The organism is Stenotrophomonas veracruzanensis, from assembly GCF_032911525.1.
Taxonomy (GTDB): domain Bacteria; phylum Pseudomonadota; class Gammaproteobacteria; order Xanthomonadales; family Xanthomonadaceae; genus Stenotrophomonas; species Stenotrophomonas africana.
Genome location: NZ_JAWJTI010000011.1, coordinates 56,935 through 110,837 on the forward strand (window position 1 = coordinate 56,935; position 53,903 = coordinate 110,837).

Annotated in this window: 42 protein-coding genes, 1 rRNA gene and 1 riboswitch (1 of these 44 running past the window's edge); of the genes, 14 read left to right on the forward strand and 29 right to left on the reverse strand. The window is 67.1% G+C overall.

All coding sequences use genetic code 11. From position 1 onward, the window contains the following. From rpmB to R1H25_RS09930, 3 genes are all read right to left on the reverse strand, one after another. On the reverse strand, positions 1-186 hold the 5' portion of the coding sequence (rpmB, locus tag R1H25_RS09920; protein ID WP_005411638.1) for a 50S ribosomal protein L28. It extends 51 nt beyond the left edge of the window; 186 of the gene's 237 nt are visible here — the first part of the coding sequence; the start codon lies at positions 184-186; its stop codon lies beyond the left edge, outside the window. A 320-nt stretch (positions 187-506) separates the two neighbouring features. Next, positions 507-1,016, reverse strand: a complete 510-nt coding sequence (locus tag R1H25_RS09925) for a DNA polymerase III subunit epsilon (protein ID WP_317223489.1) — start codon at positions 1,014-1,016, stop codon at positions 507-509. A 55-nt stretch (positions 1,017-1,071) separates the two neighbouring features. Then, positions 1,072-1,965, reverse strand: a complete 894-nt coding sequence (locus R1H25_RS09930) for a LysR substrate-binding domain-containing protein (RefSeq protein WP_317223490.1) — start codon at positions 1,963-1,965, stop codon at positions 1,072-1,074. A gap of 108 nt (positions 1,966-2,073) precedes the next feature. Here R1H25_RS09930 and R1H25_RS09935 point away from each other — a divergent pair, with 108 nt between their 5' ends. The 5 genes from R1H25_RS09935 to R1H25_RS09955 all read left to right on the forward strand — a co-directional run bounded on the left by R1H25_RS09935 (position 2,074) and on the right by R1H25_RS09955 (position 8,747). Further along, the gene (locus R1H25_RS09935; RefSeq protein ID WP_317223491.1) at positions 2,074-2,472 is read left to right on the forward strand and encodes a RidA family protein; all 399 of its coding nucleotides are present in this window, start codon (positions 2,074-2,076) and stop codon (positions 2,470-2,472) included. A 206-nt stretch (positions 2,473-2,678) separates the two neighbouring features. Beyond that, positions 2,679-3,014 (forward strand): hypothetical protein, encoded by a 336-nt coding sequence (locus tag R1H25_RS09940; protein WP_154349875.1) that lies wholly within the window; start codon positions 2,679-2,681, stop codon positions 3,012-3,014. 57 nt (positions 3,015-3,071) lie between these two features. Beyond that, positions 3,072-4,325, forward strand: a complete 1,254-nt coding sequence (locus tag R1H25_RS09945) for a TolC family protein (protein WP_317223492.1) — start codon at positions 3,072-3,074, stop codon at positions 4,323-4,325. Next, on the forward strand, positions 4,322-5,527 hold the full coding sequence (locus tag R1H25_RS09950) for an efflux RND transporter periplasmic adaptor subunit (RefSeq protein ID WP_317223493.1): 1,206 nt from the start codon (positions 4,322-4,324) through the stop codon (positions 5,525-5,527). Before R1H25_RS09945 ends, R1H25_RS09950 begins: the two co-directional genes overlap by 4 nt. A gap of 10 nt (positions 5,528-5,537) precedes the next feature. After that, positions 5,538-8,747: a CusA/CzcA family heavy metal efflux RND transporter gene (locus R1H25_RS09955; RefSeq protein WP_317223494.1), complete on the forward strand. Its 3,210-nt coding sequence runs from the start codon at positions 5,538-5,540 to the stop codon at positions 8,745-8,747. A gap of 57 nt (positions 8,748-8,804) precedes the next feature. On the opposite strand, the gene R1H25_RS09960 is transcribed toward R1H25_RS09955, so the two are convergent. The 9 genes from R1H25_RS09960 to R1H25_RS10000 form a co-directional block, all read right to left on the reverse strand. Beyond that, a complete protein-coding gene (locus R1H25_RS09960; protein WP_208043564.1) occupies positions 8,805-10,577 on the reverse strand; it encodes a DUF885 family protein in 1,773 nt (590 codons plus the stop codon). 260 nt (positions 10,578-10,837) lie between these two features. Continuing rightward, positions 10,838-11,185 (reverse strand): lipid-A-disaccharide synthase N-terminal domain-containing protein, encoded by a 348-nt coding sequence (locus tag R1H25_RS09965; protein WP_043399630.1) that lies wholly within the window; start codon positions 11,183-11,185, stop codon positions 10,838-10,840. After that, positions 11,185-11,907, reverse strand: coding sequence for a glycosyltransferase family 2 protein (locus R1H25_RS09970; RefSeq protein ID WP_317223495.1), 723 nt, complete (start codon positions 11,905-11,907; stop codon positions 11,185-11,187). Before R1H25_RS09970 ends, R1H25_RS09965 begins: the two co-directional genes overlap by 1 nt. An 89-nt stretch (positions 11,908-11,996) precedes the next feature. Then, positions 11,997-12,962: an NAD-dependent epimerase/dehydratase family protein gene (locus R1H25_RS09975; RefSeq protein ID WP_088028054.1), complete on the reverse strand. Its 966-nt coding sequence runs from the start codon at positions 12,960-12,962 to the stop codon at positions 11,997-11,999. A 51-nt stretch (positions 12,963-13,013) separates the two neighbouring features. Further along, a complete protein-coding gene (locus R1H25_RS09980; RefSeq protein WP_317223496.1) occupies positions 13,014-13,748 on the reverse strand; it encodes a suppressor of fused domain protein in 735 nt (244 codons plus the stop codon). A 127-nt stretch (positions 13,749-13,875) separates the two neighbouring features. After that, positions 13,876-14,799 carry a ParB/RepB/Spo0J family partition protein gene (locus R1H25_RS09985; protein WP_049443811.1) on the reverse strand — a complete coding sequence of 308 codons (924 nt, stop codon included), beginning with the start codon at positions 14,797-14,799 and terminating at the stop codon, positions 13,876-13,878. Next, positions 14,799-15,596 carry a ParA family protein gene (locus tag R1H25_RS09990; RefSeq protein WP_032128472.1) on the reverse strand — a complete coding sequence of 266 codons (798 nt, stop codon included), beginning with the start codon at positions 15,594-15,596 and terminating at the stop codon, positions 14,799-14,801. Before R1H25_RS09990 ends, R1H25_RS09985 begins: the two co-directional genes overlap by 1 nt. A gap of 112 nt (positions 15,597-15,708) precedes the next feature. Continuing rightward, positions 15,709-16,347, reverse strand: coding sequence for a 16S rRNA (guanine(527)-N(7))-methyltransferase RsmG (gene rsmG / locus R1H25_RS09995; protein WP_049436024.1), 639 nt, complete (start codon positions 16,345-16,347; stop codon positions 15,709-15,711). Between the two features lie 39 nt (positions 16,348-16,386). Then, entirely contained in the window at positions 16,387-16,986 is a 600-nt protein-coding gene (locus R1H25_RS10000) for a 4'-phosphopantetheinyl transferase superfamily protein (protein WP_154349880.1), read from the reverse strand. An 84-nt stretch (positions 16,987-17,070) separates the two neighbouring features. On the opposite strand from R1H25_RS10000, the gene R1H25_RS10005 reads away from it, so the two are divergent. Next, positions 17,071-17,322 carry a GlsB/YeaQ/YmgE family stress response membrane protein gene (locus R1H25_RS10005; RefSeq protein ID WP_014648887.1) on the forward strand — a complete coding sequence of 84 codons (252 nt, stop codon included), beginning with the start codon at positions 17,071-17,073 and terminating at the stop codon, positions 17,320-17,322. A 103-nt stretch (positions 17,323-17,425) separates the two neighbouring features. On the opposite strand, the gene xth is transcribed toward R1H25_RS10005, so the two are convergent. From xth to R1H25_RS10025, 4 genes are all read right to left on the reverse strand, one after another. Beyond that, positions 17,426-18,208: an exodeoxyribonuclease III gene (gene xth, locus R1H25_RS10010; protein WP_049443816.1), complete on the reverse strand. Its 783-nt coding sequence runs from the start codon at positions 18,206-18,208 to the stop codon at positions 17,426-17,428. A gap of 118 nt (positions 18,209-18,326) precedes the next feature. Continuing rightward, a complete protein-coding gene (locus R1H25_RS10015; RefSeq protein WP_317223497.1) occupies positions 18,327-19,727 on the reverse strand; it encodes a coniferyl aldehyde dehydrogenase in 1,401 nt (466 codons plus the stop codon). A 222-nt stretch (positions 19,728-19,949) separates the two neighbouring features. Then, positions 19,950-21,611 (reverse strand): MFS transporter, encoded by a 1,662-nt coding sequence (locus R1H25_RS10020; protein ID WP_317223498.1) that lies wholly within the window; start codon positions 21,609-21,611, stop codon positions 19,950-19,952. Positions 21,612-21,705: 94 nt separating this feature from the next. After that, the gene (locus R1H25_RS10025; protein ID WP_049443822.1) at positions 21,706-23,133 is read right to left on the reverse strand and encodes a DcaP family trimeric outer membrane transporter; all 1,428 of its coding nucleotides are present in this window, start codon (positions 23,131-23,133) and stop codon (positions 21,706-21,708) included. Positions 23,134-23,378: 245 nt separating this feature from the next. Here R1H25_RS10025 and acs point away from each other — a divergent pair, with 245 nt between their 5' ends. Then, positions 23,379-25,322, forward strand: a complete 1,944-nt coding sequence (gene acs / locus R1H25_RS10030) for an acetate--CoA ligase (RefSeq protein WP_317223499.1) — start codon at positions 23,379-23,381, stop codon at positions 25,320-25,322. Positions 25,323-25,443: 121 nt separating this feature from the next. Beyond that, a complete protein-coding gene (locus R1H25_RS10035; protein ID WP_006477308.1) occupies positions 25,444-26,109 on the forward strand; it encodes a response regulator transcription factor in 666 nt (221 codons plus the stop codon). A gap of 161 nt (positions 26,110-26,270) precedes the next feature. Here R1H25_RS10035 and R1H25_RS10040 read toward each other — a convergent pair whose 3' ends face one another. The 8 genes from R1H25_RS10040 to glyQ all read right to left on the reverse strand — a co-directional run bounded on the left by R1H25_RS10040 (position 26,271) and on the right by glyQ (position 42,714). Further along, entirely contained in the window at positions 26,271-26,726 is a 456-nt protein-coding gene (locus R1H25_RS10040; RefSeq protein WP_317223500.1) for a transposase, read from the reverse strand. Between the two features lie 146 nt (positions 26,727-26,872). Then, positions 26,873-27,448 carry a manganese efflux pump MntP family protein gene (locus tag R1H25_RS10045; protein WP_032957840.1) on the reverse strand — a complete coding sequence of 192 codons (576 nt, stop codon included), beginning with the start codon at positions 27,446-27,448 and terminating at the stop codon, positions 26,873-26,875. An 88-nt stretch (positions 27,449-27,536) separates the two neighbouring features. Next, positions 27,537-27,626, reverse strand: a riboswitch (yybP-ykoY riboswitch). 252 nt (positions 27,627-27,878) lie between these two features. After that, positions 27,879-31,337 (reverse strand): PAS domain-containing hybrid sensor histidine kinase/response regulator, encoded by a 3,459-nt coding sequence (locus tag R1H25_RS10050; protein WP_317223501.1) that lies wholly within the window; start codon positions 31,335-31,337, stop codon positions 27,879-27,881. A 135-nt stretch (positions 31,338-31,472) separates the two neighbouring features. Beyond that, entirely contained in the window at positions 31,473-33,620 is a 2,148-nt protein-coding gene (locus tag R1H25_RS10055) for a S46 family peptidase (RefSeq protein WP_317223502.1), read from the reverse strand. Between the two features lie 189 nt (positions 33,621-33,809). Beyond that, entirely contained in the window at positions 33,810-37,667 is a 3,858-nt protein-coding gene (locus R1H25_RS10060; protein WP_317223503.1) for a translocation/assembly module TamB domain-containing protein, read from the reverse strand. Continuing rightward, positions 37,664-39,460, reverse strand: coding sequence for an autotransporter assembly complex family protein (locus R1H25_RS10065; protein ID WP_317223512.1), 1,797 nt, complete (start codon positions 39,458-39,460; stop codon positions 37,664-37,666). Before R1H25_RS10065 ends, R1H25_RS10060 begins: the two co-directional genes overlap by 4 nt. Before the next feature lie 195 nt (positions 39,461-39,655). Continuing rightward, complete coding sequence (gene glyS, locus R1H25_RS10070) at positions 39,656-41,731, reverse strand: glycine--tRNA ligase subunit beta (protein ID WP_317223504.1); 2,076 nt, start codon at positions 41,729-41,731, stop codon at positions 39,656-39,658. 71 nt (positions 41,732-41,802) lie between these two features. Then, a complete protein-coding gene (gene glyQ, locus R1H25_RS10075; RefSeq protein ID WP_317223505.1) occupies positions 41,803-42,714 on the reverse strand; it encodes a glycine--tRNA ligase subunit alpha in 912 nt (303 codons plus the stop codon). Positions 42,715-42,797: 83 nt separating this feature from the next. Here glyQ and R1H25_RS10080 point away from each other — a divergent pair, with 83 nt between their 5' ends. The 3 genes from R1H25_RS10080 to R1H25_RS10090 are packed head-to-tail and all read left to right on the forward strand — an operon-like array spanning position 42,798 to position 46,313. Next, positions 42,798-44,633: an ATPase, T2SS/T4P/T4SS family gene (locus R1H25_RS10080; RefSeq protein WP_317223506.1), complete on the forward strand. Its 1,836-nt coding sequence runs from the start codon at positions 42,798-42,800 to the stop codon at positions 44,631-44,633. Next, positions 44,605-45,351: a glutamine amidotransferase gene (locus R1H25_RS10085; RefSeq protein WP_317223507.1), complete on the forward strand. Its 747-nt coding sequence runs from the start codon at positions 44,605-44,607 to the stop codon at positions 45,349-45,351. The genes R1H25_RS10080 and R1H25_RS10085 overlap by 29 nt, the downstream gene beginning before the upstream one ends. A gap of 50 nt (positions 45,352-45,401) precedes the next feature. Continuing rightward, positions 45,402-46,313, forward strand: a complete 912-nt coding sequence (locus R1H25_RS10090; RefSeq protein WP_057499371.1) for a BPSS1780 family membrane protein — start codon at positions 45,402-45,404, stop codon at positions 46,311-46,313. Between the two features lie 77 nt (positions 46,314-46,390). Here the strand turns inward: R1H25_RS10090 and tatC are convergent, their stop codons facing one another. From tatC to R1H25_RS10110, 4 genes are all read right to left on the reverse strand, one after another. Beyond that, complete coding sequence (gene tatC, locus R1H25_RS10095) at positions 46,391-47,140, reverse strand: twin-arginine translocase subunit TatC (protein WP_049403616.1); 750 nt, start codon at positions 47,138-47,140, stop codon at positions 46,391-46,393. Next, on the reverse strand, positions 47,137-47,598 hold the full coding sequence (tatB, locus tag R1H25_RS10100; RefSeq protein ID WP_049443852.1) for a Sec-independent protein translocase protein TatB: 462 nt from the start codon (positions 47,596-47,598) through the stop codon (positions 47,137-47,139). The genes tatC and tatB overlap by 4 nt, the downstream gene beginning before the upstream one ends. 15 nt (positions 47,599-47,613) lie before the next feature. Continuing rightward, entirely contained in the window at positions 47,614-47,841 is a 228-nt protein-coding gene (gene tatA / locus R1H25_RS10105; RefSeq protein WP_005420453.1) for a Sec-independent protein translocase subunit TatA, read from the reverse strand. 75 nt (positions 47,842-47,916) lie between these two features. Further along, positions 47,917-48,810, reverse strand: a complete 894-nt coding sequence (locus R1H25_RS10110) for a YSC84-related protein (protein WP_317223508.1) — start codon at positions 48,808-48,810, stop codon at positions 47,917-47,919. A 165-nt stretch (positions 48,811-48,975) separates the two neighbouring features. Between R1H25_RS10110 and hemH the strand changes: the two genes are divergently transcribed. The 3 genes from hemH (at position 48,976) to R1H25_RS10125 (ending at position 53,185) form a co-directional block, all read left to right on the forward strand. Continuing rightward, complete coding sequence (hemH, locus tag R1H25_RS10115; RefSeq protein ID WP_049443858.1) at positions 48,976-49,938, forward strand: ferrochelatase; 963 nt, start codon at positions 48,976-48,978, stop codon at positions 49,936-49,938. Then, positions 49,935-50,789 carry an alpha/beta fold hydrolase gene (locus tag R1H25_RS10120; RefSeq protein WP_088480920.1) on the forward strand — a complete coding sequence of 285 codons (855 nt, stop codon included), beginning with the start codon at positions 49,935-49,937 and terminating at the stop codon, positions 50,787-50,789. The genes hemH and R1H25_RS10120 overlap by 4 nt, the downstream gene beginning before the upstream one ends. Before the next feature lie 290 nt (positions 50,790-51,079). Continuing rightward, positions 51,080-53,185: a methyl-accepting chemotaxis protein gene (locus R1H25_RS10125; RefSeq protein ID WP_317223509.1), complete on the forward strand. Its 2,106-nt coding sequence runs from the start codon at positions 51,080-51,082 to the stop codon at positions 53,183-53,185. Positions 53,186-53,605: 420 nt separating this feature from the next. Here R1H25_RS10125 and rrf read toward each other — a convergent pair. After that, positions 53,606-53,720 (reverse strand): 5S ribosomal RNA (gene rrf, locus R1H25_RS10130). Positions 53,721-53,903 lie beyond the last annotated feature (183 nt).

Consider the following 53,903-nt stretch of genomic DNA (forward strand, 5'->3'; position numbering starts at 1 on the left):
GTTCTTGTCGATGGTGCGCAGTGCATGCGCGGAAACACGAAGCTTCACCCAGCGGTTTTCGCTGGCAACCCAGAAGCGGCGCTCGTGCAGATTCGGCAGGAAACGACGACGGGTCTTGTTGTTGGCGTGCGAGACGTTGTTACCCGTCTGCACTCGCTTGCCGGAAACCTGGCATACGCGGGACATTGCGCACCTCGATAGTAAGTTGTGTCAGCCCGTAGCCCGGGAGACGGCGGCCTCGATGGTTGCCCACCACACGTCAAGAGAATCAAAGGGTTACGCTGGCGTTGGGCGGCCGGGGACGTGCTCCCGGGGGGCGCCGCCCGATAGAAAACCGGACACAGCGAGCCGCGCATTATGCACGGGTTCAAGCACTTGCGCAAGTTACCCACAGGCTGGGGCTGAATGCGACGGCCGCCTTCCTGTAGAGCCGAGCCCATGCTCGGCTGCTTCGGCCCGTAAGACCGAGCCGAGCATGGGCTCGGCTCTACAGCTACCAGGCCAGCTCAGCGCAGGTAGGGAATCACCTGGGCCAGCAGGTGCGCATCCTTCAGCGCGCCGTGCAGGCCGCGCTGGCCTGGAATGCGCAGGCGCTGCAGCACATCGTCCAGCTTGTTGCCCTGGCCGGGCCAGCGCCCCCGCGCCAGCTTCAGGCTGCAGGTGATGCGGCAATGCTGGGCCAGCGTGCCGGGGATGCCGGACAGACGCAGCTCGTTGTCCAGGAAGCCCACATCGAAGGTGGCGTTGTGCGCGACCATCTCGCTGCCGCGCAGGAAGTCGAGCAGTTCGGCGGCCTTGCTGGAGAACAGCGGCTTGCCCACCAGCATTGCATCGCTGATGCCATGCACGCGCTGTGCGCCCCAATCGACCCTGCGCTGCGGCTGCAGGTAGGTGTGGAACTGGCCACCGGTGAGCTGGCCATCGATCAGCTCGACGGCACCGATTTCGATCACCCGGTGCCCCAGGCGGTGGGAGATGCCGGTGGTTTCGGTATCCAGTGCAACGATGCGGCTCATCAGGGTGTGCGTTCTCCAGTACGTGCACGCCGATTTTCGCACGCGACCGGTGCACTCACCCCAACGCTTCCACCACCCAATCGATGAACACTCGCAACCGCTGGCTCATGTACCGGTTCGGCGGGAACATCACGTGCATCGGCATCGACGGCAGTTGCCAGTCCTCCAGTACCGGCAGCAACTCGCCACGCGCCACGTGCGGTTCGGACATATAGCTGGGCAGCGCCACCACGCCCAGCCCCGCAAGCGCAGCCGCCAGATAGGCGTTACCGTCGTCGAAGCCGACCGTATAGCGGCCCTGCACCTCAACGCGCTCATCGCCGCGCTGGGCGCTGAACACCCGCGCCCGGCCACTACGAGGACTGAGGAAGCCGACCATGTGGTGATCGGGCCCTTCCAGCGCGCGTGGGTCTGTCGGCAGGCCGAAGCGCTGCGCATAGCCGGGGCTGGCGTGGAAACCGATCGGCAGCGCTGCCAGCGGCCGCGCCACCAGTGCCGGGTCGGCCGGGGTGCCACCACGGATCACGCAGTCGACGTTGTCGGCGATGACATCGACCTCGCGGTCGCTGACGCCGATGTCCAGCTGGATCTCCGGGTAACGCGCCTGGAAATCCGGCAGCGCCGGTACCAGCTGCAACCGCGCGTAGGGCCCGGGCACATCCACGCGCAGACGCCCGCGCGGCTGGGTAGCGGCGTCGCCCAGCCCGCCTTCCACCTCTTCCAGCTCGGCCAGCAGGCGGGCGATGCGCGGGTAGTAGGCCGCGCCATCGGCGGTGACGCTGACCCGGCGCGTAGTGCGGTTGAGCAGGCGCAGCCGCAGGTGCGCCTCCAGCTGCTGCACCAGCTGGGTGGCCGTGGTGCGACTGATCTGCAGGGTCTGCGCGGCGCGGGTGAAGCTGCCGGTTTCCACCACGCGGGCAAAGGCCCGCATCGCCTCGAAACGGTCCATGGCGGGCCATGATTGTTTGGAATTGACAATCAATCTAGGCCGATCATCGCGGTTTATCCAGACAGCGCTGGCGCGGAGGATGGCGTTCTCTCCCGCGGAATCTTCCCCATGTCACAGCGTGATGTCGTTTTCCCCGCCGGTCGCCAGGCCCTGTACGAGCGCAACCGCTACTCGCCGGCGATCCGATCCAACGGTTTCCTGTTCGTCTCCGGCCAGGTCGGCAGCCGCGAGGACGGTTCGCCCGAGCCGGACTTTGAAGCGCAGGTGCGCCGTGCCTTCGAGAATCTCAATGCGGTGCTGGCTGCTGCGGGCTGCACGTTCGATGACGTGATCGACGTGACCGTGTTCCTGGTCGATCCGGAAACGAACTTCGAGAAGGCCTGGGCGATCGTGCCCGAGTACTGGGGCGAGGCGCCGCACCCTACCCTGACCGGTATCGGCGTGACCTGGCTGTATGGGTTCCAGTTCGAGATCAAGGTGATCGCGAAGCTGCCTGCAGACCGGTAGTGCCGGCCGCTGGCCGGCAATGTGTCGGGGTCGAAAAGCGTGTCGACCAAGGTCGACACCTACCAAGGCAGGAGGTCCGCACCAGGCAGGAGGTCGACACCTACCAAAGCAGGCGGCGCCGCCCACCTGAACGGGAGATTCCGACGAATTCCCGAAGCGCCCATTGATATTGTATCCGGCGAAAACCGCTTGCTAGCCTCCCTTCCATGCGCCGGATCACCCGCCAACTGCGTACGTACCTGATGATGCTGCTGATGGCGGCATTCGTGGTCGTTCCGGTGGCCGACGCACTGGTGTGTGCGGTGGAACCGCATGCCAGCAGCGCCCATGTCGAGTCCCTTGCGGACGATGCAGGCGGTGACAGCGACAGCAAGCACACGGGTGCCTGCACGCATAACCACTGCCATCACTCCACGCTGAGCCTGCCAGCTAACGATTTCGCCGCCTTCGGTACGCCACTGCCGGCGCGCTGGATGAATGCCGGCGACGCGGCGACCTATGCGGTCGCCCAGGATGAATTGACGCGCCCCCCCCGGGCGTGAGTTGAGCGCGTCCCGCAATCGCGGGCTCCCGTTTCACTCACAACCGGAATCCCCCCTATGTCGATCCTGACACCTCGGTCGCCGCGCGCGGCCGGGCTGGTCGTCGCCGTGTTGCTGGGCCTGGCCCCGGCGGCATCGGTGATGGCGCAAGCCGCCCCCTCCTACGACACCCTGCTTGAACGCCTGGACCAGCTGCCCGGTACCCGCGTGGGTACGGCACTGGCCGAGGCCGCCGACGCGCGCGCCGACCAGGCGCGTGCGTTGCCCAACCCTTCCCTTTCCTACTCCGCCGAAAACGCCTGGGGCACCGGCTCCTATGGCGGCATGGGCAAGGCCGATACCGTGCTCACCCTGTCCCAGCCGCTGGAGGTCTGGGGCCAACGTGGCGCGCGTGTCCGTGCCGCCCGCGCCGAGGCACAGGCGGCCAACCTGCGTGGCGCGCAGAGTCGCAGCGATGTGGCCAGCCAGCTCGCGGTGGTCTACGCACAGGCGGAAAGTGCACTGCGCCGCTACATCCTGGCCGAAGAAGCGCTGAGCCTCACCCGCGATGATGCCAACGCCGTCAACGCGATGGTCAAGCAGGGCCGCGAACCGCAGCTGCGTGCGGTGCAGGCGCAGAGCGAAGTGGCCAACGCCAGCGCCTCGCTGGATGAGGCGCAGGCCTTCCGCGATGCCGCGCTGGCCCGCCTGGCCGGTACCGCGTTGCTGGATGCGCCGGTGCAGTCGATCGACGACAGCCTGCTCGACCGCGCGCCGCCGCTGCCGCGCGGCGCCACCGACGTGGCGCTGGCGGTGCGCATCGCCGAAGCCGAAGCCGATGCGGCGGGCAAGCTGGTCGACGTGGAGCGCAAGCGCGCCCTGCCCGACCTCAGCGTCACCGCCGCGCAGACCCGCTTCCGCGAAGGCGGCGAGCGTGCCTACAACCTCGGGGTCAGCCTCAGCATCCCGCTGTTCGACCGCAACCGCGGTGGCATCCGCGCCGCCAATGCCGACCAGCGCGCGGCCGAAGCACGCCTGGACCAGCAGCGTCGCGACAGCGAGGCCGCACGTCTCTCCGCCGTCGCCGGACTGAAAGCCGCCGGCAGCCGTACCCGCGCCGCCGACGAAAGCGTGGTCGCCGCCGAAGAGGCGTACCGCCTGGCCCGCGTCGGCTTTGACGCCGGACGCATCTCGCAGCTGGAACTGCGCAGCACGCGCAGCGCCCTCATCGCCGCCCGCGGCACTGCCGTGGATGCGCGCCTGTCGCGCGTCGCCGCGGAAATCGATCTTGCCCGCCTTGAAGGGCGCGCACCTTTTGTGGAGGCCCCATGACTCTCTCCCGTACTTTCCCGCTGATCGGCGGCGTGCTGCTGACCGTCCTGCTGGCCGGCTGCGCTGGTAACGCGCAGACACCTGCCAATGAAGACCCCGCCGCAGCCAAGGCGGGCACCGACGATGGCCATGGCCACGCGACCGACAGCAAGGAAGCCAAGGCGGAAGCCGCCAAGGCCCCTGCTGACGCGGACAAAGGCGTGGTTGCACTGACCACGGAACAGATCAAGGCATCCGGTATCGAAGTGGTCGCGATCGGTCGCGGTGGCGGTGGCTCGACCCGGCTGTCCGGCAGGGTCGAGCCCGCCGTGGGCGCCCGCGCTTCGGTGGCCTCCACGGTGACCGGCCGCGTCGAGCGCGTACTGGTCGCGCCGGGCACGGCGGTGAAACAGAACCAGGCGCTGGCCATCGTGGTCAGTGGCGAGGCGGCGGTGTTCCGCGCCAATGCACTGGCCGCATCGGCCGAAGCCGAAGCCGCGCGCCTGGCCTATGGCCGCGACAAGGCCCTGGTCGACCAGGGCGTGGTCGCCCGCCAGGAAATGGAAGCCTCGCGCGCACGTTCGCTGGCGGCACAGGCCCAGGCCGCCGCCGCGCAGGCCCAGGCCGCCGCCAACGGTTCGCCGGACAGCAGCGGCCGTGTGCGCATCACCAGTCCGGTGGCCGGCATCGTCGGCAACGTGCAGGTCACCCCGGGTGGCGTGGTCGCCGCCGGCAGTGCAGTCGCCGACGTCGCCGACCCGTCGATGAACGAGCTGGTGTTCACCGCACCACCGGCGCTGGCCGCACAGGTCACGCCCGGCATGAAGCTGGAGGTGAGCGTGCCGGGTGGCAGCTTCACCGCCACCGTCACCGGTTCGGCCGCCGATGTCCGCCAGCAGGGCGGCGTCGCGGTGATCCGTGCCATGCCGGTGGATGCGTCGCTGCCGCCGGCCGGCTCGCCGGTATCGGCCGTGGTGGTCACCGAGGGCCAGGATGGCTCGCTCAGCGTGCCGGCCGATGCGGTACAGAACGTCGATGGCAGCAGTGCAGTGTTCGTCGCCGTCGAAGGCGGCTTCAAGGTACAGCCGGTGCTGGCTGGCCGTCGCGCCGGTGACCGCATCGAGATCCTCGGTGGCCTGACCGGCAGCGAGCGCATCGTTGGCAGCAACGCCTTCCTGCTCAAGGCCGAACTGGCCAAGGGCGAAGCCGAGCACGGCCACTGAGGAGGCGACCATGTTCAAGCTGATCATTGAAACAGCGGTGCGCCACCGCTGGCTGGTGGTGTTCATGGCGGCGCTGATCGCCGCTGTGGGCCTGTTCCAGCTGGGCAAGCTGCCAATCGACGCGGTGCCGGACATCACCAACCGCCAGGTGCAGATCAACACGGTGGCACCGGCGCTGACGCCCGAACAGATCGAGCGGCAGGTGACCTATCCGCTGGAAACCGCGCTGGCCGGCATTCCTGGCCTCACTACCACGCGTTCGCTGTCGCGTAATGGCTTCTCGCAGGTGACCGCGATCTTCACCGATGCCACCGACATCTACTTCGCCCGCCAGCAGGTGGCCGAACGCATGCGCGAGGCATCGGAAGACCTGCCCGATGGCGCATCGCCGATGCTGTCACCCGTCACCACCGGTCTCGGCGAGGTGTTGATGTGGACGGTGGACTTCACCACGTTCGATCCGGCCAAGCTGGCCAAGCCCGGTGAAGCCGGCTGGCAGGCCGGTGAGGTCTACCGCACGCCGGAAGGCAACCTGCTGCGCACGCCGGAGGAGCGCGCGACCTACCTGCGCACCGTACAGGACTGGATCATCGCGCCACAGATGCGTTCCAGTCCGGGGCTGGCCGGTGTCGATACGGTCGGCGGCTACGTCAAGGAATACGGCGTGCATCCGGACAGCGCGCGGCTGGCCGCGCATGGCCTCGGCCTTGCCGATCTGGTCACCGCATTGCAGCGCTCCAACGTGCAGGCCGGTGCCGGCTTCGTGCAGCGTGCCGGCGAAGGCCTGGTGGTACGTGCTGACGGCCTGGCCCTGACCACCGATGACCTTGCACAGGCTCCGGTGGCGACCCGCAATGGCGTGGTGGTGCGCGTGGCCGATGTGGCCGACGTCGACCTGAGCCGCGCGCCGCGCCTGGGTGCGGCCAGCCGCAACGGCCATGAAGCCGTGCTGGGCACCGCGCTGATGATTGCCGGTGGCAACAGCCGCACCGTGGCGCAGGCAGCTGCGGCGCGCCTGGAACAGGTGAACAAATCGCTGCCGGCCGACATCGTGGCCGCGCCGGTGCTGGACCGCAGCGTGCTGGTCAATTCCACCATCAAGACCGTGGCCAGGAACCTCACCGAGGGTGCGCTGCTGGTGGTGGTGGTGCTGTTCCTGCTGCTGGGCAACCTGCGCGCGGCGACGATCACCGCGCTGGTGATTCCGCTGTCGTTCCTGTTCGCGGTGATCGGCATGAACCGCTTCGGCATCAGCGGCAACCTGATGAGCCTGGGCGCGCTGGACTTCGGCATCCTGGTGGACGGTGCGGTGATCGTGGTCGAGTCGACGCTGCTGATGCTGGGCCAGCGCCGCGCCGAGCTGGGTCGTGCATTGACCGCGATGGAGCGGCTGCGCGTGGCCGCCGATTCGGCAATGAAGATGGCGCGTCCAGCGGCGTTCGGACAGCTGATCATCCTGCTGGTGTTCGCGCCGATCCTCACGCTGGAAGGTGTGGAGGGCAAGACGTTCCACCCGATGGCGGCGACCTTCATGCTGGCCCTGGTCGGTGCCTTCATCTTCTCCTTCACCTTTGTACCGGCGATGGCCGCGCTGCTGGTGCGCGAGCCCAAGGTGAAGCATGGCGACGCGCATGCGGACGACGGCGGGCACGAAACCAGGCTGATCCGCGTGCTGCGTGCGCGCATCGAACCAGTGGTGCGCAAGGCCGTGGCGCATCCGCGCACGGTGCTGGCCGGTGCGGTGATGATGGTGGTGGTGGGCATCGGCGCGTTCTCGCTGCTGGGCCGCGAGTTCATGCCGACGCTGGACGAAGGCAACGTGGCGATGCAGGCCCTGCGCGTGCCGTCGACCTCGCTGGAGCAGTCACTGGCGATGCAGCTGGCACTGGAAAAGGCGATCGCCAAGCAGCCGGAAGTGGAGACCGTGTTCTCGCGTACCGGTACCGCCGAGGCGGCCATCGACCCGATGCCGACCAATATCTCCGACAGCGTGATCGTGCTGAAGCCGCGCAAGGACTGGCCCGATCCGAAGCTGGACAAGGAGGCACTGGTGGCGCGCTTCGAAAAGCTGGCCGGGCAGCAGCTGGGCAACAGCTTCGAGTTCAGCCAGCCGATCGAACTGCGCTTTAACGAGCTGATTTCCGGCGTGCGTACCGACTTGGCGGTGATGATCTTCGGTGATGACTTCAGCCAGCTGCAGAAGGTGGCCGACCAGGTGGCGCTGAAGCTGCGTGCGGTGGATGGCGCGGCCGACGTGCGGGTGGAACAGATCTCCGGCCTGCCCACGCTAAACGTGGCCATCGATCATGTGGCGGCGGCGCAGTACGGACTGACCGCTGCAGACGTGAGTGACGCGTTGTCCACCGGCATCGGCGGTACTGCCGCCGGCAAGATCTTCGAAGGCGACCGCCGCTTCAACGTGGTGGTGCGCCTGGACGACGCGTCACGCAACGATCCGGACCAGCTGGCCTCGCTGCCGATCGCCACGCCGTCGGGGTTCGTGATTCCGTTGTCGTCGGTCGCGCGCATCACGGTCAGTGAAGGGCCGAACCAGATCAGCCGCAACAACGGCAGCCGCCGCGTGGTGGTGCAGGCCAATGTACGTGGTCGTGACCTTGGCGGTTTCGTCGGCGAGGCACAGGCCGCGGTGGCCGACGTGGCGCTGCCGCCGGGGGCCTACCTGACCTGGGGCGGCCAGTTCGAGAACCTGCAGCGCGCGGAGAAGCGGCTGGCAACGGTGGTGCCGGTGGTGTTCCTGCTGATCGGCAGCCTGCTGTTCATGGCCCTGCGCAGTGGCAAGGAAGCCATTCTGGTGTTCAGCTGCGTACCGTTGGCGCTGGTCGGCGGCATCCTCGCACTGCTGCTGCGTGGCATGCCGTTCTCGGTGTCGGCGGCGGTCGGCTTCATCGCCGTCTCCGGCGTGGCCACGTTGAACGGCCTGGTATTGATGCAGGCGATCCGCGAGCGCCTGGACGCCGGTGACCTGCCGCTGCAGGCGGCGATCAACGGTGCCTCCAGCCGCATCCGCGCAGTGCTGACCACCGCGCTGGTGGCGATCGTCGGCTTCATTCCGATGGCGATTGCCAGCGGTTCGGGTGCGGAGGTGCAGAAGCCGCTGGCGACGGTGGTGATCGGTGGACTGATCACCGCCACCGTGCTGACCCTGCTGGTGCTGCCGACCTTCGCAGCGCGGGTGGCCAAGCCACGAGCGGTGGGGTGAAACATGACGGGGTCGGATCCTGCGATCCGACCCCGTTTCCGATCCCTGGTGGTGCGGTCAGGCCTTCTTGCGCTCGGCGATGTAGGCCTGGATCTGCTGTTCCAGCACCGGCAATGGCACCGAGCCCTGCTTGAGCAGGGTGTCGTGGAAGCCCTTGATGTCGAACTTGTCGCCCAGCTCCTTCTCGGCCTGCGCACGCAGGCGCACGATGGCGATCTCGCCCAGCTTGTAGCTCAGCGCCTGGCCCGGCCAGGATATGTAGCGGTCGACTTCGGTGGTCACTTCATGCTCGCTCAGCGCGGTGTGGTCACGCAGGTAGGCCAGCGCCTGCTCGCGGGTCCAGCCCTTGCTGTGCACGCCGGTGTCGATCACCAGGCGCGCGGCGCGCCACATCTCGTAGGTCAGGCGGCCGAAATCCTCGTACGGGGTCTCGTAGATGCCCATCTCCACGCCCAGCTTCTCGCAGTACAGCGCCCAGCCTTCGCCATAGGCGGAGATGTAGGCGTTGCGGCGGAACTCGGGAAGGTTCTTCTGCTCGGCGGCGATGGCGCCCTGCAGCGCGTGGCCCGGATCCGACTCATGCAGCGTCAGTGCCGGCAGGTTGTACAGCGGGCGCGACGGCAGGTTGTAGGTGTTGAGCCAGTAGGTGCCCATGCCACCGCGGCCAGCGGTCCAGAACGGCGCGATATCCGGCGGCACCGGCACGATGGTGAAGCGCGCACGCGGCAATGTCATGTACTTGCCGAGCTGGCCATCGGCCCGCTTGGAAATCCACGCCGCGCGCGACAGCAGCTCTTCCGGCGTCTTTGCATAGAACTGCGGATCGGTACGCAGGAAGGTCAGGAACTCGGCGAAGCTGCCCTTGAACTTCACCTGCTTGATGATGTCGTTCATTTCCTTCTGGATGCGTGCGACTTCATCCAGGCCGATGCGGTGGATCTCGTCCGGCGACAGGTCCAGCGTGGTGTATTCGTGGATCTGCTGCTTGTAGTACGCCTTGCCGTCCGGCATCGCTTCGGCGGCCAGGGTGGTACGCGCCTGCGGCACGTATTCGTTGACGAAGAAGGTCCGCAGCTGCTGGAACGCCGGCACCACCTTGCCGTTGATCGCTTCACGCGCCTGTGCCTGCAGCCTGGCCTGCTCGGCGGCCGGGATGCTGTTGGGAAGCTTCTTGAACGGCGCGTACAGTGGCGACTCGGTCGGGTCCTTCAACTCGGCGACGGTGGCGATGGACACCTCGCGGCCATCTAGCACCGCGCGCGGCACGCTGAAGCCACGCTTCAGGCCGGCGCGCATGTTCTCTGTCTGCTGCCCGAAATAGCGCGGCACATCGTTCAGCCGTGCGATGTAGTTCTGGTAGTCCTGCACGGTCTTCATCTCGCGCCGGGCCATGAAGGACAGGTTGGACCAGAACGAGGAGTCGGCGTTGAACGGCATCTCGTAGCCGCGCAGGCGCACCTCTTCGGCGAGGTTGAACACCTGGTCGCGGTAGATCGCGTAGTTGACCTGGTTGTCGGGCGACAGGGTCTTCGGGTCGATCTTCTTCAGCGCGGCGAGAGTCTCGTCCCACACCTTCAAGCGCGCCTGCTGCGCGGCCGGGCCGACGTCGGGCATGCGGGTGGCATTGGCCGGGGCGTCCTCGTCCTCGCTGGCCTCACCGCCGCCATCCTGGCGCCACTTCCATTCCTTCTCGTACACCGCACGGAAGGCGGCGTCGGCAGGCGATTCGGTGGCCACGCTGGCCGGTGCGGCGGTGGCGGGCGGCGCGGCCAGGGCCACGGCGGGGGCGGACAGGGCGATCAGCAGGGCAACGGCAAGACGGGTTTTCACGAGCACAGGTTCCCGGGAAGGCAGACCCCGATCATGGCACCGCCCACGGCCCATGGCATGGGACGAAGGTCCTGCCTGGGCCGTGCCCGGTAGCTGCCGACCTTGGTCGGCGCTGGCTTTCCCCGTGTGCCAACCAAGGTTGGCAGCTACCCGGCACGGCTGCCGGGCATGCAGTAGATCCACGCCATGCGTGGATGGGCCGGGCCCGGATACAGATGTGCCGACCAAGGTCGGCACCTACCGGATGGGGCTCCGAAGACCTAGTGGCTGGCCTTATCCCGCTTCCAGCCCCGGTGCTTGATGTCCAGCTGCAGGCTGTACAGCGCGGTGAACGCAGGGAACAGGTTCTGCAGCACGCCCACCGAGTCCTGCTTGGCCGAGAACAGGAAGTAGCTCAGCGTCATCAGGCTGCCGACCACGCTCATGTACCAGAACAGGCGCGGGATCACCGGCTTGCCGGCGCGCTTGGAGGCGATGAACTGGACCAGCCAGCGGCCACCGAACATCAGCGCGCCGGTGTAGCCGATCAGCTTCCAGCCGGTCACGTGCAGGCCGGTCCAGTACAGCCAGGTCAGCGGCTGGTCGAGCCAGTGCAGTTCCAGGCCCATCACCGCTCTTCCACCGCGGTGCGCTTGCTGCGGGTGATCAGCCAGGCCACGCCGCGCAGGTCACGGATGCCGACCAGTGCACGGCCCAGGTTGTTGTACTTGGAGACGCCGGCGGTACGGTGGCGGTGGTTGACCGGCACGCTGGTGGTCTTCCAGCCGGCGCGCTGCATCAGCGCCGGCAGGTAGCGGTGCATGTGGTCGAAGTACGGCAGGTCGAGGAACGCGCTGCGTTCGAACAGCTTGATGCCGCAGCCGGTATCGGGCGTATCGTCGCGCAGCATGCGTGCACGGATGGCGTTGGCCCATTTGCTGGCCCAGCGCTTGCTGCCGCTGTCCTGGCGCTTGACGCGCCAGCCGGCGAACAGCTTCACCTGCGCCTCGGCAGCGTCGCGCGCGGCGAGCAGCTTGGGAATGTCGGCCGGATCGTTCTGGCCATCGCCATCCAGGGTGGCGATCCACGGTGCACGCGCGTGCTTGACCCCGGTGCGCACCGCCGTGCTCTGCCCGCTCTGGTTCACGTGGTGCAGGACCCGCAGTTCCGGCGTGGTCGCCTTCAGGCCCTGCAGCACCGCCAGGGTGTCATCGCGCGAGTGATCATCGATGTAGACGATCTCGAACGGCAGCCGGCCACGCAGCGCAGCGGTGATTTCGGCAACCAGCGGGGCGACGTTGTCGCGCTCGTTGAACACCGGGACGACAACGGAAAGCTCGGGTTGGCTCATAAGGCACTCGGCCAAGGGGGGACAAAGACCGCGCATTCTCCGAAACCGAGGTTATCCGAAGATGAACCCGGTGGCGTGAGGATCCGTCCTCAGGCGCGGTCGCCAAAGTACTCGCGGCACCACTGCACGACAGGCGGCAGCCCTTCTTCGATCGGGGTCACCGCGTCGAAGCCGAATGCGTCATGGGCGCGCCGCGTATCGGCCATCGTGCGCACCATGTCACCGGGCTGCATGGGCTTGTAGACCTTCTGCGCGGGGCGGCCGGCAGCCTGCTCGATCACGCTGATGAAGCGCTCCAGCTCGACCGGCGTATGGTTGCCGAGGTTGAACACCCGGTGCGGCACCGGACCGTCGGCCGGATGCGCGAGGGCGCCGAGGATACCCGACACGATGTCGGAAACATGTGTGAAGTCGCGCTGCATGCGGCCTTCGTTGAACACGTCGATCGGCCGCCCGGCCAGCACCGCGCGCGAGAACAGCAGCGGTGCCATGTCCGGCCGGCCCCAGGGACCGTACACGGTGAAGAAACGCAGGCCGGTGGCATGCAGTCCGTACAGCTGTGCGTAGGTGTAGGCCATCAGCTCGTTGGCGGCCTTGGTCGCTGCATACAGCGAACGCGGCTGGTCCACGCGCTGGTCCTCGGAGAACGGCGGCGTGGCCGAATCACCGTAGACCGAGCTGCTGGAGGCATACACCAGGTGCTGCACGCCGCGGTGACGGCACAGTTCGAGCATGTTGACGAAGCCGACCAGGTTGCTGTCGACGTAGGCGTGCGGGTTCTCCAGCGAATAGCGCACGCCGGCCTGTGCAGCCAGGTGGATCACCGCAGTCGGCTGCACTTCGTCGAACAGTGCCGCCAGGCCCTCGCGGTCGGTCAGGTCCAATGCGCGCAGGTCCAGCGTCGGGCACAGCGCGGCCACGCGGTCGCGCTTGATCTGCGGGTCGTAGTAATCGTTGAAGTTGTCCAGGCCGACCACCGGCTGGCCCGCCTCCAGCAGCGCGCGGGCGGTGTAGGCACCGATGAAGCCGGCAGCGCCGGTGAGCAGGATGGTCATTGCAGTTGCCTGGAAATCAATGAGTACAGGTGCAGAGGATACGCTGCGGGCTCAGAACAGCCCGAAACGCTTCTTCGCCACATTGGCGCGGCCGGGTTCGATCACGTCCTTGATCTTCTTCGCATCGAAGCGGTCGAGCAGCACCTCGGCGCCCTTTTTCAGCTTCAGGTCCATCTCTTCCGGGTACAGCGGAACCAGGCTCATGAAGCTGATGGTCTTGCCGTCCTCCAGCGCCAGCGTGGCGAAGTCCTCCGGGGCGGTCACCGGCGACAGCACGATGGCGCCGTCGAAACCCACGCCCGGCGCGTAGGGCTCGCTGGGATGGCCGTTGGGAATGGTGTGGCCGAAACCCAGCCAGGTGTCGTACTCGTGCGGCAGCCGCGCCATGCCCTTCAGCAGGCGCACCGGCCAGTAATTGCGTTCGTCCTCGAAGGCATCCTGGGACATCGGCCAGTCGGCCGGCAGGGTCACCATCAGCTCCATGTAGCGCGGCACGTCCGCATCCACCTCGGCGGGCACGGTCATCGGCAGGTCGCTCATGCCGGAGGTGACCAGGCGCAGGTACGGACAGTGTTCATTGGCCGGCACCACGTGCACGTCGATGTGCACCAGGTCGGAGATGATCTCGTGGAAGACACCGGACACCGGGCCCAGATGGCGTTCGAGGTGGGCGCTGATCGCCTCGATGTGCTGTTCTTCGCCGGTGGCGAGCACGAAGTCCTTTTCGCGGCGATGTACCAGTATCTGGGTGCCGTCCGGGCTGACGTCCTCGTATTCGTTGCTCATGTCCTGTTCCCTGGATGAGGCCACGGACCGGAAGGCAGTGCATTCCCACGGCGCGCGCGGCGGTGCGTTCCCTGTCATCTACAGGACGCGGCAGGAACAGGCCGCATCCCCTGGCGCTGCGCCGGGCTCAGCCCTGGCGCGTGCGCAGTTTTTCCAGCACGCCGTCCAGGGTATCCAGATCGGTGTAGTGGATGATCAGCTTGCCCTTGCCGCCCCGGCCGTGGCTGATCGCCACCTTGGCACCCAGCGCTTCGGACAGCTCGGTCTCCAGCGAGGCGATGTCTGCCTGCTGCACCTTCGGCGTGGCCGCCGGGCGGTTGCTCGGCACCTTGCCGGCCGCGAAGGCCTGCGCACGGCGCTCGACCTCGCGCACCGACCAGCCTTCATCGGCCGCTTCCTGCGCCAGCTTGCCGGCCAGCTCGGGGGCCAGGGTCAGCAGCGCACGGGCGTGGCCCATTTCCAGGCGGCGGGTTTCCAGCAGCAGGCGGATGGCCACCGGCAGCTCCAGCAGGCGCAGCAGGTTGGACACCGCCGCGCGCGAGCGGCCGACGGCCTCGGCGGCCTCGGCATGGGTCAGGGTGAACTCGCTGATCAGGCGCTGCAGCGCCTCGGCTTCTTCCAGCGGGTTGAGGTCTTCGCGCTGGATGTTCTCGATCAGCGCCATCGCGATGACGGTGCGGTCTTCCAGTTCGCGCACCACCACCGGCACTTCGTCCAGGCCGGCCAGCTGCGATGCGCGCCAGCGGCGCTCACCGGCGACGATTTCGTAGTTGCCCGCCGGCAGCTGGCGCACCAGGATCGGCTGGATCACGCCCTGCGACTTGATCGAGTCGGCCAGCTCGGACAGCTTGCCCTCGTCCATTTCGCGGCGCGGCTGGTACTTGCCCGGCTGCAGCTGGCCCACGGCCAGCTTGCGCAGCACTTCACCCGGCAGCGGCTCGATCACCGCAGTGGTGGCCTGCACCTGGCTGACCGCCCCCTTGGGACCCAGCAGCGCATCCAGGCCACGGCCGAGGCCTCGCTTCTTGGCTGCCGGCTTGCTGCTGGTCATCAGACGGTCTCCACGGCCTTGGCGGCCTTGTTGCGTTCGTTGTTGCGGCGGATGATCTCGCCGGCCAGGCCCAGGTAGGCCACGCCACCGCGCGAGGCGCGGTCGTAGCCGACGATGCTCTGGCCATGGCTCGGCGCTTCGGCCAGGCGCACGTTGCGCGGCACGATGGTGCGGAACACGCGGTCGCCGAAGTGCTCGGTGAGCTCGGCCGAGACCGCGTTGGCCAGGTTGTTGCGCACGTCGAACATGGTGCGCAGCACGCCTTCGATCTCCAGCGCCGGGTTGAGGTTGGCGCGTAGCGCTTCGATGGTTTCCACCAGCGCGCTCAGGCCTTCCAGCGCGTAGTACTCGCACTGCATCGGCACGATCACCGAATCGGCGGCGGCCAGCGCATTGAGCGTCAGCAGCGACAGCGCCGGCGGGCAGTCGATCAGGATGTAGTCGTACTCATCGCGGATCGGTGCCAGCGCACGCTTCAGCCGTTGCTCGCGCTCGCTCTGCGCCATCAGCTGGATCTCGGCGGCGGTCAGGTCGATGTTGCCGGGCAGCAGGTCGTAGCCTTCGGCGGTCTGCACGCGCACATCGGCGGCGCTGGACTCGCCCAGCAGCAGATCGTAGGTGGAGGAGACCAGCTCACGCTTGTCCACGCCACTGCCCATGGTCGCGTTGCCCTGCGAATCCAGGTCGACCAACAGCACGCGCTTGGGTGCGTTGGCCAGGGAAGCGGCCAGGTTGACGGCGGTCGTGGTCTTGCCGACGCCACCCTTCTGGTTGGCGATGGCGATGATGCGGGCCATGCGGGTGTGCCTCGTCGACGTGTGCTGGGACCGGTCATTATGCGTACAACCGGCCCCTTGCGGAAATCGTGGATCGCCAACCCGTTGTTCCACAAAGGGCTGGCGGCGGGAATCAGGGGCCTGTAACAGTGACCAGGTGGCGTTCGCCGGCCAGGCCGGGCACGCTCAACGGGGTCACCTCGCGCACCTGCCAGCCCGCCGGCAGGTCCGCGATCTCCTCATGCGGGTAGACGCCCTTCATGGCCAGCAGTACGCCGCCGGGGCGCAGCAGGTGGCCGCCAACGCGGACGATGCCGGCCAGGGTGTCCATCGCGCGCGCGGTCAGCTGGTCGTAGCGGCCGGCCTCGTCCAGCGCCTCGGCACGCGATTCGGCCACGCGGGCATTGTCCAGACCCAGCTGGCGCACGGCCTCGCGCATGAAGCGCGCCTTCTTGCCGTTGCTCTCGACCAGGGTGACCTGCAGGCCCGGGCAGGCGATCGCCAGCGGGATGCCAGGCAACCCGGGGCCGGTGCCAAGGTCGGCCAGGCTGCCATCAGCCACGAACGGCTGCATCGCCAGCGAGTCGAGCAGGTGGCGGGTGACCATCTCCTGCGGATCGCGGATGGCGGTGAGGTTATAGGTGCCGTTCCAGCGGTGCAGCAGGGCCAGGTAGCGCAGCAGCGGCGGCGCCAGCGCGGCGTCCAGGCCCATGCTGGCCAGGCCCTGTTCCAGCGTGGCAGCCACGCTGGCGGGAAGTGGGTGTTCGCTCATGCCGACATTATCGCCGGTTTTGCGCGCTGATTCCCCGCTTCAGTGCGGATACCAGGCCAACGCCGCACGGAACTGGCCGGTGGCCTGCCATTCGTGCAGGTGCCAGCGCGCGGCCTCGCCCAGTTCCGGGTCGCACCAGCGCAGATGCAGGGCACCATCGGCCCCCGGCGCCAGCTGCAGCCGGTGCAGGCCGAACGAGATGCCCTGCCCGTGCGCCTTAAGGATGGCTTCCTTGACGCACCACACGCGGAAGAACCAGTGCTCGCGCCCGGCCTCATCCAGGCTCTGCAGCCAGGCCACCTCCTCGGGATGGAAGAAGCGCTGCACGATCTCCAGCAGGCGCGGCCGCGGCCGCAGCAGCTCCAGGTCCACACCCAGCCGCACGCCTTCGCCCAGCGCCACCAGCAGCACCTCGCCGCTGTGGCTCCAGCCGGTGCCGTAATGGGCCAGCGCGCCGCTCAGTTCCGGCCGGCCCTTGTCGTCGCGGACCAGCGGCAGCGTCTCCGGGTCGGCGCCCAATGCCTGCGCCAGCACCTGCCGTGCCTGCGGTTCACCGCGGTGGCCCGGCACGTGCGGGCGGCGCCAGACCGTCACCGGACCGAAGCGCCACGGGCCGTCGAGGGTGGCTGGCAGGCTCATCCGCACGCGCCCATCACGCAATTGCACGACGGGTTCACGGCCATGCGCGTCAACTGGTCACAGTTCCCCACCGGAGGTTCGATCATGGGCATCATCATCTGGCTGATCGTCGGCGGCATCGTAGGCTGGCTGGCCAGCATCATCATGAAGCGCGATGCCCAGCAGGGCATCATCCTCAACATCGTGGTGGGTATCGTCGGCGCGCTGATTTCCGGCTGGCTGTTCGGCGGCGGCATCAACGAAGCGATCACCCTCCGCACGTTCCTGTTCTCGCTGATCGGTGCGGTGATCCTGCTGGCGATCGTCAACCTGTTCACCCGCAAGAGCATACGGTGATCTGAGGGTAGTGCCGGCCACGGGCCGGCAGATGTTCCAGAACGGGCCCGGCAATTGTCGGGCCCCGTTCTGTAGAGCCGAGCTTGCTCGACTGCATGGGAGATCAGTCGAGCAAGCTCGACTCTACTTCCACCCACGCCGGCGCATGGTCGCTCGGGCGTTCCCAGGTGCGCGGCTCGCGGTCGATGCCCGAGGCCACCGCACTGCCCTTCAGCGCGTCGGAGACCAGGGTCAGGTCGATGCGCAGGCCCAGGTTGCGGCGGAAGCCCGCCGCACGGTAATCCCACCAGCTGAAGGTGCCCGCCTCGTCGTTATGCAGGCGGAAGCCATCGTGCAGCCCCAGCTGCAACAGCTTGTTCAATGCGCCACGCTCGGCGGTGGAGGTCAGGATGTGGTTGTCGTTCCAGACCTCCGGGTCGTGCACGTCGCGCGCGTCCGGGGCGATGTTGAAGTCACCCATCACGATCAGCTTCGGGTGCCGCTGCAGTTCTTCGGCGATCCAGGCATGTACCGCTTCCAGCCAGCGCAGCTTGTATTCGTACTTGTCGGTGCCGATGTCCTGGCCGTTGACCACGTACAGGTTGATCACACGCAGGTCGCCGAAGGTACCGGCGATGACACGCTTCTGTTCGTCCTCGAAGCCGGGAATGCCGATCTGCACGTCCTGCGCAGGCTCACGCGACAGCAGCGCCACGCCGTTGTAGGTCTTCTGGCCGGCGAACACGCTGCGGTAACCCGCGGCGATCAGCGCCGAATCGGGGAACTTGTGGTCCTCCAGCTTGGTTTCCTGGATACCGACGATGTCCGGGCCGAACTCCTTGAGCCACTGCTCCAGGTGCGGCAGGCGGACATTGAGCGAATTGACGTTCCACGAGGCGATCTTCATGGGGGCATTCTACCCGGGTGGGCCTTGATGGGCGCCCTTATACCCCGGTAGACGCCAACCTTGGTTGGCGCCGGCAATCACCCTGTGCCAACCAAGGTTGGCACCTACCGGAACCCGATCACCGCACCAGCAGCTTCAACAACCCCGCAATCTTCGAGTACGGCGGACGCAGCCGGTCGCTGGCGGCCCAGCGCGACTGCCACAGTACCGGCAGCCGCTTGCTCATCGCATCGAACCCGGCCCGGCCATGGTACGCGCCCATGCCGCTGGCCCCCACCCCACCAAACGGCAATCCATCGGCGGCGAAGTGCAGCAGCGTGTCATTCACCGTCACCCCGCCGGCCACCACCTGGCCGAGGATGCGCTCTACCGTCGCCGTGTCGTGGCTGAAGGGATACAGCGCCAGCGGCCGGTCGCGGGACAGCACGTCGGCCAGCGCCGCCTCCAGGTCCGGATAGGCCCGCACCGGCAGGATCGGCCCGAAGATCTCCTCGCGCATCAGGTCCAGGTCGTCCGGCGGGTCCAGCACCACGGTCGGCACCAGCAGGCGCTCGCGGTCGGCGCGCGCGTCGTCCACCTGCGCCAGCGGAATCACCGGCACCCCGCGCTGCCGCGCCTGTGCCAGGTAGCCCTGCAGGCGCCGGTACTGGCCTTCATTGATGATGCGGGTGTAGTCGTCGGCATCGCTGAAGTCGCCATAGCGCTCGCGCACCTGCTGCTGCAGCGCCTGTACGAACTCGCGCTGGCGGACCGTATCGATCAGCACGTAATCCGGCGCGATGCAGGTCTGGCCCGCGTTGAACCACTTGCCGGTGGCCAGCCGCGCGGCGGCTCTATCCAACGGGAAATCACGGCAGACGATGGCCGGCGACTTGCCGCCCAGTTCCAGCGTGACCGGTACCAGATGTTCGGCGGCGGCGGCCATCACCTTGCGGCCGACCGCCGTCGAGCCGGTGAACAACAGATGGTCCAGCGGCAGCGAGGACACCGCCGCCGCCACGTCCGCCCCACCCTGCACCACCGCCACCCGATCGGGCGGGAACACGCTGGCCAGCAGATCGGCCAGGAACGCGCTGGTGCGCGGAGTGTGTTCCGAAGGCTTCAGCAATACGTGGTTGCCGGCGGCGATGGCGGTGGCCAAAGGCACCAATGCCAGCGTGACCGGGTAGTTCCAGGGCGAGATCACCCCGACCACGCCCAGCGGCGTCGGCCGCAGCTGCGCGCGCGCCGGCCACAGTTTCCAGCCTGCACCGACGCGCTGCGGCTTCGACCAGCGCCGCAGGTGACGGCGCAGGTGGTCGATCGCCGACAGCACGCTCATGCCATCGGCCAGTTTCGATTCGACGTGGGCACGGTGGCCGAAGTCTTCGGCGATGGCCTGGGCCATCTCGTCCAGGCGCGGTTTCAACGCTTCGCGCAGGCGGCGCAGGTCGGCTTCGCGCTGGTCGAGCGTGGGGCGCTGCGACTGCCAGGCGCTACGCAGGGTGTGCAGGATGTCGGCTGGGGCGGTGGTGGTCATGGGCCGACTATACGGGGTGCTGCACGTCTCGATGGGGTCAGATACGGGCTGTGGCTTCGGATGCCTGTCAACCGCGATTACGGCATTGAGTGCTGTCTGTTCGCGTCTGCGGAATTTTGTGCCGCGCTTTGCGCGGTCGCCGAGCATGGCTCGGCGCTACAGGGAAACGAAAAGGCCGCGGTCTGCACCGCGGCCTTTCCTTCACTGCATGGAACCCACCGGTTACTTGGTGATATCCACGTCCTTGGTCTCACGCAGGAACAGGCCGCCGATCACCACCGACATCAGCGCGATGATGATGGGGTACCACAGGCCGTAGTAGAGGTTGCCGGTACCGGCCACCAGCGCGAACGAGATCGCCGGCAGGAAGCCACCGAACCAGCCGTTGCCGATGTGGTACGGCAGCGACATCGAGGTGTAGCGGATGCGGGTCGGGAACAGTTCGACCAGGTAGGCGGCGATCGGGCCATAGACCATGGTCACGTACAGCACCAGCAGCCACAGCATGAAGATGGTGCCGGCGATGTTGATGCGGGCGCCATCGGCCTTGGCCGGATAACCGGCGGTGGTCAGGGCAGTCTTCAGTTCCGCACCGAATGCATCGGCCTTGGCCTTGCCTTCTTCCTTGGTCAGGCCAGCGGCCTCATACGAGGTGACGCTGGCACTGCCCACGTTCACCATCGCCAGCGAACCGGCGGCGGCGGGCTGCACGTCGTACGGCACACCGGCCTTGGTCAGCGCGGCGGTGGCCACGTCGCAGGAGCTGGTGAACTTGCGCAGGCCCACCGGATCGAACTGGAACGAGCAGGTGTTCGGATCGGCCACGACCAGCGCCGGCGAGCTGCTGCGGGCTTCTTCGATGGCCGGGTTGGCGAAGTGGGTCAGGCCCTTGAAGATCGGGATGTAGGTAACAGCCGCCAGCAGGCAGCCGGCCAGGATGATCTTCTTGCGGCCGATACGGTCGGACAGCCAGCCGAAGAAGATGAAGAACGGCACGCCCAGCGCCAGCGCCGCCGCGATCAGCAGGTAGGAGGTGGTGGCATCAACCTTCAGCATGCTGCTGAGGAAGAACAACGCGTAGAACTGGCCGCCGTACCAGACCACGGCCTGGCCGGCCGCCGCACCGAGCAGGACCAGCAGCATCAGCTTCAGGTTGCCGCCCTTCAGGCTGTCACGGAACGGCGTCTTGGAGCCCTTGCCCTCGGACTTCATCTGCTGGAACAGCGGCGATTCGCTCAGCTGCAGGCGGATCCATACCGACACGCCCAGCAGCAGGATCGAGACCAGGAACGGGATGCGCCAGCCCCAGGCTTCGAAGGCTTCATTGCCCAGGAAGTAGCGGCAGCCCAGGATGATCAGCAGCGACATGAACAGGCCGAGCGTGGCGGTGCACTGGATGAAGCTGGTGTACAGGCCGCGCTTGTCGTCCGGCGCATGCTCGGCCACGTAGGTGGCAGCACCGCCGTACTCGCCGCCCATCGCCAGGCCCTGGGCCAGGCGCAGGATGATCAGGATCACCGGCGCGGCGAAACCGATCGAAGCGTAGTTGGGCAGTACGCCGACCAGGAAGGTCGAGATGCCCATGATCAGGATGGTGACCAGAAAGGTGTACTTGCGGCCGATGCGGTCGCCGAGGCTGCCGAAGAAGGCCGCGCCGAACGGGCGCACGAAGAAGCCGGCGGCGAACGCCAGCAGGGCGAAGATCATGCCCGTGGTTTCATTGACACCGCTGAAGAACTGCTTGGCGATGATGGCGGCTAGCGAGCCGTACAGGAAGAAGTCATACCACTCGAAGACCGTACCGAGGCTCGAGGCGAAGATGACCTTCTTGTGGCCCTGGGTCAGGGTGCCCGCTTTGTGTGCGGTGCTGGGTGTACTGGACATGGGACGCTTCCCCTCCGAAGCAATCGTTGTTGGTGAGTGCCGACCGTTGGTCGGCACACAATCTCTGTAGGTGCCGACCTTGGTCGGCACTCCTTTAGAAGCTGTACTTGGTGGTGAACTGCAATCGGGTGATGTCACCCTTGTTGCCGTTCTCCACTTCGCGACGGCCGTACATCAGCTCGGCACCGATATCGACCTTGGGCAGCGGCGAGTAGAAGATGTTGCCGCGGATGCTCTGCACGCTCTTGGTCACCAGCGGGCCGAGGATGCTGTCGTTGTCGTAGTCGCTGCGCGCGTAGATCAGGTTGGTGCGCAGCTTCGGCGAGAACGCATGCCGCCAGCCCACGTAGCCAGCAAGCACGCCGGTCGGGTTGAGCTCGTCGCGGGCCACGTCGTAGGCGCTGTCGGCAGTGATGCCCAAGCCGATGTAGCGGGCGATGCCTTCGCCGCCGGTCAGCTGGTAGTGCAGCGAATCGCTGTCACCCATCACCCACTTGCCGCCCAGTGTCAGGCCGCCAGCCACCTTGTCGGCCTTGGCGCCGGTGGCCTGGTTGTCGACCTTCAGCTGACGGACGATGCCGCCGACACCGAAGGTGCCCCAGTTGCCCTTCCAGCCATAGCGCAGGGTCAGGTCGGGCAGGCTGCCACGGTCGGAGTTGGCACTGGCGTTGGTCCAGGCCCCGGTGACCGGATTGCGGGTACCGGTGAGGGTGGTGGTTTCCGGGTTTTCCAGTGCGACGCTGAAGCCGCCCTGGGTGTAGCGCACCTGGGCCTGTCGCACGAAGATCACGCCATCGGTGGGGCCGACGAAGTCGACCGCTTCCGGCAGCGACGCCGCATCCATGAAGTTGGACCAGGTCTGGCCGGCCATCCAGTTGTTCCAGTACATGTAGGCGTGGCGCAGGGTCACACCGTAGGTATTGGTGGCGGTCTGGTTGCCCAGCGAGTTGCCGAAGAAGTCCATCTCGAAGAACGCACCGGCCTTGTTGCCCGATTCGCTCACGTTGTCGATGCCCAGGTTGAAGCGCGAGAACTTGGCGTGGGCGTTGAAATCGGTGCCCGAACGCTTGCCGCTGCCGCCGGCGCCTTCCACCGGGGTCTGGCCCGGCAGGTACAGCGAGCGGCCGGTGGCGTCGTCGGCCAGCTGGCCATCGCTGGTCTGGGTGGCCAGGAAGTCGGCCTTGATGAAGCCACCGATCTTGACCGTGGTGCCCGGCGCCGCGCCCGGGGTGATGGTGGTGACCTGGATCGGCTGCTTGCCTGCCGGCACAGAGGCGACCGGCTTCTGCTCGGCCTGCACCGTGCGGACTTCGGTCACCGCCTGCTGGGTCTGGCTGATCTGGGTCTGTTGTTGTTGCTGCGAGGACAGCAGCAGCTGGACCTGGCGTTCCAGTTCGGCAACGCGTGCTTCCAGCGCTTTCTCTTTGGCGGTCTCTGCGAACGCCATGCCCGGTGCGACCAGGGCGACCAACAGGCAGGCCGCCAAAGGTGTGCGCACGGCTTTCAACGTACGGTGGCTCATGTTGCCCTCTCTCCCAAGTGGCAAGGTGATGCCGCGCGTGGGGCACGGTCGAGCCGAGACTGCGGGGCGTTCACGCACAGCGGCTATTGGCCATTGGTCGAACCCGGCCCTGCAGGACGCTCACTTTCGACCATGGTCTAACCAAGGTGGTGACGCGGCCGGGGGTGGATGGGGCAAACTGAGGGGGATCGGTCGTTGCGATGCTGCGACCGCACATACAAAGTCAACGTGCAAGTGAGGGTGCCATGGCTGATATCTACCCCGTCGATCCGCAGTTCGCCGCCAAGGCACGCATCGACAAGACGTCGTACGAACAGCAGTACCAGGCGTCGGTGACCGACCCGGATGGTTTCTGGGGCAAGGCCGCCGAGCGCCTGCAATGGATGCGCAAGCCGACCAAGATCAAGAACGTCAGCTACGACCTGTCCGACTTCCACATCAAGTGGTTCGAAGATGGCGAGCTCAATGCCAGCGTGAACTGCCTGGACCGCCAGCTGGAAACGCGCGGCGACAAGACCGCCCTGCTGTTCGAGCCGGACGGCCCGGATGCACCGGCCCAGCACGTGACCTATCGCGAGCTGTACGAGCGCACCTGCCGCCTCGGCAACGCGCTGCGCAACCTCGGGGTCAAGAAGGGCGACCGCGTCACCATCTACCTGCCGATGATCGTCGACGCCGCGGTGGCCATGCTGGCCTGCGCGCGCATCGGTGCGATCCACTCGGTGGTGTTCGGTGGCTTCGCACCGAACTCGATCGCCGACCGCGTCAGCGACTGCCAGAGCAAGCTGATCATCACCGCCGACGAGGGCCTGCGTGGTGGTCGAAAGATTCCGCTGAAGGCCAACGTCGATGCCGCGCTGAAACTGCCGGGCACGAACACGGTGGAAACCGTGCTGGTGGTGCGCCACACCGGCGGCGCGGTGGACATGCAGGCCCCGCGCGACCGCTGGTTCCACGATGTGGTGGACAGCCAGCCGTCCACCTGCGAACCGGAACGCATGAACGCGGAAGACCCGCTGTTCATCCTCTACACCTCCGGTTCCACCGGCAAGCCGAAGGGCGTGCTGCACACCACCGGCGGTTACCTGCTGTACGCGGCCTACACCCATGAAGCGGTGTTCGACCTGCGCGAGGACGACATCTACTGGTGCACCGCCGACGTCGGCTGGGTCACCGGCCACAGCTACATCGTGTACGGTCCGCTGGCCAACGGCGCCACCTCGCTGATGTTCGAGGGCGTACCGAACTACCCCGATACGTCGCGCTTCTGGAACGTGATCGACAAGCACAAGGTGTCGATCTTCTACACCGCCCCCACCGCCATCCGCGCGTTGATGCGCGAAGGCGAGGAGCCGGTGAAGAAGACCTCGCGCGCGTCGCTGCGCCTGCTCGGCAGCGTCGGCGAGCCGATCAATCCGGAAGCCTGGCGCTGGTACTACGAGGTGGTCGGCGACAGCCGCTGCCCGATCGTCGATACCTGGTGGCAGACCGAAACCGGCGGCATCCTGATCTCGCCGCTGGCCGGCGCGATGGACCTCAAGCCGGGGTCGGCCACCCTGCCCTTCTTCGGCGTGCAGCCGGCGCTGGTCAATGCCGATGGCGAGATCCAGGACGGCCCGACCGAGGGCAACCTGATCATCCGTGATTCCTGGCCGGGCCAGATGCGCACGGTGTACGGCGACCACCAGCGCTTCATCGATACCTATTTCCGCACCTACCCGGGCAGCTACTTCACCGGCGACGGTTGCCGCCGCGACGAAGACGGCTACTACTGGATCACCGGCCGCGTCGACGATGTGATCAACGTGTCCGGCCACCGCATCGGCACCGCCGAAGTGGAAAGCGCGCTGGTCTCGCACCCGAAGGTGGCCGAAGCGGCTGTGGTCGGCTTCCCGCACGACGTGAAGGGCCAGGGCATCTACGCCTACGTCACCCTGGTGGCCGAAGAGACCCCCAACGATGAACTGCAGAAGGAACTGGTCGCCTGGGTGCGCAAGGAGATCGGCCCGATCGCCACGCCGGACCACCTGCAGTGGGCACCGGGCCTGCCGAAGACCCGCTCGGGCAAGATCATGCGCCGCATCCTGCGCAAGATCGCCGAGAACGCGCCGGACCAGCTCGGCGACACCTCGACCCTGGCCGATCCGTCGGTGGTGGCGTCGCTGGTGGACGAGCGCAAGGTGCGCTGATGGCGTGACTGCAGGCGCAGGACGCGCCAGGGACGTGGCCGGGAGGAGGGACCCGGCCGTGTCCGACCCGTCCTGTACCTGCCATCACGTCGCTCTTTTTCCTGATCGATAAGCTCGACCCATGACCACCCTCCTGATTGCCGATGACCACCCGCTGTTCCGCGAAGCCCTGCGTGGGGCCGTGCAGCGGGTTATCCCCGGCGTGCAGCTGTTCGAGGCCGACAGCGTGGAAGCGCTGTACGCGCTGGCCGACCAGCACAACGACGCCGACCTGGTCCTGATGGATCTCAACATGCCCGGTGCGCAGGGTTTCAACGCACTGGTGCACATGCGCTCGCTGCATCCGCACCTGCCGGTGGTGGTGGTGTCCGCGCGCGAAGAGGCGACGGTGATGCGCCGCGCGCTCGACCACGGCGCGCTGGGCTTCATTCCGAAGTCTGCGGATTCGGACACCATCGGCCATGCTCTGGGCACCATCCTCGATGGCGAGACTTGGGCACCGCCGGAAGCGCACAACGTGCCGCCCACCGGCAGCGAAGAACGCGAAGTCGGCCAGCGCCTGCGCGAGCTGACCCCGCAGCAGTTCCGCGTACTGCAGATGCTGGGCGCCGGTCGCTTGAACAAGCAGATCGCCTACGACCTCAACGTCTCCGAAGCAACGATCAAAGCCCACGTCACCGCGATCCTGCGCAAGCTGGGCGTGACCAACCGCACCCAGGCCGTGCTGATGGCCGGCAAGCTGGCGATCGACGACGACGCCATCGTGCTGCCGCCGGAAGAAGATTGAGACCTCCGCTGTAGAGCCGAGCCCATGCTCGGCTGCTGTTCGCCTGAAGCCCGCGCTACGCGCGTGAGCCGAGCGCAGGCTCGGCTCTACAGGACCCCACAGCACCTGCCTTTGTAGAGCCGAGCCTGCCCATGCTCGATTGCTCTTCGCCAGGTTCCAGATCACGCTTCAAGCGGCCATCGACTCCACACATAGGGGTATTCCCCGATGCGCGTGGCCAGCCCAGCACGCACGGGATTGGCCGCGATGTACATCGCCTGCGTGCGCAGGCACTCATCGCTGCGCAGCGCATGATCGTAGTATCCCGGCTGCCAGATCGGCGCGTTGGCATCAGCGTGCCTGCCGATGGAACGCCCGCTCCGTGATTTGAGGATCTGCATGCAGCCGGCAAGCGTGCCGGTACGGAGTTCGAACAGCCAATGTAGATGATCCGGCATCACCACCCAGGCGAGGGAGGAGGTCCGCCCCGTTCGCTCTACGGTGCGCAGCGCTTCGATCAGCAGATCGACGTTGGCCTTGTCGTCGAACCAAGGACGGCGTGCGCGTGTCACAGCCGTGATCGCGTAGACATTGCCGGTCTGCGACCAGCGACCAAGGCGGAGTGCGGGACTGGCCATGCGAAGAGGCTATGGCACGCATGACAGCCCTTCCATCAGTTCAACACCGCAAGGCTTGTCAGCCAATACCCTGAGGTAGAGCCGAGCCCATGCTCGGCTGCCGCTCGAAGCAGCCGAGCATGGGCTCGGCTCTACAGGGGCAGGTGTTACCCCACGCCGTGCAGGTGTTCGTACAGGATCGTCGCACCGATGATCACCAGGATCACGCCGCCGATGATCTCGGCACGCTTGCCGACCATGCTGCCCAGTACGCGGCCGAGCATGATGCCGACGGTGACCATGGTCAGCGTGCACAGGCCGATCACCGCAGCCATCACGCCGATATGCACGTCCATGAAGGCCAGGCCGATGCCCACCGCCATCGCGTCAATGCTGGTGGCGAAGCCGGTCAGTGCCAGCTTCCAGAAGCCGTGGTGCTGCGAGGGGTCTTCGTCGTCCTCGGCACTGTCCGGGCGCAGGCCGTTGTAGATCATGTGGATGCCCAGCGCGCCGAGCAGGCCGAAGGCGATCCAGTGGTCGAAGGCTTCGACGTACTGCAGGGCGGCCCGACCGAGCAGCCAGCCGATGATGGGCGTGATCGCCTCGATGACGCCGAAGATGATGCCGGCACGCAGTGCGTCGCGGAACACCGGCTTGCGCATGGCCGCACCCTTGCCGATTGCAGCGGCGAAGGCATCGGTGGACATGGCAAAGCCGATCAGGAGGATCGAAATGGGGGACATGGGCGGTGACTGAGGTCGGGCCAGGACGGACGCACGGCCTGCGCTCGCGCCCAACCTGACGTTGCGCGCGCGGGCCGCTGGTCTCGCCAACCATCATGGTTGTCCACGCCACGGCGCACTGGCCGAGTATGTTGACGTGGACGATTCCTGCGAAGGAATCCGGCTACTCCCCAAGGGGACGCGAAGCTTAGCACCGCGATCCGCGCGTGGCGCATTTCCAGCGAAACGCGCAGGCAGGGCTGGTTTGTATAGCGATGGCTATATCAGCACCGTGCAGCGCGCGGAAGCCGAGCATGGGCTCGGCGCTACGGAGGGCCCGCACAACTGGATTTCTGTAGAGCCGAGCCAATGCTCGGCTGCTGTTCGACCGAACCACGGAACACCATGCCTCGCGCAGGAGCCGAGCGTTGGCTCGGCTCTACACTTGCTATCAGGCATCGCTGTTGCCTGCATCCCGCAACGCGCCCAGGAAGGCGCGCAGCGAAGCCGGTTTGATCGGCTTGGTCAGCACGCGGTAGCCACGCTCACGTGCCATCCGCTTCAGCTCATCGCGGCCATCGGCAGTCAACAACGCACCCGGCAGCGGGTAACCGGCGGCTTCACGCAGCGCCACCAGCGCATCCAGGCCGTCCATGCGGTCGTGCAGGTGGTAGTCCACCAGCATCACCTGCGGCCGCTCGGCCACTTTCTCCAGCGCCTGATCCACCGTCGATGCCGTAATCACCTGCACCTGCCAGCGGCCGAGCAACGCGCGCATGCCGTCGAGGATCTCTTCGTCGTTGTCCACGCACAGCACGCGCAGGCCCGCCAACGAATCGCTCCGCACCGGCGCGGCGACGGGCTGTACCGGCGCGGCCAGTTCGGTGTAGCCCGGTAGCGGCGCCACCCGCGGCAGAATGATCGAGAACATCGACCCTTTGCCGACCCGGCTGCGCGCATTGAGGCGATGATCGAGCAGGCGCGAGATGCGCTGGCAGATCGACAGGCCCAGGCCCAGGCCCTGCTCACCCCAGTCGAACGGCTGCTGGTAGCGGTGGAACTCGTCGAAGATCTGCCGCATGTGGTGCTCGGGAATACCAGGACCGGTATCCCAGACCTGCAGCTCCACTTCGTCGCCGCGCTGGCGCACGTCCAGCACGATGCGGCCCTGGCGGGTGTAACGCAGCGCATTGGCCAGGAAGTTCTGCAGCACGCGGCGCAGCAGGCGGCGGTCACTGCGCACCCATGCCGGGCGCGCGAACAGGTCCAGGCGCAGGCCACGGCCGGCGGCGACCGGGGTGTACTGCGCGGCCAGTTCGCGCATCAGCGCGCTCACGTCGAACTCGCCGATCACTGGGTGCAGGCCACCGGCATCCAGCCGCGACACGTCCAGCAGGCCATCAAGCAGTTCTTCGGCCGCACGCAGCGACGCATCCACGCGTTCGGCCAGATGCTTCTGCTCGTCGCTCACGTGATCACTGTCGCGCAGCGCGGAAGCAAACAGCCGCGCTGCGTTCAGCGGCTGCAGCACGTCATGGCTGATCGCCGCCAGGAAACGGGTCTTCGACTGCTGCGCGACCTCAGCCTCATGCGAGCGCTCGGCCACGCGCTGTTCCAGCGTCTCGTTGGCCTCCAGCAGTGCTTTTTCCGCGTGCTTGTAATCGGTGATGTCGTTGTAGCTGGTTACGTAGCCGCCACCGGGCAGCGCCTGGCCACGCATCTCGATCACCTTGCCATCGCTGCGGGTGCGCTCGAACACATGTGGTGACCCCGCGCGCATGTAACCGATGCGGCGATTGATCTGCACCTCGATATCGCCTTCGCCCAGCTCGCCGCGTTCGGCGTTGTAGCGGATCAGGTCGGCCACCGGGCGGCCCACGTAGAGCATGCCGTCGGGGTAGCCGAACATGTCCTGGTAGCGGCGGTTCCATGCGGTCAGGCGCATGTCCGGATCAACCACGCTGACGCCGGCGCTGATGTTCTCCAGCGTGGTCGACAGGATCTCGCGGTTGAAACGCAGCTCCTGCCCGGCTTCGTCCAGCACTGCCACCACTTCGCCCAGGTCCATGCCCGAGCCACGCAACAGGCTGGTCAGCAGCAGGCGCGCCGATGCCGCGCCGATCGAGGCCGCCAACAACCGCTCGGTGAACTGTACCCAGGGGCGGTCCGCAGGCGCCGAAGATTGCAGCTCACGGCCCAGCGACTGTGCCTGCTCGAAGAACGAGCGCCGCGCGTGGCGCTCGCCGACTACGCGCGAAGCCAGCGCCAGCAGATCGCCCACGTGCACGTGACCCGGCCAACCACCCGCCACCGACGGGCGTTCGGCATACGGATCGAGGAAGGGTGCGGCGCGCAGGCGCTCGTCGACGCCGGGCCGCCAGCGCGCGGACACCAGCATCATCGTTGCCGCATTGACCAGCAGCGACCAGAACGTGCCATGGGTCAGCGGGTCCCACCCGGTCATGCCGAACAACTGCTGCGGACGCAGCCAGGTGATACCGAACGGGCCGTCCTGCACCCAGCCGGCATCCATCCAGCCGGCCATGGTCATCGCCGGCAGCAACAACGTGTACAGCCAGGTGGCAAAGCCCAGCAGCATGCCGGTCTCGACACCGCGGCGGCTGGCACCGCGCCAGTACAGGCCGCCAATCAGGCCCGGCGCGAACTGCGCCACAGCGGCAAACGCCATCAGGCCGTAAGAGGCCAGCGTGCTGTCATTGCTGCTGCTGCGGTAGTAGCTGTAGGCCATCAGCGCCAGCAGCAAGATCGCAAGACGTCGGATCCATAGCACCCGCGAGGCAACGTCGGCCGCTTCCTGGTGGTCGCCACTGCGACGCAGCAGCACCGGCATCACCAGGTCGTTGCTGACCATGGTGGCCAATGCGATCGACGAAACGATGACCATGCCGGTAGCCGCGGAGAAGCCACCCACATAGGCGATCAGCGCCAGCGCGTTGCGCCCTTCAGCCAACGGCAGCGCCAGCACCATCGAGTCATCGGCAACGCCGCTGCCCACGCCGAACAGGCTGACACCGGCCGTGGCGATCGGCAGCACCATCGCCGAAATCAGCACCAGATAGCCACCAAACATCCAGCGTGCACGGCGTACATCGCGCACATCACCGCATTCGACCACCGCCACATGGAACTGGCGCGGCAGGCAGATGATGGCGAGGAAGCTGAGCAGGGTCTGCGAGATGAAACCCACTGGCGGCAACCCGGTGAACAGCGTATGCACCGACTCCACCACGGCCTCGTTGCGGTCGCTGAGCCATACGTAGGCGAACACGCCCACCGCCACCATCGCCACCAGCTTGATCACCGACTCCAGTGCAATGGCCAGCATCATGCCGTGGTGGTGCTCGGTGGCATCGACCTGGCGGGTACCGAACAGGGTGGCGAACAACGCCATCAGCAGCGCCACGTACAGCGCCGGATCAGTGAAGAAGCCGGTCGGGCCGGTGTTGCCGGTCAACACCTGCAGGCTCATCGCCACCGCTTTGTACTGCAGGGCCAGGTACGGAATGATGCCGATCAGCGCGATGATCGCCACCAGCGCCGCCAGCCGCCGCGAGCGGCCGAAGCGCGAGGAGATGAAATCGGCGATGGAGACTACGTTCTGGCTGCGTGCGATCAGCGCCAGGCGCTCGATGATGCGCCAGCCGAACAACAGCAGCAGCAGCGGGCCGATGTAGATGGGCAGGTAGCCCACGCCGTTGCGCACGGCGGTGCCGACCGCGCCGTAGAAGGTCCACGACGAGCAGTACACGGCCAGCGCCAGGCTGTAGACCACCGGCCGCAGCCACGGCCGGTCGGGATACATCGGCCGACGGTCACCCCACCACGCCACGCCGAACAGCAGCGCGGCATAGGCAACCGAGACCAGCAGCAGGATCCAGCTGGAGACCACGCGCGCGTTTCCATCGGAAGAACCCGCAGTGTAGGCCAGGCGTGGCCAGGGGTGCGGGCGCGTTGGGGGCAACCACCCCCACCAAGGTGGGGGCCTACGCGATGCGGGCCACGGCCGTGGGTCGTGGCCGGCGTCTTACTGGGCCGGCACGCCCATTTCCTTCAGCAGCTCGGGCGCCGGGTAGACCTTGGCCAGCAGCCAGCGCAGGTAGCGCATGTCCACGTGGACGGCGCGCTTGTAGCGCGGGTCGAACCACCAGCTGGCGCTGACCGACTCCCAGTTGCTGTCGAAGTTCAGGCCGATCAGTTCGCCCTTGGCATTGAGCACCGGCGAGCCGGAGTTGCCGCCGGTGGTATCCAGGTTGGTCAGGAAGTTGACCGTCTGGGTCTTCAGGGCCGGGTCGGCGGTGCTGCCGAAGTCACCCTTGGCGATGGCGGCCAGCAACGGCTTGGGTGCATCGAACGGATAGGCGTTGGTGTTCTTCTCGACGATACCGGCCACAGTGGTCACCGGCGAGTAGGTCACGCCATCACGCGGGTGCAGCGCCTCGACCTTGCCGTAGCTGATGCGCAGGGTGCGGTTGGCATCCGGATACACCGCGCGGCCCTGCTTGGCACGCCAGGCGAACAGCGCCTGCATGTACGCCGGACGCAGGCGCAGCTGCTCGCCTTCGCGGGTCTTGCTCTCGTTCTCGATGCGCAGCTGCGCGGCCACCAGCGGGCCGGCCACGGCGATCAGCGGATCGGCGGCCAGGGCCTTGCCTTCGCGTGCGGCGGCGAAGCGCGACAGGCGCTGCGCCTCGTCACCCAGCTGGGTGCCGGCATACAGGGTATCCAGCGCCGTGGCCAGCTGCTGCGGGGTACGGCCGAAGGCCGCGTCGAACTCGGCCACGCGCTGCGCGTCCGGCAGCTGCTGGTAGCGGGTCAGCAGGGTGGTCAGCAGCGCCTTCTCGACCTCCGGCGCGTAGCGGCGCTGGACCTGCTTGAGCACGCCTTCGATCATCGCCTGATCGCGTTGCTGGAAACCGCTCTCACGCTGCGCGTCCGGCTTGGCCGATTCGATACGCAGGCGTTCCAGCAGCAATGCCGAGCGCAGAAGCTGGCTCTGCGCGGCCATCTGGTCCAGCAGCAGGTCGCGCTCGCCCACCGCCGCGCCCTGCGACAGGTTGGCCAGCAGCGCCTTGATATCGCCCTGGTACTTGCGATCGGTGGCAGCCAGCATCGCCGTTTCGTCGGCGGCACGCTGGGCCTTGGCGTCGCTGCGCAGCAAGCCTTCCAGCTCACCGGCGGCGCGCTTGCGGTTGTTCTTCAGCGACTGCAGCTGCGAGGCGTAGCGGGTGCGCGCCTGCGCGTCCTTGGCGCTGGCGGCCTCGATGGTGTCGATCATCTGCTGGAACACCGACACGCGGCGCGGCAGCACGGTATCGATCTGACCGGCGAACTCGGCCGCGGTGCGGTGGCGGTAGGTGATGCCCGGGTAACCGGCCAGCATCGCGTAGTCGCCCTCCTTCGGGCCTTCCACCGACATCTGCAGGTGTGCCGGCGCCTGGTAGGGCACGTTGTCCTTGCTGTAGGCGGCCGGCTTGCCGTCCTTGCCCACGTAGGCGCGCAGCAAAGTGAAGTCGCCGGTGTGGCGCGGCCACATGAAGTTGTCGATCTCATCGCCGTAGTTGCCGATCGCACGCGGCGGCGCGTACACCAGGCGCACGTCGCTCAGCTCCAGCTGGGCGATGCGGTAGAAGTCGGTGCCGTAGTACATGTTGGCCACCGAGCAGCGCACGCTGCCGTCCTTCTCGCACTCGGCCACGATCTGCTTGCTGGCCGCATCGACGGCATCGAAGTAGGCACGGCCGGTCTTGCCACGGGCCTGTGCCAGCACCTGGTCGGTCACCTTGTCGAAGCCGACGGTGACCAGCACGCGGAAGTCCGGGTTGGCCGGGCGCTCGTCGGTACGGTCCCTGGCGATGAAGCCGCCATTGATCAGGTCGTGCTCGGGCGAGCTGTTGTACTGGATCACGCCCATCGCCACGTGGTGGTTGGTCAGCAGCAGGCCGTCGGCAGACACGAACGAGCCGGTGCCACCACCGGCACGGACCACCGCGCTCAGCGGCGGCGCGGTGACATTGGCCAGGTCGGCCGGATTGCCCTTGAAGCCAGCGGCCTGCAGCGGCTTGGCCAGGTCCGGCAGCTGGGTCGGCATCCACATGCCTTCATCGGCGTGGGCACCGGCGGCCAGGGTCAGGCCCAGGGCCAGGGCGGTGGGAAGGGCTTTGCGTGGCGACATGAGGCAATCCGGTACGACAGAACAGCCCGGGACCATAGCCGCTGGGGACCGATGGGGCAACGGCCGATGGTTGGGGGCACGTACCTGTAGAGCCGAGCCCACGCTCGGCTGCTCTTCTGCCCGCCCCACCATCCCACGCTGCGCGCTCAAGCCGAGCATGGCTCGGCTCTACTGGGATGCCACGGCGGATTATTTCTCCCGCCGCCAGTTGATCGAACCACGGTTTTCCACCGTGCTCGACTCCACTTCCACGTCGAAGCCACGACGCAGCAGGTACTTCAGCGTAATCACCGAACCGGCACCGACCAGCGACACGCCGTAGCCGACGTACAGCTTGGGCGAGATGTACTTGCCGACACCGATCACCGAGCCGCCCAGCGCGCGCGACTGGCTTACGCCGGCATCGTCCAGGCCCAGCTTGGCACCCAGCTGCGAGGCCAGCAGCCCGCTGCCCGCCGACAACGCAGCCGACGCCGCGTTCACCTGCTGTGCCTGGTCGCTGCTGGCGCCGGTCAGGCTGCGGCCCAGCACCAGGTAGGCCAGTGCTTCGGACTGCGACATCGCCGGATCGGACCACACGTCCGCACGCGGTTGCTGCGCACGCCCGGTCACGTCGATGCCGGCGGTGACATCACCGATCCGGCGCTCGGCGCGGATGTTGACGCGCGGGTCGGACACCGCGTTGTAGTTCCAGGTGAGGTTGCCACGGGTGATGGTCAGGTCCTGCCCGTACGCCTTGTAGCGACCACTTACTTCCAGGCCACCATTGGCGGTCATTTCGCGGCCAGGCTTGGCCCAGACCTGCATCTTGCCGGTCAGCGCGCCCTTCAGGCCGAAACCGGTCATCTTCACCTTGTCACCAAGGCTGACCACCAGGTCCATATCCAGCGGCGAAGTGCGCGACTCTTCCGGATCGGCCGGGTCCAGCACCACCACGTCTTCGGACACCGAGGTGCCGCGGTCAAGCCGCTCGATGTCGATGTCCGCTTCGGGCACGTGCACGGTGCCACGCAGCTCCATCGCCGCCTTGGCCAGGGTGAAGTCCAGGTTGGGATTGGCGACGATGCGCAGCTCGCTGGTGTTGGACAGCAGCACGTTCTCGCCATGGATCTTCAGCTGCAGCGGCTGTGCATCACCGAACCACGACAGGCCACCGTCGACATAGAGCGTGCCCTGACCCGAGTTGGCCTGCGCAGTGATCTTGGCCGAACCATCGGGCTGGGCGACGAAGCTGCCCTTGCCCTGGTCAAAGGTCAGGCCCAGCGCCGGGAACTCGCCCTTGAAGTTGCTCAGCTGCGCATCACCGCCCAGCGACGGCTGGCCGCGCGTGCCGCGCAGGCTGACGTGGCCTTCGATCAGGCCGGTCGGGCGCACGATGTCCGGCGAGAACAGCTCCAGCCAGTACAGCCGTGACATGTTGAGGTAGAGCTCGCCGTTCAGCGGCGCACTCGCTTCCCAGCCGGTCTGCATCTTCGCGTCGACGAAGCCGTTGCCCTGGAAGCCCATGCCCAGATAGCCCTTGATGCTCGCCGGGGTCATGTCGAGCTTCAGCGAGAACTGGTCATAGCGCACCAGTTCGCCACGGGTGGTATCGCCCACGGTGTTGCGGTTCTCGCCCAGGCGCACGCCGCCTTCCTTCGAGCGCACTTCCACATGGCCTTCCCAGGCATTGCCGCGCGGGCGGATCTGGGCGTCCAGGCTGACATCGCCACGCAGATAGATGCGACGGCCGGACTGCGGCGGCAACCACGGCTGCACCAGCGCCAGCGGCAGCGCATCACTGCGCACCACCAGGCCCTCGCGTGGCCAGTTGGCCTGTGCACACAGCGCACCGCTGCTGGCGGCGGCCAGGCAGGCTTCGGACAGCGTGTAAGTGCTGCCGTTGATCGCGAACGCCGCCGGTGCACGCAGCGACCAGGCATCGCCCTTCACCGGTGCGATGCGCAGCGCTGCCAGCTCGCCGCGCCACTGCGCGCCCTGCTGGCGGACGCTGCCCTGCAGCTCGATCGCGCCCATCTCGTTGCGGGTCTGCGCCGCCAGGCGCAGGTTGGACACACTGCCCTGCGCATCCACGTTCAAGCGTTCCAGCAGCATGCCGGCGTTGACCTGCTGGCCCTGGATCGCCAGCGTGCCACTGTCGCCGCGCCACGGCAGGTGGCCCTTGATGCTCACGCTCTCGGCGCCGTAGCCGTCCCAGTTGAGGTTGCTGCCGACCAGGTCGGCGGTGATGTCCGGCGCATCGCGCGGTCCCTTCACCTGTACCTGGCCACGCAGGCCGCCATCGGCGCCCGGCAGCAGATCGCTCAGCTGCAGCGGCTCGAAACGCGCATCGATGTCGAGGCGATCACCGACCTTGCCCGAAGCGGTCACCCGGCTGCTGCCCAGCGACAGTTTCAGATTGCCCTCGCCCTGCGCGCCCTGCAGCGCGAACTTGCCCTGCGCGTCGAGATTGCGCTGGCGCAGCACACCCTTCAGCGACGGCAGATCGACGGTGGCTTCCAGCGTGCCGGCGGTACCCGGCGGCGCGTTTGCCGGCGGCGGCAGCTGGCGTCCCTTGGAGGCCAGGTTGCCGGACAGACGACCGTTCCAGCCCGGCACGAAATAGCCGGGGTCGAAATCTTTCAGCGTGGCCTTGGCATCCCAGTCCAGCTGCGGTGCCCAGGCCACCTGGCCTTCCACCTGCAGCTGGCCACCCGGCGTCTGCGCCTGCAGCTGGTGAATCGATGCGGCCTGATCGTTGCCGCGCACATCGAATTGCAGCTGCGCCTTCTGCGCCTCGCGCTCGACCTCGGCGCGGCCGATCGCCGCCCAGGCCTTCAGGGTACCGGCCAGACCGAAGCGTGCTTCCTTCAGGGTGACCGGCACCGGCGCGCTGCCGGCGGTGTTCGGATCAGGTGCCGGTACGTAGGTCAGATCATGGGCGACCACCGAGAAGTTGAGCTTCTGCTGGTCTTCCTGACTGAAATCGGCGGTGCCCTCCAGCCGGGCTTCGCCACCAACGCCCTTCACCAGCAGCGGCGAGACCTTCAGTACCTGGTCCTGCAGCGACACCACCGACGGTGCCAGCTCCAGTTCCTGATCGCCCTGCTTCACTTTGCCTCGCAGGTTGGCGTTGCCGCCCTTGCCGGCAGCGGTGAAGTCCAGCGCCAGCGGCGCGATCGCCGAGCTGGCCAATGCCGGCGACAACAGCGAAAGATCCAGTTCGTCACTGTGGATGCTGGCATTCCAGCTCGGATCGGTGCGGCCGTCGAACACCAGCATGGCATGCAGCGGCTTCGGCGCACGCCCGGCCACCGCCACTTCCATGTGCGACAGGTCACCGCGCGCGACCAGACCCAGAGTGGCGGCGGTACGCCCACGTGGAGCAGGCAGCACCGCGGTGACGGTCACATCGGTGTCGTAGTCCTTGGCCGGGATGTAGCGGCCCTGGGCGGTGAAGTTGCCCATGTCGCTGTCCACCACCAGCTTGTGCGCCTGGAACTCACCATTGGCGATCTCGATGCCACCACGCACGCGGCTGATGTCGATCACAGGCTCGTTGGCCTGGCTGATGCGGAAGCCATCAATGGCGATGACGTCGGCCTGGATGGCCAACGGCATCTCGATCTGCGGCAGCGAATCGGGCCACGACGGCAGCTTGAACGGCTCGTCACTCTTGGCCAGGTTCAGCGTCGCGTTGGTCAGCTCCAGCTTGTCCAGCAGCAGCTTGCGACCCAGCAGCGGGCGCAGGTCCGGCTCCAGGTGCGCGCGCTCGGCGTGGAAATGGATGTCGTCGTAGCGGAAGTCGACGTTGTACAGGGTCAGCGGGCCGGCCACCGGGCCGTCCACCTTGTCCCAGGTGAAGCTGGCGCCCACCGGCAGCCGTGCGACCACCTGTGCCAGCAGCACATCACGGCCGGCCACGGTCTGCAGCAGCCAGTAGACCGCCAGCAGGGCCAGCAGTACCAGGCCGATCACGCCGATGCCGGACCATGCCCAGAAGCGGCGGCGGCGATAGAAACGCACGCGCGGTGGCGGCGTGTTCGGGGTCGGTGCGGGCGTGCTCACAGGTCCGCTCCGATGTTCAGGTACAGCTGGAACTGCGAGTCCGGATTGTTCAGGCCGTGCGCCACGTCGATGCGCACCGGGCCCACCGGCGATTTCCAGCGCACGCCGAAGCCGACGCCGGTGTGCAGATCAATGGTGTTGTCGAAGGCGCTGCCGGTATCGACGAACACCGCCGCACCCCAGGGGCCGCCATTGAAATAATGCTCGTACTCGGCCGAGCCGATCACCAGGTTCTTGGCACCGAGCGCGTACTTGTCTGGCGCCGGGGTCCGCGGCCCCACCTCGCGGTAGGCATAGCCGCGGATGCTGCGGTCACCACCGGCGAAGTAGCGCAGGCTGGGCGGCATCGCCACCAGATCACTGGTCCAGGTGGTGCCACCTTCGCCGCGCAGGATCAGGCGGTTGCTTTCACCCACCGGGATGTACCAGCGCAGCACGGCGTTGGCCTGCACGAAGCTGGTGTCCGAGCCGGCACCTTCAACGCCGGCACGCATCGTCGCCGTACCGCTGATGCCCTTGCGCGGGAACATCTCGTCATCGACGTTGACGTAGTCGGCAACCATCTGCGGGTAGACCAGCGTCGAGGTGTTGTACACCGCACTGGTGAACTCGGTGCCGGAGGCGTAGCGCCAGCGCTCGCGCAGCGCGTTGATGGAGGCGATCGCGGTCCAGTGCTCGTTGATCTCGCCGCTGCGGCTGGCAATCAGCTTGAAGTTGCGCAGGTCGATGTAGTCGGTCTGCTCGTCATAGGCGCTGGCGGCAAAGGTGTACCAGCCATCGAGCCAGTTGAACGCAGGAATGCGGTAGCTGGTGACCAGGCTCTTGCGCTTCTGCGCGTAGTCCAGCTGCGTGTTCATCTTGTGGCCGCGGTTGTTCAGGAACCGCCGCTCGATGCCGCCACGCACACCCGGGCCGCTCTCACTGCCGTAGCTCAGACCGGCGGTGTAGATGGTGCGCTTGGCGCGGGTGAGCTTCACGTCCACCGGCACGTCGCCGTTTTCGTCGGCCTGGTCGGGGCGCGGCTGGATGTCGATCACGCTGAAGTAGTCCAGCTTGGTCAGCGACTGCCGCAGGCGATCCAGCTTTCCCTCGTGGTAGTAGCTGCCCTGGTCCCAGTACACCAGCGGATCGAACAGCTTGTCGACGAAGTAATCCTGCTCGAAGCGCACCGGGCCCATGTTGTAGCGGCGGCCACTGTCCCAGGTCAGGTCGATGTCGGCCGCATTGTCGGCGCGGGTGATCTGCACCTGGCGCTGGGTGTAGTCGGCGTCGAAGTAACCACGCTCGGCCAGGCGGCGGGTGATGGTGATCTTGCTGGCTTCGTACTGGGTATGCACGAAGCGCTGGCCCTTGCGCGGCTTGAACGCGGCCAGGTCGTCCTGCAGGTACTGGTCATACATCGCCGGGCCGGTGATATCGATGTGCTCGCGGCGCACGGTGACCGGGGTGCCCTTGTCAACGTGGATCAGCACGCGCACACGCTCGTCCTCGCGCGGCGCCTCGACCTTGATCACCGGGTTGTAGTACCCGAACGGTTCCAGTGCCTGGCGGGTCTGCCGCTCGGCCTGCGACAGCAGGTACTCCAGGCGCGATTCGCCCTGTTCCTTGCCGATCGTGTCGTACAGCGACAGCGATTCCTGGATGTTCTCGATGATTGCGGCGTCGTCGCCCTTGTCCAATCCCTTGATGTCCACCTTGTCGATGGTGCCGCGCGCGTGGGCCACGGTGGTGGCGGCCAGCGACAGGACCATCAGCGGCAGGGCGTATTTCTTTGGCTGCATGCGGCACAGCATACCGACCGAAGGTGACGATGCGAAATGCATCACGTCATTGGGGATCGGTTGTTAAGTGGCGGTCAAAATACGCGCCGTTGTGGCGATCATCGTGATCGCAGCCGAGGATGCCGGCATCGTGCGCGATGCCGGCAATGACCCCGATGGACATCGCCGGCACTACCAGTGGGTGCCAAGCTTGCTTGGCACCACATCTCAGTTCGACAGATGCTCGATCGCCGCGACCTTGCCCAGGCGCTCGCCCAGCATCGTCAGCAGCGCCAGGCGGTTGCCACGCAGCGCCGGATCTTCCGCATTGACCATCACGCCATCGAAGAAGGCATCAACCTGCGGGCGCAGGCGGGCCAGGCGTGCCAGCACCGCCACGTAGTCCTTGTGCTGCAGGCTGGCGCCGGTGTCGTCGATGGCCGCGGTGACCGCCTCAGCCAGCGCGCGCTCGGCATCTTCCTGCAGCAGTGCCGGGTCGATCTGGGCCGGAATGTCGCCCTCGGCCTTGCGCAGGATGTTGCGGATGCGCTTGTTGGCCGCTGCCAGTGCTTCGGCTTCCGGCAGCGCGGCGAAGGTGCCGATCGCATCCAGGCGGCGGTCGAAGTCGTACAGCGAGGCCGGCTTCAGCTCGGCCACGGCGTTGAAGTGCGTGGCCGGCACGCCCTTGTCAGCGTAGTAGCCCTTCAGGCGGTCGAGGATGAAGTCGTACAGTTCGCCGACATCGGCCTGCACGTTGCGCGCGGCCAGGCCGGCGTTGGCGCTGGCCAGCAGCGCGCGCAGGTCCAGTTCGAAGCCGCTTTCGATGATCGTACGGGCCAGGCCCAGCGCGTTGCGGCGCAGGGCGAACGGGTCCTTGTTGCCGGTCGGCTTCAGGCCCGCGGCGAAACCGCCGGCCAGCGTGTCCACGCGTTCAGCAATGGCCAGCACCTTGCCCAGCGGCGACAGTGCGATGTCATCGCCACCAAAGCGCGGCTGGTAGGCCTCGTCGATGGCCAGCGCCACATCGGCCGATTCACCACCGGTCACAGCGTAGTGGCGACCCGCGATGCCCTGCAGTTCCGGGAATTCGTTGACCATGCGCGACTGCAGGTCGTTCTTGGCCAGCTCGGCGGCGCGCCTGGCCTGCGCCGGATCGGCGCCGACCTGCGGCGCGATCACTTCGGCCAGGGCGGCCACGCGCGCCACCTTGTCGGCCACGCTGCCCAGCTTGGCCTGGTAGGTCACCGTCTTCAGGCCGTCGCCCATCGACACCAGGCCCTGCTTCAGGTCCTCGTCGAAGAAGAACTTGGCATCGGCGAAGCGCGGGCGGATCACGCGCTCGTAGCCCTTGGCCACTTCGGCCACGTCCTTCGATTCGATGTTGGCGATGCCGATGAACTGCTCGGTCAGCTTGCCGCTGTCATCCAGCACCGGGAAGAATTTCTGGTTGATCTCCATCGTCTCGATCAGCGCTTCCTGCGGCACCGCCAGGAACGCACGTTCGAAGCTGCACAGCACCGCCGACGGCCACTCGACCAGGTTCACCACCTGCTCCAGGTTGTCTTCGGTGATGCGGGCGCTGCCACCGGCCTTGGCCGCAGCGGCCTCGACCTCGGCGACGATGCGCGCGCGGCGCTCGCTCGGGTCGACCAGCACGAACGCGGCGCGCAGCGCTTCAACGTAGTCCTGCGGCTGCGCCAGCGACACCGCCTGGTCGTGGTGGAAGCGATGGCCACGGCTGACGCGGCCGGCCTGCAGGCCGAACAGCTCGGCTTCGACCACGTTGGCACCGTGCAGCAGCACCAGCCAGTGCGCCGGGCGCGCGAAGCCCCAGGCGTGGTCGCCCCAGCGCATCGGCTTGGGAATCGGCATCGCCGCAATCGCCTCGCGCAGGATCTCCGGCAGCAGGCTGGCGGTGGTCGCGCCCGGGGTCACCGCACGGTGCACGAAACGCTCACCCTTGTTGTCGGTGGTCTTCTCCAGCGCGGTCCAGTCGATCCCGGCCTTGGCGGCGAAGCCCTGCAGGGCCTTGGTCGGCTGGCCTTCGGCGTCCAGCGCGATGTTCAGGTACGGGCCCAGCACTTCGCTGCGCTGCTCCGGCTGTTCCAGACCGACGCCCGGCAACAGCACGGCCAGGCGGCGCGGAGTCGACAGCGGGCGTGCATCACCCAGTTCCAGCGCGACGCCGCGCTTGCGCAGGCCTTCGACGACACCGTCGAAGAACGCCTGGGCCAGGCCCGGCAGCGCCTTGACCGGCAGCTCCTCGGTGCCCAGTTCGATCAGCAGGGGGGACAATTGGCTCATCGTTTCAATCCTGTGGTGGGGGCGCAGCGCGCGACGCGTCCGGCGCCCCGGAGTAAGGGGGAGAGCGGCCGTCAGGCCTTCTTCGCGCCCGGGAAGCCCAGCTTCTCGCGCTGCTCGTAGTACGCCTTGGCCACCGACTGGGCCAGCGCGCGCACGCGCAGGATGTAGCGCTGGCGCTCGGTCACGCTGATCGCGCGGCGCGCATCGAGCAGGTTGAAGGTGTGGCTGGCCTTCATCACCTGCTCGTAGGCCGGCAGCGGCAGGTTCACTTCCACCAGCTTCTGCGCTTCACGCTCGCAGGCGTCGAAACGGTGGAACATCTCTTCCACGTCGGCGTATTCGAAGTTGTAGGTGCTCTGCTCCACCTCGTTCTGGTGGTAGACGTCACCGTAGGTCACCGGCTGGCCGTCCGGGCCATAGGTCCAGACCAGGTCGTAGACGTTGTCGCAGTTCTGCAGGTACATGCACAGGCGCTCGAGACCATAGGTGATCTCGCCCAGCACCGGGCGGCATTCCAGGCCACCGGCCTGCTGGAAGTAGGTGAACTGGGTCACCTCCATGCCGTTGAGCCAGACTTCCCAGCCCAGGCCCCAGGCGCCCAGCGTCGGCGATTCCCAGTTGTCCTCGACGAAGCGCAGGTCGTGCACCAGCGGGTCGATGCCCAGTGCCTTCAGCGAATCCAGGTACAGCTGCTGGATGTTGTCCGGCGCCGGCTTCATCGCCACCTGATACTGGTAGTAGCGCTGCAGGCGGTTCGGGTTCTCGCCGTAGCGGCCGTCGGTCGGGCGGCGCGAGGGCTGTACGTAGGCCGCATTCCAGCTTTCCGGACCGATCGCACGCAGGAAGGTGGCCGGGTGGAAGGTACCGGCGCCCACCTCCAGGTCGAGCGGCTGGATGAGCACGCAGCCCTGCTGGGCCCAGAACTGGTTCAGGGTCTGGATCAGGCCCTGGAAGGTGATCGGAACGGTCGGGGTCGCGGACATGCGTACGAGTCTTGGCCGGCAAGGGGGTGCGTTAGTATAACGGCCGACCTGCGGGGCATTCCGTACCCGGGAGGAGCAGGCAGATGGAACATCGGCTGCCGGTCGGCACGCCCGGCGAAGCGGGCGGCGTCGCGCTGCCCTGGGGACGGCTGCAGTTCGAGCAGATTGCCGCAGCCCTGGTCGCCGATGGCCTGGTGGCCGAACAGGACCGCGAACGCATGCGGTTTTCCGCACAGGGCGCGCGCAATGCCAGCGAAGTGCATCCGCTGGTACTGCTGTCCAACCTCAAGCTGGCCGCCACCGGCGGCGGCGAACTGACCCTGGAACGCCTCACCGAGTGGCTGGCCCAGCGTACCGGCAGCCGCTACCTGCGCATCGACCCGACCCGGGTCGACGTCGCTGCGGTGACCGCGCTGGTGTCGCATGCCTACGCCCGCCGCCACCGCTTCCTGCCATTGGCGGTGGATGCCGAGCGCGTGCTGGTAGCCACCAGCGAGCCGCTGGCGCAGGAATGGCGTCGTGACCTGCAGCACCTGACCCGCCGCCGCATCGAGCTGGCGGTGGTCAACCCGCTGGACCTGCATCGCTACACCATGGAGTTCTACGGGGTGACCCGCTCGGTACGCGGCGCCCGTGGCGACGTGCGTGGCGAGGCCAACACCACCCTGCCCAGCTTCGAGCAGCTGGTGGAGCTGGGCCGCACCGGCGATGTCAACGCCGACGACCAGCACATCGTGCACATCGTCGACTGGCTGCTGCAGTACGCCTATGAGCAACGCGCTTCGGACATCCACCTGGAACCGCGCCGCGAGATGGGGCGCATGCGCTTCCGCATCGACGGCGTGCTGCACAAGGTGTTCGAGGTGCCACCGGCGGTGATGACCGCGGTGGTCAGCCGTATCAAGGTGCTCGGCCGCATGGACCTGGCCGAGCGCCGGCGCCCGCAGGACGGCCGCATCAAGACCCGCTCGCCGGGCGGCCGCGAGGTCGAGATGCGCCTGTCGACCATGCCCACCGCCTTCGGCGAGAAGTGCGTGATGCGCATCTTCGACCCCGATGCCGCCTTCAAGAGCATCGACCAGCTCGGCTTCAGCCCACAGGAGGCGGCCGGCTGGAATGCGCTGGTCGAGCGCCCGCACGGCATCGTGCTGGTGACCGGCCCGACCGGCTCGGGCAAGACCACCACCCTGTATTCCACGCTGAAGCGGCTGGCCACGCCGGACGTGAACGTGTGCACGGTGGAGGACCCGATCGAGATGATCGCGCCCGAGTTCAACCAGATGCAGGTGCAGACCAACATCGATCTGGACTTCGCCAGCGGCGTGCGCACTCTGCTGCGGCAGGACCCGGACATCATCATGATCGGCGAGATCCGCGACCTGGAGACCGCACAGATGGCGGTGCAGGCCTCACTGACCGGCCACCTGGTGCTGTCCACCCTGCATACCAATGACGCGCCCTCGGCGGTCACCCGCCTGCTCGACCTGGGCGTACCGCACTACCTGCTGGCCAGCACCCTCAACGGCATCCTCGCCCAGCGCCTGGTGCGCACGCTGTGCCCGCACTGCAAGCAGCCACACAGCCTCGGCGCCGCCGATTGGGCGGTGCTGGCTGATAGCCATGCTGCATATCCAGATGCCGCCACGCCCTGTCGGCCGGTCGGTTGCCTGGAGTGCCGGCGCACCGGATTCCTTGGCCGCATCGGCCTGTATGAGTTGCTGCCATTGGGCTCGCGGCTGCGCGGGCAGATCCGCGCCGACATGGATCTGGCCGGTTTCAGCCGGGCCGCACGGGCTGAAGGGCTGCGAACCCTGCGCCAGGCCGGGCTTGAAAAGGTGGCGCAGGGGCTGACTACAATCGAGGAAGTCCTGTCAGTCCTGCCGCCCCCGGATGAACCCAGCCCCGTTCCTGATTCTTGAAACCGGCCGCCCGGTACCGTCGCTGCGCCGCTACGGGCGCTTTCCGCACTGGATCCGCGTCGCCGCCGGGCTGGAAGAACACGAGACGGTGGTGGTTGATGTCGAACACGGTGGCGCCCTGCCCGACCCGCATGCCTTCGCTGGCGTACTGGTGACCGGCTCGGCCGCCTTCGTCACCGACCACGCCGAATGGAGCGAGCGCAGCGCCGCATGGCTGCGCCAGACCGCCCACGCGGACCTGCCGGTGTTCGGCATCTGCTACGGCCACCAGCTGCTGGCGCACGCGCTGGGAGGCGAGGTGGCCTACAACCCGGCCGGCCGTGAGTCCGGCACGATCGAGTTGGAACTGCAGCCGCAGGCCGCGCAGGACCCGCTGTTCCAGGGCCTGCCGCAGCACTTCGCCGCTCACGCCACCCACCTGCAGACCGTGCTGCGCGCACCCGATGGCGCCCAAGTGCTGGCACGCTCACCGCTGGATGGCTGCCACGCCTTCCGCTGGGGCCGCCAGGCCTGGGGCGTGCAGTTCCATCCGGAGTTCGCCACCCACCACATGCGCGGCTACGTACGCGCCCGCGCCGACTGCATCGGTCGCCACGGCGGCTGCGCCCGCAGCATCGAGCGCGCGGTCAGCGCCGCACCGCTGGCCCGCCAGCTGTTGCGCCGCTTCGTCCGCCAGGCGCGGCTGTCTTCAGCCCAGCCGGTGGCAAAACAGGGATAATCGGCGGCACGGGCAGCCGCCCGGCCCCCTCCTGTCCTTCCCGGATGTCCATGAAAGAGATTCGCAAGCTGCCGGCTTCGGCGGGCGCCCAGTGGTTGCTGGATACGTTCTCGCTGTACCGGCGCGCGCCGCTGCAGCTGGCCCGGATCGGCCTGGCCTGGCTGCTGGTGAGCTGGGTGGTGACGCTGCTGTCGACGCTGATTCCCGGCGCTGCCGGCATGGCCGTGCAGCTGATGACCCTGGCCATCTCGCCGATCATGTTCGGCGGCATGTTGTACGCCGTGGGCGAGATCGACGAAGGCCGCCCGGGCCTGGCCTCGCACCTGCTGCAGCCGATCCGCGACCACCGCGTCAGCCACCTGCTGGTGCCGCTGGCGATCCAGGTGCTGGCGGTACTGCTGCTGGGCGCGCTGCTGTTCCTGATGATCGGCCGCGAGGGCTTCACCGCCTTCAGCGAGGTCATGACCAAGATGGAAGAGATCAGCCGCAGTGGCCAGCAGATCAAGCCGGACGATGCCGCCGCGCTGGTCGCCAACCTGCCGGCCAAGCGCATCGCGCTGTGGATGCTGCTGGTATTCCTGAGCGCGGTGGCGCTGTCGCTGGCAATGTTCACCCAGCCGGCGCTGGTGGTGTTCGACAAGCAGAGCGGCATGCACGCGCTGCGCCTGAGCCTGCAGGGCTGCATCGAGAACATCGGCGCGATGATCGTGTTCGCAGCGCTCGGCCTGATCGCTGCGTTCTGCATGTACATCCTGTTCGTGATCGTGATCCAGATCGCGATGCTGGTCGGCGGCCCGCTGGCTGCGGCCTTCATCGCCCAGCTGGTGCTGACCACGGTGCTGATGCCGCTGTATGTCGGCGCGGTCTACGCCGCCTGGAAGCAGATGTTCGTGCACCGCGGCAGCCGCGCAGCGCCTCCGATTCCGACCACGCCAACCTCGAGCGACGTGTTCCACGCCTGACGAAAAAGGGGACGGAGGGGATTAAGTCGTTAGCCGCACAGTGGCACAAACGACTTAATCCCCTCCGTCCCCTTTTTTCAGGCAGCGGGCTTCTTCACTACCGACGACGGCACCAGCCAGCGTGCGGCGTGGATGCCCAGCTCGTAGAGCAGGCACATCGGAATCGCCAGCATCAGCTGCGAGACCACGTCCGGCGGGGTGAGCACTGCGGCCAGCACGAAGATGCCGACGATCGCGTAACCGCGGCCTTCCTTGAACTGCTGCGGCGTCACCCAGCCCAGCAGCACCAGGATCACCATCGCCACCGGCAGTTCGAAGCTGCCGCCGAAGGCGAAGAAGATCGCCAGCACGAAGTCCAGGTAGGCGTTCGCATCCGGGGTGATCGCGATCACGTCCGGGCTGAAGGTGGTGAGGAAGTGGAACACCGCCGGCAGCACCAGGAAGTAGGCAAAAGCGCAACCGATATAGAACAGCAGCACCGACGACACCAGCAACGGTACCGCCAAGCGTTTCTCACGCGCGTACAGACCTGGAGCGACAAACGCCCACAACTGGTACAGCAGCCACGGCACCGCCACGAACAGGGCGACGAAGAAGGTCAGTTTCAGCGGTGCGAAGAAGGCGCCGGCCGGGTTGGTGGCGATCATCGTCTGCCCGTTCGGCAGCTGCGAGACCAGCGGTTCGGCCAGCGCGTTGTAGAGCTTCTGGGTGAACGGCAGCAGCGCCAGCAGTACCACGCCCAGGCCCAGCAACGCGCGCACCAGGCGGCCGCGCAGTTCCACCAGATGTTCAACCAGCGAGCTTTCGCCGAAATCCTGTTCACTCATGGCTGGCGCTCCGTGCTCTGCGCCGGCGGCGGCGTACCGGCTTCAGCGGGCGCAGCGGAAACCGGCTCGGCGGCACCACCGTCCTGCGTCGGTTCAACCGCGTCGGGCGCGGCACCCATGTGCGGCGGCAGATCCGCAGGCGCCGGTGAACGTACCTCCTGCGCCAGCGTATCGCCCTGCTGCTGCGCCTGCTGGGCTTCGCGACGGATCGCTTCACCACTGGCGCGCAGCTGGTTCTCGGTGTCCTGCATGCCCTGGCGCACGTCCTGCATCTGCCGCTTGATGTCCTCGGCCTGCAGTTCGCGTTCCAGTTCCTGTTTCACCGAATCCCACTGATTGCGGGCACGACGCACCCACAGGCCGGCGAAGCGGGCCGCCTTGGGCAGGCGCTCGGGACCGAGCACCACCAGGGCGACCACTGCAATCACCAGCAGTTCGCTGAAGCCGATATCAAACACCGCGACCGCTCCGGATCAGCGAGCGTTACGGTCGTGCTCGTCCTGCGCGGTGCGCGAGGCGTCCTGGCTGCGCGACTCATCGCCCAGCTGCGCGTTCGGCTTGTCTTCGTCGCGCATGCCCTTCTTGAATTCCTTGACCGCCGAACCGAGGTCCTTGGCGCCGCTGGTCAGGCGCTTGGTGCCGAACACCAGCAGGACGATGGCCAGCACGACCAACCAATGCCAGATGCTGAAACTGCCCATAAAGACGCTCGTTACGTTAGTGATCAGGCTGTCGAGCATAGCGCACCGGGTGTTAGCCGGCGCGCGTGACGAAAGTCAGTTTCCGCCCAGCGTTTCCGTGCGGATTTCGCCGTCGTTGACCGGCTGGAAGCCCTGCTGCGGCGGCGGCGGGGTCTGCGGCACGTTCTGCAGCGGCGCAGTGGTGGCTTCGGCGGGGGCGGCCGGCGCTGCCTGAACAGGCGCAGGAGCTGCCGCCGGGACCGGCGCCGGACGCGGCGCGTTGCCACCATTGCCGTTGCGGTTGTTGCGGGCGGCGTAGGTAGCCTCTTCCAGGCGATCGCGGAAGGCGACCACGTCCATCGACGGGGAACCGACGGCGCGACCTTCGAAGATCATGCGCGGCGTGGTGTTGCTGCCGTAGGCGTCCAGATTGGCGGCATCGTCGATCTGCAGCACCGCGCCATCCAGCGCGACGCCGGCGAACAGGCCGCGGGCGCGCGACCAGGACCAGATCTCGGCCTTCAGCTGGCCGTCTGTGGCAGCGGCGGCATTGCGGCCGACCGGGCCGGCGGCGACACCCGCATCGGCGCCCAGCGTGAACTTGCCGTTGACCAGATTGTCCAGGCTGCGGTCGTTGCGGAACACCAGCACCACGTCGGAAGACTGCACGCCAGCCTGGAAGCCGATGCTGCCGCCCGTGAGCTTCACGAATACCGGGTTCGACCAGGCGCCATTGGGCATGCGCACCGACATCAGGCCGTGACCACGACGACCGCCAATGACCAGACCGGCCTTGATCGTGTCGGGAATGACGATGACCGCGCGGCCTTCGTCGAGCAATTTATCCGGAATGCCCTGTTCAGGGATTTCCTGGATTTCAGCCAGCACGCGCACGGCATTGCGCGCACGCTGGTCTTCCTGCGGTCCGGCCATGGCCTGGCTGGACAGCAGGCTGGCGGCGATCAGCAGGGCTTGGATCGGGCGACGCATGGCAGGCTCCAGAAGTCAGTCCATAGGAAGATATAGCAAGTGACTGAAATTAGTAGTGTTGTCATGAATCGCCAATGAGCGCTCCCCGCTCACATAGATGCCCGCTATGCCTGCAATCCGAACCCTGCATCCCGGCGCGACACCGGATCGGCGACAATGCACCCCATGCTCGACGCACCCGATACCGCCGTGCTGGCGGTCAACCTAGGCACGCCCGAGACGCCGACGGCCCCCGCCGTACGCCGTTACCTGGCTGAATTCCTGTCCGACCGCCGCGTGGTCGCGATCCCGCCACTGCTGTGGCAGCCGCTGCTGCGCGGACTGATCCTGCCGCTGCGCAGCAGCCGTTCAGCGGCCAAGTACGCCCAGGTCTGGCTACCGGAAGGGTCTCCGCTGATGGTGCATACGCGCCAGCTGGCCCAAGCCATGCAAGCGCTGTTGCCGACCCTGAAGGTTCGCCATGCAATGCGCTATGGCGAACCGGCGCTGGCCAGCGAGCTCGACCGCCTGGCGGCCGACGGTGCGCGCCGCATCGTAGTACTGCCGCTGTATCCGCAGTACTCCACCACCACCACCGCCTCGGTCGAAGATCGCGTCGATGCCTGGCAGCGCCGCAATCCGGACGTGACGGTGAGCCTGGTGCGCGACTATTCGGTCGATCCGGGCTGGGTCGACGCCGTTGCCGGCTCGATCCGCCGCTACTGGGAACAGCACGGTCGCGGCCAGAAACTGATGTTCTCCTTCCACGGCATCCCGCAGCGCCTGGCCGATGCCGGCGATCCGTATCCGCAGCGCTGCGAGGCCAGTGCGCAGGCCATCGCCAAGGCACTGGGCCTGGGCAGGGACGAGTGGCAGATGGGTTACCAGTCGCGTTTCGGCCGCGAGCGCTGGCTGCAGCCCTATGCCGAGCCCAGCCTGTGGGCGCTGGCCGAATCCGGCGTGAAGCAGATCGACGTGGTGTGCCCCGGCTTCGCCACCGATTGCCTGGAGACGCTGGAAGAGGTCGCCATGGGCTTCACCGAAACGCTGGCCGAGCGCGGCGCAACGATGCGCTACATCCCCTGCCTCAACGCCGAACCGGAACACGCTCGCGCCCTGGCGCGGCTGGCCGTGGCCTCGCTGGCATGAGTCTGCAACCGTTTGAACTGGAGGTCGGTGGCGCGCGCGTCGCCGGCCTGCGCAATCACGGCGATGGCCCGCGCGTGCTGGCCCTGCACGGCTGGCTCGACAACGCGGCCAGCTTCGTGCCGCTGGCGCCGCATCTGTCGTCGCTGCAATTGGTGGCGATCGATTTGCCCGGTCATGGCCACAGTGCACATCTGCCGGCCGGTGCCAGCTACACCACGGCCGCCGCGATCTGCCACGTGCTCGATGTGGCCGATGCACTGGGCTGGGACCGTTTCAGCCTGCTCGGCCATTCGATGGGCGCCGGCATCGCCAGCCTCACCGCCTCGGTCAGCGACCGGGTGGAACGGCTGGTGGCGATCGAAGCACTCGGCGGCCTGCGTGGTCCCGAAGAAGAGACCGCCAACCGCCTGCGCGAGCATGTGAATGCCACGCGTGGGCTGGCGCGCAAGCAGCTCCGCGTGTTCCCCGACCTCGCCGCGCCGATCCGCGCGCGGATGATGACCAACCAGCTCAGCGAGCGCTGTGCACGGCTGCTGGTCGAGCGCGGCGTGGAGCCGGTCGAAGGCGGCTACCGCTGGTGCAGCGACCCGCGCCTGATGCTGCCCACTGCGATCCGCCTCAGCGAAGGCCAGATCGACAACCTGCTGCAGGCCATCGCCTGCCCGACGCAGGTGATCTATGCCACGCCGGCACAGTCGTACTATCCCGAACCGATGCGCAGCGATCGCCTGCGGCATCTGCGCGATGGCCGTCTTGCGGTGTTTGCCGGCAACCATCACCTGCACATGGAAGATCCGGAACAGATCGCAGACGTGATCCTGCGCTTCTTCAACAACGACAACGCAGGCTGAGCGAAGGCACCGGCGCGCTTCACTCCGCGCGTCTGCGGCCGATACATCAGTTGCGGGCCCCTGCGTCCGCAGCACGCAGGTCCGGTCGGGCCTGCGGCGTGTGTCTGGTTCTGCAAGGAAGTCCGCATGCCCGCTCTGCTGCACCGTCACCCACAGGATGTGGCCACGGTGTCCCGTCTCCGCGTCGCTGATCGCGTCGCATTCCCTGAATTCCCGGCTCGCGCCCTGGTCACGCACTCCTGCGTGCGCCGCGGCGTGGCCGTTGTCGTTTGCTGATCCAGGAGTCGCCGATGTCCGTTGCATCCTCCCGCCCCCCCGATACCGCCCGCCTGCCGCATCTGCAGCAGCTCGCCCGCCACGCTGACCGCCGCCTGCTGATCGGCAGCGCGGCACTGGCCCTGGCTGGCCTGGTGCTGGCCCTGCGTGGTCCGCAGGTGCAGGCCGCCGCGTTGGCGTCCGTCGCCGTGCTGCCAGCCGCCTGGTTGGGCGGACTGCAGGCAGGCCGAGCCGTCGCCCGCAACGGTCTGGCACTGCTGTTGTCGCTGCAGCTGGCCGTGTTGTGCGCGATCGTCAGCCTGTCACCGGCCTTGCCGATTGCGCTGTTGCTGGGCGTGCTGCTGGGGCACCGCGATCGCCTTCCGGTGTGGCTGGCCGGTGGCGTCGGTACGCTCGCCCTGCTGGTACCGTTGCAGGGCGATGCCGCGCTGTGGCCAACGGTGCTGCAGGCCGGCATGTTCGCAGCCCTGACCCTGTTCCTCGGCCAGGTCGCACTGCGCCTTCGGCAGCAGACCGAGGCCCTGGGTCACGGCCCGCGTCGGCTTGCTGCGCTGGCACGCGATATCGCCACCGGTGCCGATCTTGGCGCGCATGCCGATACCGGCGCCTATGCGCCGGGTTCACTGGCCCACGCCCTGGCCGACACTGCACGCCACGTGCAGGCCCAGCGTGGACGCGAGGCCGCGTCGCATGCCGAGAACGCGCAGATCCGCCAGGCGCTGGATGCCTCGCGCACCGCGATGATGATCGCCGACAACGACCATGTGATCCGCTATGTGAACCGCTCGGTGGTCGCACTGCTGCGCAACCAGCAGGCGACGTTGCGACAGGCCTTCCCCGATTTCGACGCCGAGCGCCTGGTCGGCAGCAGCATCCATCGCTTCCACGCCAACCCGGACCGCATCCGCGCGATCCTCAACGGTCTGCAGGTCACGCACAACGGCAAGGTGCAGATCGGCCCGGTACACTTCGCGCAGGTGGTCACCCCGGTGTTCGACGCGCAGGGCGTGCGCCTGGGCTTCGCCGTGGAGTGGCATGACCGCACCCATGAGCTCGCGCTGGAGAACGCCGTGGCCGGCATCGTCGCAGCGGCAGCGGCCGGTGACCTCGACCAGCGCCTGCAGGCCACTGAAGGTGTCAGCTTCCTCGATGGGCTGACCGGTGGCATCAACCAGCTGCTCGATACGCTCGGCAGCACCGTCAACGACGTGCGGCAGATGCTCTCGGCACTGGCCAACGGCGATCTGGATCGGCGCATGCGCGGGGATTATCACGGCGCCTTCGCTGCCATCCAGCGCGATGCCAATGCCACGGCCCGGCAGTTGGCACGCATGGTCGGTCGCATCCAGGAATGTGCGGCGTCGATCAGTACCGCCGCCAGCGAGATTGCCGCCGGCAACGGCGCGTTGTCCGAGCGCAGCGAGCGCCAGGCGGCGCACCTGCAGGAGACCGCAGCATCGATGGAGGAACTGACCGCCACCGTGCGCCAGAACGCCGCCCATGCGCGTGAGGCCAGTGCATTGGCGGCCTCCACGCAGAGCGCTGCCAGTGACGGCAATACGGCCATGCAGCGGGTGGTCGATACCATGCAGGCCATCGAAGGCGCCTCGAAGCGGATCGGCGACATCACCGGCGTCATCGATGGCATTGCCTTCCAGACCAATATCCTGGCGTTGAACGCAGCGGTGGAGGCGGCGCGCGCCGGCGAGCAGGGCCGAGGCTTTGCCGTGGTGGCCAGCGAAGTACGCGTGCTGGCACAGCGTTCGGCGGCGGCCGCACAGGAGATCAAGAAGCTGATCGACGAAGCAGGCCGGCAGGTGGGTGAAGGTGCCCAGCTGGTGGCCGACGCCGGCCAGCGCATGCAGGGCATTGTCGGCGGCGTGGAGGATGTCAGCCACCTGATGCGCGAGATTTCTGCAGCGTCGCAGGAGCAGTCGATCGGTATCGAGCAGATCAACCAGACCGTGGTGCAGATGGATCAGGCCACGCAGCAGAACGCGGCGCTGGTGGAAGAAGCCACCGCTGCCGCACGTGAGCTGCAGTCGCAGGCGGGGACGCTGACCGAAGCAGTCTCGGTATTCCGCCAGCAGGAACCGCACGAGGTCTCGCAGGCCGCCTGACCCGGGCCTTTCATTCGAGTCTGATCAGGACGGCGCCCGCAGGGCGCCGTCTTTTTATGCGTGATCTGCGTGATGGGTCACGCAGAGAGCATCCCTGCACGGCGCGGATCTACGGGTAGTGCCGGCCGCTGGCCGGCAAACGATGGGTAGCTGCCAACCTTGGTTGGCGCCTGGGTCCCGCCCTGAGAGCATCCACGCATCGCGTAGATCTACCCGGCAAACGATCGCCGTGCGGGCCTGCTGTTGGTAGTGGCCACGCTTGGTTTGCGCCGTGGCTACTCGCAGGGGGCATCCACGCATGGCGTGGATCTACCGGCCGATGTAATGCCATCGGGTGACCGGCCCGCGGCCGGCGCTATCCGCATTTCCTGCGCACAAAGAAAAACCCCGCTGCGTGAGCAGCGGGGTTTTGGGTGTAAACCCTGGCGATGACCTACTCTCGCATGGCTTGAGCCACACTACCATCGGCGCAGCTGCGTTTCACTTCCGAGTTCGGGATGGGATCGGGTGGTTCCACAGCGCTAATTTCACCAGGGAGACGGTTGCAGCAGCGCTTGCAGCGCCAGCTTCGCGATCTTGCCCTTGGGGCGGAAGGCGTCCAGAAAAGCAATGCCTTCACTTAATAAGAAAAACCCCGCTGCGTGAGCAGCGGGGTTTTGGGTATAAACCCTGGCGATGACCTACTCTCGCATGGCTTGAGCCACACTACCATCGGCGC

Coding starts and splice junctions, on each gene's coding strand:
- R1H25_RS09925 (WP_317223489.1), bottom strand. CDS start 1,016: ATGAGCCGCATCGTTGCACTGGATACCGAAACCACCGGCATCTCCCAC.
- R1H25_RS09930 (WP_317223490.1), bottom strand. CDS start 1,965: ATGGACCGTTTCGAGGCGATGCGGGCCTTTGCCCGCGTGGTGGAAACC.
- R1H25_RS09935 (WP_317223491.1), top strand. CDS start 2,074: ATGTCACAGCGTGATGTCGTTTTCCCCGCCGGTCGCCAGGCCCTGTAC.
- R1H25_RS09940 (WP_154349875.1), top strand. CDS start 2,679: ATGCGCCGGATCACCCGCCAACTGCGTACGTACCTGATGATGCTGCTG.
- R1H25_RS09945 (WP_317223492.1), top strand. CDS start 3,072: ATGTCGATCCTGACACCTCGGTCGCCGCGCGCGGCCGGGCTGGTCGTC.
- R1H25_RS09950 (WP_317223493.1), top strand. CDS start 4,322: ATGACTCTCTCCCGTACTTTCCCGCTGATCGGCGGCGTGCTGCTGACC.
- R1H25_RS09955 (WP_317223494.1), top strand. CDS start 5,538: ATGTTCAAGCTGATCATTGAAACAGCGGTGCGCCACCGCTGGCTGGTG.
- R1H25_RS09965 (WP_043399630.1), bottom strand. CDS start 11,185: ATGGGCCTGGAACTGCACTGGCTCGACCAGCCGCTGACCTGGCTGTAC.
- R1H25_RS09970 (WP_317223495.1), bottom strand. CDS start 11,907: ATGAGCCAACCCGAGCTTTCCGTTGTCGTCCCGGTGTTCAACGAGCGC.
- R1H25_RS09975 (WP_088028054.1), bottom strand. CDS start 12,962: ATGACCATCCTGCTCACCGGCGCTGCCGGCTTCATCGGTGCCTACACC.
- R1H25_RS09980 (WP_317223496.1), bottom strand. CDS start 13,748: ATGAGCAACGAATACGAGGACGTCAGCCCGGACGGCACCCAGATACTG.
- R1H25_RS09985 (WP_049443811.1), bottom strand. CDS start 14,799: ATGACCAGCAGCAAGCCGGCAGCCAAGAAGCGAGGCCTCGGCCGTGGC.
- R1H25_RS09990 (WP_032128472.1), bottom strand. CDS start 15,596: ATGGCCCGCATCATCGCCATCGCCAACCAGAAGGGTGGCGTCGGCAAG.
- rsmG (WP_049436024.1), bottom strand. CDS start 16,347: ATGAGCGAACACCCACTTCCCGCCAGCGTGGCTGCCACGCTGGAACAG.
- R1H25_RS10000 (WP_154349880.1), bottom strand. CDS start 16,986: ATGAGCCTGCCAGCCACCCTCGACGGCCCGTGGCGCTTCGGTCCGGTG.
- R1H25_RS10005 (WP_014648887.1), top strand. CDS start 17,071: ATGGGCATCATCATCTGGCTGATCGTCGGCGGCATCGTAGGCTGGCTG.
- xth (WP_049443816.1), bottom strand. CDS start 18,208: ATGAAGATCGCCTCGTGGAACGTCAATTCGCTCAATGTCCGCCTGCCG.
- R1H25_RS10015 (WP_317223497.1), bottom strand. CDS start 19,727: ATGACCACCACCGCCCCAGCCGACATCCTGCACACCCTGCGTAGCGCC.
- R1H25_RS10020 (WP_317223498.1), bottom strand. CDS start 21,611: ATGTCCAGTACACCCAGCACCGCACACAAAGCGGGCACCCTGACCCAG.
- R1H25_RS10025 (WP_049443822.1), bottom strand. CDS start 23,133: ATGAGCCACCGTACGTTGAAAGCCGTGCGCACACCTTTGGCGGCCTGC.
- acs (WP_317223499.1), top strand. CDS start 23,379: ATGGCTGATATCTACCCCGTCGATCCGCAGTTCGCCGCCAAGGCACGC.
- R1H25_RS10035 (WP_006477308.1), top strand. CDS start 25,444: ATGACCACCCTCCTGATTGCCGATGACCACCCGCTGTTCCGCGAAGCC.
- R1H25_RS10040 (WP_317223500.1), bottom strand. CDS start 26,726: ATGGCCAGTCCCGCACTCCGCCTTGGTCGCTGGTCGCAGACCGGCAAT.
- R1H25_RS10045 (WP_032957840.1), bottom strand. CDS start 27,448: ATGTCCCCCATTTCGATCCTCCTGATCGGCTTTGCCATGTCCACCGAT.
- R1H25_RS10055 (WP_317223502.1), bottom strand. CDS start 33,620: ATGTCGCCACGCAAAGCCCTTCCCACCGCCCTGGCCCTGGGCCTGACC.
- R1H25_RS10065 (WP_317223512.1), bottom strand. CDS start 39,460: ATGCTGTGCCGCATGCAGCCAAAGAAATACGCCCTGCCGCTGATGGTC.
- glyS (WP_317223504.1), bottom strand. CDS start 41,731: ATGAGCCAATTGTCCCCCCTGCTGATCGAACTGGGCACCGAGGAGCTG.
- glyQ (WP_317223505.1), bottom strand. CDS start 42,714: ATGTCCGCGACCCCGACCGTTCCGATCACCTTCCAGGGCCTGATCCAG.
- R1H25_RS10080 (WP_317223506.1), top strand. CDS start 42,798: ATGGAACATCGGCTGCCGGTCGGCACGCCCGGCGAAGCGGGCGGCGTC.
- R1H25_RS10085 (WP_317223507.1), top strand. CDS start 44,605: ATGAACCCAGCCCCGTTCCTGATTCTTGAAACCGGCCGCCCGGTACCG.
- R1H25_RS10090 (WP_057499371.1), top strand. CDS start 45,402: ATGAAAGAGATTCGCAAGCTGCCGGCTTCGGCGGGCGCCCAGTGGTTG.
- tatC (WP_049403616.1), bottom strand. CDS start 47,140: ATGAGTGAACAGGATTTCGGCGAAAGCTCGCTGGTTGAACATCTGGTG.
- tatA (WP_005420453.1), bottom strand. CDS start 47,841: ATGGGCAGTTTCAGCATCTGGCATTGGTTGGTCGTGCTGGCCATCGTC.
- R1H25_RS10110 (WP_317223508.1), bottom strand. CDS start 48,810: ATGCGTCGCCCGATCCAAGCCCTGCTGATCGCCGCCAGCCTGCTGTCC.
- hemH (WP_049443858.1), top strand. CDS start 48,976: ATGCTCGACGCACCCGATACCGCCGTGCTGGCGGTCAACCTAGGCACG.
- R1H25_RS10120 (WP_088480920.1), top strand. CDS start 49,935: ATGAGTCTGCAACCGTTTGAACTGGAGGTCGGTGGCGCGCGCGTCGCC.
- R1H25_RS10125 (WP_317223509.1), top strand. CDS start 51,080: ATGTCCGTTGCATCCTCCCGCCCCCCCGATACCGCCCGCCTGCCGCAT.